Source organism: Bacteroidales bacterium, assembly GCA_035342335.1.
In the GTDB taxonomy this organism is placed as follows: domain Bacteria; phylum Bacteroidota; class Bacteroidia; order Bacteroidales; family JAGONC01; genus JAGONC01.
Window position 1 is genome coordinate 1 of sequence record DAOQWY010000020.1, and the last position, 57671, is coordinate 57671.

The window sequence follows — 57671 nt, forward strand, 5'->3', positions numbered from 1 at the left end:
GACAACGAATGACAACGAATGACAACGAATGACAACGAATGACAACGAATGACAATGAATAACGCGAGGCCCGAAGGGCCGAGCAAATGACAATGAATAACAATGAATGACAATGAATAACAGAATCAAGAATTTACGCGAACAAAGCCTCAGGGCCGTCAACCGCATCTCAGCGGAGAGGGCGCTTCTGGTGACCGAATTCTATAAAAGCGACCGGGCGCAGGAAGTATCCATTCCCGTAAAAAGGGCGCTAACCTTCAAATACATTCTGGAGCACAAAACGATTTACATCAACGAGGGCGAGCTCATCGTCGGTGAACGGGGTCCCGCTCCCAAGGCAACTCCCTCCTATCCCGAAGTGTGCCTGCATTCCCTGCAGGATCTGGATATTCTCAACAACCGTCCCAAGGTGTCCTTCAAAGTCGATGAAGCAACCTGGAAAGCCTATGAAGAGGTGATCATTCCTTTCTGGAAGGGGAAGAGCCACCGCGAACGGCTGTTCCGTGAAATGGATCCGGCCTGGATCGACAGCTACCAGGCAGGTGTGTTCACTGAATTTCAGGAACAGCGTGCTCCCGGGCATACGGTGCTGGGAGGCAAGATCTACAGGATGGGTATGCTGGACATGAAGGAGCAGATCCGGCAAAACAAGGAGAAGCTTGATTTTTACAATGATCCGCAAGCCCTGGATAAGCTTGAAGAGCTCCGGGCAATGGATATTGCCGCCGATGCCCTGATCCTGTTCGCTGAACGACATGCACGGGAACTCGACAGGCTGGCAGCCGCGGAGATCAATCCCGGGAGGAAGAAGGAGCTGGCCGAGATGGCCGCCATATGCCGCCACGTTCCCGCACACGCTCCCCGCACATTCCACGAAGCATTGCAATATTACTGGTTCGTTCACCTGGGCGTGATTACGGAGACCAATCCGTGGGATTCCTTCAATCCCGGGCGGTTAGACCAGCATCTTTATCCCTTTTATAAAAAAGAGATGGAAGCCGGCACCCTGTCAAAGGAGAGAGCAGTGGAGATACTGCAATCTTTCTGGGTGAAGTTCAACAACCATCCTGCACCGCCTAAGGTCGGCGTAACGGCACTGGAAAGCAATACCTATACCGACTTTGCCCTGATCAATGTGGGAGGTCTGACCCCTGACGGAAAAGACGCGGTGAACGAAATGAGCTACCTGATCCTGGATGTGATCGAAGAGATGCGCCTGCTGCAGCCAAGCTCGATGGTTCAGGTCAGCAAACAGAATCCCGATAGCTTATTGAAAAGGGCGGCGAAGATTCTCAAGACCGGCTTTGGGCAGCCTTCCATTTTCAATACGGATTCGATCATCCAGGAGCTGGTCCGGCAGGGGAAATCCATCGAAGATGCCCGCAACGGAGGAGCCAGCGGATGCGTCGAGAGCGGTGCCTTCGGCACAGAGGCCTACTGGCTGACAGGGTATTTCAACCTGACCAAGGTGTTGGAGATCACGCTTAACAACGGATTCGATCCCCGTACCGGAAAACAAATCGGGCTGAAAACGGGCGAAGTGAGCACGTTTACATCCTTCGATCAGATTATGGATGCCTTTGAGCAACAGCTACGTCATTTTATTGACATAAAGATCAAGGGGAATAATATAATCGAAAAGTTATTCGGGGATTACATTCCGGTGCCCTTCCTTTCGCTGCTCGTGGATGACTGCATTGACAATGCAAGGGATTACAACCGGGGAGGAGCGCGGTACAACACAAGCTATATCCAGGGTGTGGGTCTCGGGAGCATTACCGACATCCTGACCTCGCTGCGGTATAACGTTTTCGACCAACAAAAGCTGACCATGGCGGAGATGCTCAAAGCATTGCAATCTAATTTTGAAGGGTACGATGACCTTCGGTTCGACCTGATCTATAATACGCCCAAGTACGGGAATGATGATGACTATGCCGATCAGCATGCTGTCAGGATTTTCAACCTGTTCTTTCAGGCTGTGGATGGAAGACCGACAGCCAGGGGAGGCAGGTTTCGCATCAATATGCTGCCCACCACCAGCCATGTGTATTTTGGAAGCGTCATCGGTGCGACTCCCGACGGCAGAAAGGCAGGAATGCCCCTCTCGGAGGGGATCTCTCCTTTCCAGGGGTCCGATAGAAAAGGACCCACATCTGTACTGAAGTCCGCTGCAAAGATTGATCATCTCAAGACAGGCGGTACGTTGTTGAATCAGAAATTCAACCCCCAGCTTTTTGAGGGTGAGCGGGGGATTGAAAGCCTCGTACAATTGATCCGCAGCTATTTCCGGATGGACGGCCATCATATCCAGTTCAACGTGGTCAATGCCGACACCCTGCGGGATGCACAGAAATTCCCCGAGAAGTACCAGGACCTGATCGTGCGGGTGGCGGGTTACAGCGATTACTTCAACGACCTGGGAAAGGATCTGCAGGATGAGATCATCCGGCGCACGGAGCATAAAGAGTTTTGAATCGTTAGCAATATTAGGTTACCCCTCCCCCGTGCAGGGGTGGGGTACTTGAGATCCTTACCACGGTGAACCTGTATGAAAACGACGATTGTAAAATCCGAGCTCCTGCTGCTGCTGGCGGCCCTGATCTGGGGCTTTGCCTTTACGGCCCAGCGGGTGGGGATGGAGTACATGGGTCCCTTCCTGTTCAACGGTATCCGATTCGGACTGGGAGCATTGGTGCTGGGAACCTTTATTCTGGTCCGCAGGAACAGGGAAATTGACATCCGACCGGAGTTCCTTCATGATCGGAAGCGAATGCTGGCACGGGGGGGGATCGTAGCCGGGCTGATGGTCTTTGCCGGCGCGTCGCTTCAGCAAACGGGGATGGTCTACACCACCGCGGGAAATGCGGGTTTCATCACAGGCCTGTATGTTGTATTTGTTCCCGTACTGGGATTGTTCCTGCGGCAGCGGCCAGCCGTGTATGTATGGATTGGAGCGGTGATGGCTGCTGCCGGAATGTACCTGCTGAGTGTCACCGGGAATTTTCAAATGTCAAAAGGTGATCTGTACGTTCTGGGGTGTGCCTTCGTGTGGGCGTTCCATGTGCTGTACATCGGTCATCTCTCTCCGCGGGTGGATGCTTTGAAGCTGGCGCTGATCCAGTATGTTATCACATCGGTTCTCAGTTTGTTGATCGCCGTTTTCTTTGAAACGATCCTCTGGAGGGCGATCCAGGACGCCACGTTGCCCCTGCTCTATGGCGGAATTTTTTCAGTAGGGATCGCCTATACGCTTCAGATCGTGGGGCAGAAGAAGGCTCCGCCGGCTCACGCGGCCATCATTTTGAGCCTGGAAGCCGTATTCGCTGCGCTGGGCGGCTGGCTGATCCTGCATGAGGTGCTTTCCACACGTGCTTTGATTGGCTGCGCCCTGATGCTGGCAGGGATGGTGCTGGCACAGGTGAAGCGGGGAAATGTAGCGAAGTAGCCGATGTAACGACGTATCGATATTCGATGTACTTTTACTTCGCTACATCGAATATCGTTACATCGCCTACATCGCTATATCATTATGAACCGAATCCTTGCTTTTCCTCCGCCTCCTTCCTGGCCGGTGATCACCACCATCGATATGCACACCGGTGGCGAGCCGCTGCGGGTCATCACCGGTGGGCTGCCTGATATACCGGGAAATACGATCCTTGAGAAGCGCCGGTACTTCCGCGATCATTTCGATCATCTCCGCACAGGACTGATGTGGGAACCACGGGGTCATGCCGACATGTACGGGGCAATCCTGACCGAGCCCACTACCGATGACGCGGATTTCGGTGTCTTTTTCATCCACAATGAAGGCTACAGCACCATGTGCGGGCACGCGATCATCGCGCTGACCAAGCTGGTGCTCGACAAAGGCATGGTTGAAAAGGACGGAAATGAGCCTGAACTCATCATCAACGCTCCACCAGGCAAGATCTATGCGAAAGGTCACAGCGAAAACGGTACCGTCAGGAAAACTTCCTTCCGAAACGTTCCTTCGTTTGTGCTTATCAAAGATAAGACGGTGACAGTGGACGGAATCGGTCAGGTACGGTTCGATGTGGCGTTTGGAGGTGCTTTCTATGCGTTTGTGAAAGCGGAGGATCTCGGGCTGAAGCTTTTTCCTGCAGAATTCAACAGGCTGATCGATTACGGGAGGCGCATCAAACGGGCTGTCATGGATCATTTTCCGATCATTCATCCATTCGAGGAGGACCTGAGCTTTTTATACGGAACAATTATCACTGGCCCAGCTGAGCAACCAGGTCATTATAGCCGGAATGTCTGTATCTTTGCTGACGGGGAGCTCGACAGGTCGGCGACGGGTTCAGGTGTGAGTGCACGTGCCGCGTTGCATTTTGAGAAAGATGGATTGAAACCGGACGAAGTCATTACGATCGAAAGCATCCTGGGCACCACGATGGATGTCTGCATTAAAGAGGTGACAACCTTTGGGCCTCACCGGGCCGTGATCCCGGAGGTCAGTGGAACGGCGCATTTTACGGGCCAGCATTCGTTCTGTTTTGATCCGGAGGATCCATTGGGGAAAGGGTTTATATTCAGGTAGGGATTTAAGAAACAAAGGAATGATGATTTTCGAATTAAGAAGTAATTCAGAAATCAAAAATCCTCTGTTCCTTTGTCTCTTAAATCCCCTTCCTCTGTTGAATATTCAATTAAATATGGTTGGTCATGAAAAGAGTGTTTTTATTCTTATACATTTTATTTCCAGGTCTGGGAGCCTCCAGCCAGCACCCTGACCCTCAACTCGCCCTGCTGGAATCCTGGCTGAAAACCCGTCCTGATGTCACCTTTGACACCATCGCGCACCACCCCCACTTCGGCAAAGCGTATGTGCTGAGGTTCACTCAGCCCGTCGATCATCACAATCCTGACGGGGCAACGTTTTCGCAGCGGGTATTCCTATTTCACCGCGACTTTTCACGACCCGTGGTGTTTGTGACTGAAGGATACGGAGCCGGATATGCCATTTACCCCAGGGCGATCAACGAACTAACCGGGTACCTCGATGCCAACCAGATCGTGGTAGAGCACCGCTATTTCGGGGAATCGGCGCCGGATTCGCTTGACTGGCAGTATTTGGACATTGAGCAGGCTGCGGCCGACCACCACCGCGTGGTCGAGCTCTTCAAAGGGCTGTATCACGCCCGCTGGTTGAATACCGGCATCAGCAAGGGAGGGCAGACGACCCTTTATCACCGGTACTTTTACCCTGATGATGTTGATGCTTCGGTGGGTTATGTCTGTCCGCTCAATTTCTCCATCCAGGATGCGCGCATTTATGACTTCATGCAAGCGGTGGGCAGCGATGATTGCCGCAAACGGATTTATGAGTACCAGATCGAAATGCTGAAAAATAAAGATATCTACTACCCGGTTTATGAGAAGATGGCGTCCGATAAAAAATATACCTACCAGCGGGTTGGTGCTGAAAAATCTTATGAGATGACCATTATGGAATATGCCTTTGCTTTCTGGCAATGGGGACGGTGGACCTGCGACTCCATCCCCGTGCCTGTAAGATCACCGGAAGAGATGGTCAACCATCTGGATATTGTTGCAGGAATTGACTGGCTGTCGGATGAGGGGATCGATAAGTATCTTCCCTTTTATTACCAGGCCATGACCGAGATTGGCTTCTACGGGTACGATGTGGATCCCTTCAGGGGATTGGTGAGTTCCACGGAGGATATCACATTCACGTTTACCTGCCCCGAAGGTGCCGAATGTGTGTATGATCCGGTTCCCATGGAAAAGGTGGATCATTTTCTGCGGCATGATGCCCGCCGGATGTTGTTCATTTACGGGGAATACGATCCCTGGTCTGCACCGGCTGTGCAGCCATCGGGCGGGAACGAAGTGGTGGTCATATACAAACCTCAGGGAGCGCATTCGTCGAGGATCGGGAACCTGCCAGGAGATCTGCAGGAGAAGGCGTTGGGGCTACTGGAGAAGTGGATGGGGGTCGAAATTGAGAGGAGAGAGGAGAGAGGAGAGAGGAGAGAGGAGAAATAATGAATATGTATGAGATTAGAAATATTGCGATCATTGCACATGTGGATCATGGGAAGACCACACTGGTGGACCGAATCCTATACCAGGTGAAGCTTTTCCGGGAGAACCAGGAAGTCAGGGAACTGATCCTGGATTCGAACGAGCTGGAACGGGAGCGGGGAATTACCATCCTGGCGAAAAATGTTTCTGTTAGGTATAAGGGGGTGAAGATCAATATTATAGATACACCTGGACATTCCGATTTTGGCGGAGAAGTGGAACGGGTACTGAACATGGCGGATGGAGTCCTGTTGGTAGTGGATGCTTTTGAAGGGCCCATGCCGCAGACCCGTTTCGTCTTACAAAAAGCATTGCAGCTGGGACTGAAGCCGGTTGTTGTCATCAACAAGGTGGACAAGCTGAATTGTTCTCCCGACGAAGTGCACGAGGCAATCTTTGAATTAATGTATAGCCTGGATGCCACGGAAGACCAGCTAAATTTTCCCACGGTGTATGGTTCTTCAAAGCAGGGCTGGATGTCGCCTGACTGGAAAAAACCCACAACGGATGTCAGCTATTTGCTGGATGTCATTCTGGAGCACATCCCCGCACCGGCACACGTGGCGGGAACATTGCAGATGCAGATCAGTTCGCTGGATTATTCCTCTTACCAGGGACGCATTGCGGTTGGCCGCATATCCCGCGGCGTGATCAAGGCCGGGATGCCCGTCTCCCTGGTCAAAAACGACGGAAGTGCCTATAAGTCAATTATCAAGGAGCTCTACCTTTTCGAAGGGCTGGGCAAGGAGAAGGTCAAGTACGAAGTGGGCGCAGGGGAGATCTGCGCGGTTTTCGGCCTGGATAATTTCGATATCGGTGATACCATCGCTGATCTGGAAAATCCGGAAGCACTTATTCGCATCAGTGTGGATGAGCCAACCATGAGCATGCTCTTTACGATCAATACATCTCCTTTTTTCGGGCGGGAAGGCATATATGTGACCTCGCGCCATCTGCGCGAACGCCTTTACAGGGAGACGGAGAAAAATCTTGCTTTACGCGTCGAGGAAACGGATTCCCCTGAGAAAATGATCGTCTACGGGCGGGGAATTCTGCATTTGTCGATCCTGGTGGAAACCATGCGCAGGGAGGGATATGAGTTCCAGCTGGGGCAGCCCCAGGTGGTCATCCGGGAGATCAAGGGAGTAAAGAATGAACCCGTCGAATACCTGACGGTCCTGGTACCCGAATCCTTCTCCGGAAAAGTGATTGACATCGTAACCAGAAGAAAGGGAGAAATTGATCATATTGAAATGAGGAAGGACCGCGTGGTGCTTGAATTTTCCATCCCCGCCCGGGGCCTGATCGGGCTGACCAATCCTGTGCTTACCGCCACGGAAGGAGAGGCCGTGGTCGCTCACAGGTTCAAGGCCTTCGAGCCCTGGAAAGGTGAGTTGCTGACGCGCCGCAACGGATCGCTGATCGCCCTGGAAACAGGTACTGCCGTCGCCTACTCTATCGACAAGTTACAGGACAGGGGCCGGTTCTTCATTGAACCCAACGATGAAGTCTATGCAGGGCAGGTGATCGGCGAAAATACAAGGTACGAGGATATTGTGGTCAATGTTGTCAAAACGAAGAAACTGACGAACATGCGCGCAGCTGGTGCCGATGACAAGGCCGCCATCATTCCTGCAACGAAATTCACACTCGAAGAAGCCATGGAATACATCAATGAGGACGAATATGTCGAAGTGACTCCCAAATCCATACGCCTTCGAAAGATCATCCTGGATGAGACCGAACGGAAACGCAGCAGGAAAACCGTTCCCTGATACATTCTCTCTTCTTTTTCATTCGAACATCAGCGAACCGCACGGATTTTTTTTCATGAGACCCGGGCAGGATTCCTTGGGGAAGCTGATCTTGATAACAAAATAGAAGTTTATTCCTGTAAAATCGGAAACATGAAAAAATCCGCCCAGATGATCCGTCCCCACGGTGAAACTCCTGAATCGTGCGGATAGCCCTAACCTGAGCCTGGTGAAATAATACAGCGAAACAGGAAGGCTTATCTCCAGATCATCAGTCTCATACCTGCCGGTCACGACCACCTGAGGTGGACGGTACACCTGCGCGATACTGTACATGACAGGGATGATGACCGTGGAATTAACGTACCACTTTTTTCTGAAATGGTAATCCAGCTGTGCGCTTAGGGCGGTGGGAAGGAAGACGGTGATCCGGTCGTCAACCAGCGAGCGCGTTGAATCACCGTCATAAAATCGTGCACTGAGCTCGCGCATAAAGGAATTGAGGCTATGGAACTCCGTATTGTTAATATATTCCCAGTAATGATGGACATCTTCAAAGAGATGCTCCTGGGCATTCTCCCTGAAGGTGATCCATCCCAGGTCAAGTAGCGAAATGCCCATACGGTAACGGTAATCTTCGTATGGCTGTTCGCACCTGTGTTTGTACCTGAGTTTCGAGGGATTTTTAATCAGTTTCAGGTACGTAACACCCAGACTTGTTGAGAAACCTCCGCCACGGAATAATCCGCCGGGGCTTGAAAAATCATTGTCATCATAGTCAATTGGCAATGAGAATCCGATGTTGCCATTGAAATTATGGATGTTCGCCGTCAGGTTGACATCGGCTGTATCACTTTCATCCCTGACAAGATACGCAATGCTGTGCCCATACAGATAGGCTCCTGCATATCCCATGACCCGGCTTACCGTGATCCCTGCTGTCCAGCGGTTCAATGAATTTTCATTCAGAATCCTGGCATAACCTATTCCCAGCTCTGCCCAGGTCAGCTGAACCGTGCTGAAATTTTTACCGCTATATTCAATATCATGCTGGGGAGAATACCAGAGGTTTTCATAGATGAAATTAGCCAGGTGGTAAGGTAATCGCCACGCTGAGGTCATCGATCTGGCAGAGCTATATAAAGAAAATGCCTGATGGTCCTGTGCCAGCATGACGGAGGGCCCGTTCATTCTGAAGGACTGATCGATCTGTTTCCGTTTATGGTCCCAGTCCGGTCTCCGGTCAAACAGCATCTCATCCTCACCGTAGGTGGGCAGGTCGGAATTTGAACTCAGGTAATTAAGAAACCGGTAATCTTCTTTCGGAATGAAAAGATAATTGTTCTGGAGGAAAAGATCCACCGAGCCTACCTGGATATCCTGGAAAAGTTTCGAGCCAACCATGGAACCTGGGTTGATCTGAGCACTCAGTGCGCCTGCATAATTTCCGTTGACTACGCCCCACATCTCCTGGGCGGATGTCACCAACACAGCACTTAAGAACACGATCAGGGTAAATAAAGCTCTCACACTACCGGTATTTGATCAGAAACCAAAGGAGTCCTTTGGTTTTATTAACGCGGGAATACGAAGGTTATTGACAGAAATATCGAATTCCTGATGGACGCTTCGGTATTTCTGACTATTTTTATCCGGCGTACACAATAAAATGTTCAATGATACTGGAAATAACCGTCAATTCTGTAACATCAGCGTTGCTTGCCCAGGAAGGGGAAGCCGACAGGATCGAATTGTGCGATAACTTCCATGAGGGAGGTACCACACCGGGTGCGGGAAGCATTGCAAAAGCAAGAGAGCTGCTGCATGTTGGTCTTTTTGTGATGATCCGGCCAAGAGGAGGGGATTTCCATTACTCGGACATGGAAGTGGAGATCATGCAGAGCGATATCCAGTCGGCCAAGGAATTGGGAGTGGATGGGGTGGTATTTGGCCTGCTGAATCCCGACGGAACGGTGGACCGTAAAAGGACGGCCGAACTGGTCGCTCTCAGCCGTCCGTTACAGGTCACCTTTCACCGGGCTTTTGACATGACCCCTGATCCTTTCGCAGCGCTGGAAGATGTTATTGATGCGGGAGCTGACCGGATCCTTACGTCGGGCCAGGCGCCGTCCGCCCTTGAAGGAAGTGCAGTCATTGCATCGCTTGTAAAACAGGCAGGTGACCGGATCAGTATCATGGCGGGTGCAGGGATCAATGAAAGCAATATCCTGGAGCTTTGCCGGCTCACGCAGGCTGCGGAGTTTCATGCTTCCCTGCGTACCAGAAGAAAAAGCGGTATGCTGTTTCAGCGGGAGGGTGTCTTTCTGGGGGATCCGGGAATTTCCGTCCATTCGTTCGATATTGCCGCGCCCTCCAGGATTGCCCGGATGAAGAGAATACTGTCAGGTCATCCATAAATCCTCCCGGGATCATATTCTCCACCAATTAATCCTTATCTTTGCAGTAAACTAATGTACATCATGAAACCTGAATTCATTTGTCCTTATTGCAGGGGGTATCTCAAACCAAACACCAAGATCATTTTATCTGCCAGGAAAAAAGACGGAACACGGGGTATCGTTCTTTTCAACCCCAAACTGGGTGCCTATGATATCATCAAACACAAGTCATTTAAGCTGACCAAAGGAGAACACCTGGACATTCTTTGCCCTCTTTGTCACTCAAACCTGACCGATCAGTCTGTCAGTGATTCACTGGTCAGGATCCTGATGATCGATGAAGACGGTGTGGAGTGCTCAATCTATTTTTCCGAAATATACGGAGAACAATGTACGTATAAAATCTCCGGGGGATCCGTTGAGGCATTTGGGGAAGATGCAGACACCTATCAGAATTTCTGGGGGGGAAAACCCAGATACTGAGCCCGTTACTGCGTACATTTCCTTGATTTTCCCTTTTCCGGTTCACTGGTAAATGACCGTCAGCAGAACTTTATTGGATTTTTTGACCTTTCTCTTCACAGGATGGCATCAAATTGGCAGGAGGCTACGCCTTCACCTTGCAGATGGTTGATTTAACAGAGATTAATTAAAATTACCCTGAAAGATAAAAAAGATAGTGTAATTTTGCCAACCTTTTTTATCTTTTTCTGAATCAAGCGACCTGATGGACAAATTGGCCCGGAACATTATCAAGTACAGATGGCTGACCATCGGTACCGTTGTTATCCTGACGCTCTTCCTTGGTTTCCAGATCAAAAATCTCCGCCTGAATCCGGATGTGATCAGTTCGCTTCCCGACACTGACCCGGATGCCGCTCTTATCAAACAGATCAGTGAGGAATTCACGGTGAACAATATGGGGATGGTCATCATTGAAACAGAGGATATTTTCACCAAAGAAGTCCTGGAGCACGTCAGAACCCTAACCGACACGCTTACCCTGACGCCGGGGGTTGCTTCCGTCATGAGCCTGACCAATGTTACAGAAATCCGCGGTGACGGGGAGGGCATCCAGATTGGCAAGCTGATGGATGAATACGATCTGCCTGATACTCCATCCGAACTGGCCGATCTGAAAAGCAGGGTCTATGAAAAGGGAACCTATACCGGCAACATCATCTCCGAGGACGGGAGCAGCACGGTGATCATCTTTACCCTGGCAAAGGACTCCGATACGAAAACCGTTGCCAGGGAGATCAAACAAAAAACAAAAGCGCTGAATTTTCCCGAAAAGATCTATTTCGGCGGGTCGCCCATGATGGTGACCTATATCTCCGATATCATGATCGCTGACCTGAAACGACTGATCCCAATAGCCTTTGCCCTCATTGTCCTGATCCTGTTCCTGGGATTCCGGTCAGCCAGGGGCGTGATCCTGCCCCTGCTTACCACCATCATTGCCATTGTCTGGACGATGGGGATCATGGCGCTTGGAGGATTTGAGATGTCGATGATCTCCAGCGACATTCCCATCATCTTACTCGCCGTGGGCACGGCCTATACCATCCATGTTGTCAATAAGATCAATCAGGTAAGGGAAAAAAACTGGAAAAAGGCGACCCTGCGTGCACTGAAATACATCATCGTGCCTGTCTTTCTGGCTGCCCTGACCACCGAGATCGGATTCCTGTCGTTCTTGATTGGCTCTTACCTCCATATGATCAGGGATTTTGGCATCTTTACGGCCCTGGGAACGTTCTTCGCATTTCTGCTTTCCATATTCTTTGTCCCGGCCATCGTTTCCATGCTGCCCAATTCCATGAAGACCACCTTTACCCTGGATGACAGGATAAAGAAGTCTTATCTTTCCGATAATTACCTGGCTCCCCTGCACCGTTTGTTGTTCAAGCATCCCAAATACATCCTTGCATCCTGGGGTATTCTGTTGCTGATCAGTTTACTGGGAACCTTTTTCATCCAAAGGAGCGTCGATATAAAGGATTATTTCCAAAAGAAAAATCCGGCACGTTTGGCTGAAGAGATCATGGTTGAAAAATTCGGAGGATCCAAACCGATCTTTGTGGCCTTCGAAGGGAATATGCAGGATCCTGAAGTCCTGAAGACCATGATCAGGACGGAGGAATTCATGAAAGAGAGCCCCTACGTGACCTCAACCCAGTCCATTGCCGATCTGATCGCTCAACTGAGCTTTGCCATGGGAAATGACCGGTCCATACCGGATGATCAGGCCCAGATTGAACAACTCTGGTTCCTGCTTGAAGGCAATGAGCTTATCCGGCAATTTGTGACGGATGACCTGACCAGGGGGATCATCATTTCCAAGTTCACGGCTTCGGATATCAAGGAAAAGAAAGCGTTCGGAGATAAAATGGAATCGTTCATTAAGGCCAACGAAACTCCGGACTGCAAAATCCAGGTCACCGGGATGCCCTTCGTGGATGTAATGCTTGACAAAAGCCTGATCAGAAGCCAGTTCCGTAGCGTGACCGTGGCCATCATTTTCGTGATCATCATATTGAGCCTCATCCTGAAGTCATTTCTGAACGGGCTCTTTGCCAGCATTCCGATCATGGCCACCATCCTGCTCCTGTTCGGCATCATGGGCATTGCAGGGATCCCCATGAACATCGCCACGGTCCTGGTGGCCAGTGTGGCTCTGGGGATCGGGATCGATTATTCCATCCATGTGATCTCTTATTTCAACGCTGAGTTAAAGCAACATCATGATATCCGTCAGGCACTGGACAACACCATCATGGTGAGTGGTAAGGCCATCCTTATCAACGTGATGTCGGTTGCAGCCGGATTCCTTGTCCTGATATTTTCTGAATTTGTTCCACTTCAGTATTTCGGACTGCTGATGGCCATCAGTATGCTGGGTTCAAGTCAGGGAGCCATGACCCTGTTACCGGTCATCCTCATTCTTGTCAACCGAAAAAAAGAAGCATCCATTAAAAATAAATTAAATGAACGTAATCAATAGAACAATCCTGCTCTTCGTGGTCATAATGACCGTATGCGCCGTAAGAGCATACTCCCAGGACGCCGTTTCCATTCTATGGAAAGTGGATAAAGTGATCTTTGCCCCAAAAGACAAACAGGGAAATGTGAAGATGATCCTGTCGGATAAATCGGGCAATGAGAAAGTTCGTGAAGCCCTCATGATGCAGAAGGGAATCGATAAAAAGCTCTATCGCTACACCAAGCCTGAATCCCAGGTTGGGATTGCTACCCTTTCCTTACCCGGAGAGGAAACCTGGCTGTACATGCCTGCGTTTGGGAAACCCAAAAAAATTGACCTTCTGACCAGAAGCCAGGCATTTACGGGTACTGATTTCTCCTATGAGGATATGGAACCCCGGACCTACTCCGACCGGTTCATCCCCAAAATGCTTGAAACCAGGGAAACCGAGTATGTGCTTGAACTGATCCCGAAATCAGCACAATCAGAATATTCCAAAGTAATAGCTCACATTCACAAGGCCAATTCGTACCCGGTCCTTCTGGAATATTTTGATAAGCAGAAGAAAAAAATCAAGGAAGCTACGTATGTCTATGAGAAGATCGGATCCTACTGGAATGCCAAAGAGGTGACCATGACCGATCTCAGGAAGGGACATTCGACACGGACCATCATGACCGATGTGAAGTTCGACCAAGGTTTAACGGATGATCTGTTCACAGTGGAAAAGCTGAAGCAGTAATTCAACTATAAATCCATGCGATTCTTTTTAGTGGCCATCGGCAGCCTGCTGTCGGCAATCTGTTTAGCCCAGGGCGTTCTCAGTGAATGGGAAGATCCTTTTGTGGTCGGGATCAACAAAGAGGAACCCCATTGCACACGGATGCCTCACGTGAACCCATCGTCGGCAAGCCTTAACCAGGATATTTTTTCTGCCTGGCATCAATTGCTTAATGGTGACTGGAAGTTCAACTGGGTTGAAAGACCTGCCGACCGGCCCCTGGACTTTTATCGGCCTGATTTCGATGACAGCAGGTGGAAGACCATTCCGGTGCCGGGCAACTGGGAATTCAATGGTTACGGCGTCCCGATCTATGTGAACATACCTTACGAATGGACTACGGATCCACAGCCTCCTTCCGTTCCCCGCGATGATAACCCGGTGGGATCCTACAGGACTTTCTTTTCGGTGCCAGCCACCTGGATGGACCGCCAGATCATCCTGCATTTTGGTGCCGTGAAATCAGCGTTCTATGTTTGGGTCAACGGCAAAAAAGTTGGATACAGTGAGGACAGCAAATTACCAGCCGAGTTTAACATCACTCCGTATATCAGGCAGGGTGAAAATCTTCTTGCTTTGGAGGTTTACCGGTGGTCAACCGGATCCTATCTCGAGTGTCAGGACTTCTGGCGCATCAGCGGGATCGAAAGGGATGTGATCCTGTATTCCGTACCCAATGTTCACATCTATGATTATTTTATTCATGCCGCACTGACCGAAGATTACATGGATGGGGATTTTTCTCTGGATGTGAAGATAAAGAGATACAAGGTCATTGATAGTCATTCATTGTCATTGAATGTCAGGATATATGAGTTAAATAAGGAAATTCCGCTGGCCGTGTTTGATGAAAAAATCAATCTGATAGACGATCAGGATGATTATGATGTTCATTTTGAGGAGATCATCCCCGGGATCAGGAAATGGTCGTCAGAAACGCCGAACCTGTACACCCTTGTCCTTGCGCTGTCCGATCTGCAGGGGAACGTATTGGAACGCTTCAGCAGCAACTTCGGATTCAGGACATCGGAAATCAAAAACGGACAGTTGCTGATAAACGGAGTGCCCATCCTGATCAAGGGGGTAAATCGTCATGAGCATGATCCGGTGACGGCTCATGTGATCTCACTTGAATCGATGCTGAAGGATATTGAGCTGATGAAGCAGAACAATATCAATACGGTACGCACCTCTCATTACCCGAATGATCCTGCCTGGTACGACCTATGCGATCAGTACGGCCTTTATGTGATCGATGAAGCGAATATCGAATCCCACGGTATGGGATACATGCCCGACCGCACGCTGGGTAACAATCCCCTCTTTATGAAGGCTCATCTGGAACGCGTTCGGGGCATGGTGGAACGTGACAAGAACCACCCCTCGGTCATTATCTGGTCGATGGGAAATGAAGCAGGCGACGGAGTGAACTTTGATACCTGCTATCAATGGATCAGGAATCGCGATGCATCCCGTCCCGTTCATTACGAACGTGCTGAATACGGTATGAATACGGATATTTTCTGTCCGATGTACGACAATACCTGGAGCCTCAAAATGTATGTGTCGCACCGCATGCCACGCCCGCTGATCCTTTGCGAATATGCCCATTCAATGGGAAACAGCACAGGGAATCTGCAGGACTACTGGGATGTGATCGAGAAATACCCACAACTGCAGGGAGGGTCCATCTGGGATTGGGTCGACCAGGGATTTCTGGTGAAGGATAAGAATGGGAATCCCTATTATGCCTATGGCGGTGACTTTGGCCCTCCGGGAACTCCAAGTGACGGGAATTTTTGCTGCAACGGGCTGGTATCGGCCGACAGGACACCCCATCCTGCACTAACTGAGGTGAAAAAGGTGTACCAGTATATTCAAATCAAACCGGTTGACATCACCAAAGGTGTTTTCAAGGTGATCAACAGGCATGATTTTATTGATCTGGATTATGTTGACCTTGAATATTCCCTGCTGGTAAACGGGAGGCGGGAGGCGGGAGGCAGGATCGAACGACCTGATGTACCTGCGCGCAGCGAAAAGGAATTTCAGATTTCCCCTCCTGAAGGTTTTCAGGGCCCCGGCAGGGAATGCTTTCTGGATTTCAGCGTCAGGATTCGGGAAGACCAGCCTTTCAGGCCTGCAGGCTATGTCGTGGCCTCGGAGCAGCTGGCATTTCCCGGCGAACGGATGATCCCCCCGGTCAAAGCCGGTGAAGGGCTCCGCCTCCATCTCGATTACCAGCAGGATGATCCCGTTGTTCGTGGTAATGAATTCAGGATCATCTTTGACAGGAAAACAGGTACGATTGGTTCCTGGATGTTTCTTGAACAGGAACTGATCAAAGAGGGCCCCCTTCCCAATTACTGGCGTGCACCAACGGATAATGACTTCGGCAACGGTATGGAAAGACGGTGTGCCATCTGGAAACAGGCCAGCAGTACGCGCACGGTCGAAGGATTTGAGGTAAGACAGATTAGCGAAAAGGTGGTGGAGGTCAACGTTGCCTATGCATTCACCGGAAGTGAAATTCATCAGCGGGTGACGTACACGGTTTACGCTTCCGGAGACATCGAATTAAAAAGTGAAATCGATCCTGCAGCCGCACCTCTTCCTGAAATGCCAAGATTCGGGATGAAGATGAAAGTGAATCAAGCTCTCGGAAACCTTGAATGGTATGGCAGAGGTCCCCACGAAAATTATTGCGACCGGAATACTTCGTCATTCGTAGGAATCTATAAAAGCACTCCCGAGGAGCAGTATTTTCCCTACATACGCCCTCAGGAAAATGGTTACAGGACCGATACGCGCTGGCTGACACTGACCGATCACCAGGGTATTGGACTCAGGATCACAGGGATACCCCTGTTTGGTTTTTCAGCGCTGCCTTATACCATTGAAAACCTCGACCAGGGTACAAAGAAAAATTACAGGCATACCTGCGACTTGCTACCTGCAGATTTTTATGAGGTGATGATCGATCACAAACAGATGGGCGTCGGTGGTGATGACAGCTGGGGAGCAAGGCCACATACTCAGTATCAGATACCTGCAGGGAAATATGCATACACTTTCCGGATGACACCGATTCATTGATCATATATTTTTACGTAAATATTTTAATTGAACGATCAAGACGATTCTGTTCTTCTTTATCTTTGTCGTCCCGTAATCACCCTTCATGGAAAAGCAGCAAACCTTGACCTTCCCTTCACTCTTTGCGGAAACGGTCAGACAGCATCCTGATAAAAATGCGCTGGCATTTGCAGGAGAAAAACCCATCACCTACACTGAACTCAACGAACAGATTCAGGCTCTGATCGCATTTCTTGAAAAACTTCAGATTCATCCCGGGGACAAGGTTGCCATTCTGAGCACCAACATGCCAAACTGGGGGGCGCTCTACCTTGCCATCACGTTTATGGGAGCAGTGGCGGTGCCCCTGCTGCCTGATTTCCACCCCGGCGAGATCGAAAATATCCTGAAGCATTCAGGTACCAAAGCAATTTTTGCATCCCACGGCCTGCTGGCCAAACTTGAGGGGATCAATGCTCCATCTCTTGAAATGCAGAGCTGCCTGGAAGATTTCACCATCTGCCCGTCCTGCAACAGCTTTGTTCGCTATGATCCTTCAGCCAGGCCTTCCAGAGACTACCCGGTAAAAGAGGACGATCTGGCCGCACTGATCTATACGTCGGGAACAACCGGCAGGTCAAAGGGCGTGATGCTGACTCACCGGAATATTTGTTTTACTGCCCAAAAAAGCAGGGTGGTTCAATATGTGGACGAGGGCGACCGTTTTCTTTCCGTGCTGCCACTTTCACATACCTACGAAAATACGATTGGGTTCATATTGCCAATGATATGCGGAGCATGCGTTTATTATCTCGACAAGCCTCCCTCACCCTCCATACTGCTTCCTGCCCTTCAGCAGGTAAAGCCTACCATGATGCTCACGGTTCCTCTGATCATCGAGAAAATTTACCGTAACCGGATCCTTACCACTTTCACCTCAAAAAAGTTGATGAAGGCCATTTATGGGATCCCATTCTTTCGAAAAAAATTGAACTTGTTGGCTGGGAAGAAGCTGAAAAAGACCTTTGGTGGCCACCTGAAATTTTATGGTATCGGGGGGGCCAAACTGGATCCGGTTGTTGAGAAGTTCCTGATTGAAGCCAGGTTTCCCTATGCGATCGGATATGGCCTGACAGAGACGTCACCCCTGCTGGCAGGAGTCAATCCGGGGAATGTCCGTCTGGAATCGACCGGCCCGGCCATCGAAGGAGTGGAACTCACAATCCATGACCCTGATCCGCATACCGGAAAAGGTGAAATATGGGCAAGGGGACCCAATGTAATGACGGGCTATTATAAAGAACCTGAACTGACACGTCAGGTCATCACCTCCGACGGCTGGTTCAGGACCGGAGACCTGGGAACGTTTGATAAAGATGGTTTTCTGTACATTAAAGGCCGGTCAAAAAATGTGATCGTAATGCCTGGAGGCGAAAATATTTATCCGGAGGAGATCGAATCGGTGATCAATAATTTTCATTTTGTTGTTGAATCACTGGTGGTGGAGAATAAAGGGAAGCTGGTTGCCCTTGTCCATTTCAACCAGGAGGAGCTGGAGAAAAAATACCAGTATTTGAAGGAAGAAGTCAGAAATTATGTTGAAAAGAGAAAAGAAGAACTCAGCAAAGAGCTCCACGCTTATGTAAACGCACGGGTTAATAAATTTTCCCGTGTACAGTCGGTCGTTTCTTACCCTCAACCTTTTCAGAAGACAGCCTCGCAAAAAATCAAGCGGTTTCTGTACATTGAAATGACTACCTGATAGAACACGGATTACGCGGATGCCACGGAATCTCACCGAATAAGTCCGTAATCATCCGCGTCGCCCACGTAATCTGTGTTCTGTAACTTCAGGAAAATCCCGGAATAATTTGTTATTTTGCCTGTCTGTCCAGGTCCCTGACCTGACGGAAAGAATCCTTATTTCCATTTTTAATGATCTTCCTGATATGAAAAAGCTTACCATTCTTTCACTGTTTTGTCTCACACTCGCAGGATGCCTCCTTTTTGAATCCTGCCATCAGACAGCTTGCACCCCAGTGCCTGTTTCTGTCATTCCTAAGCCAGTACTGACTGAGCCCGGTTCGGGCTGTTTTCAGATCGGGCCGGAAACCAGGATCCTGGTATGCGGTAAAGATCCTGCTCTTGTGCAGGATGCGGGATATCTGGCAGGTATCTTTGAAAAAGTTGCAGGTGTCAAGCTGGAGATAGGGAAGCAGGAGGTCAATGGCAAGGATGCCCTGGTAAAGAACGCTGTTCTGCTCCTGGTGGATGAGTCACAGGATTCACTGGGTGAGGAGGGATACGACCTTCTGGTGGAAAAGAAAGGTATCCGGATCATGGCCCACACACCTGCCGGTATCTTTTATGGCATACAGACCCTGTTACAGCTTTTGCCAGTCGAAGTATATGATAACCAGATTGTTAATGATACACGGTGGACTGTTTCCGGCGTACACATCGTGGATAGGCCACGCTATTCCTGGAGGGGTATGCATTTGGATGTATCACGGCACTTTTTCCCGGTCGAATTTGTAAAACGTTACATTGACCTGATCGCCATGCATAAAATGAACCTGTTTCACTGGCATTTGACCGACGATAACGGATGGCGCATCGAAATCAAAAAATACCCTTTGCTTACGGAGATCTCTGCCTGGCATGTTGACCGGCAAGACCAGCCCTGGAATGAATGTGCACCACCAGAACCCGGTGAAAAAGCCACTTACGGAGGCTATTATACCCAGGAGCAGATCAGGGAAATCGTAGAATATGCACGTCAACGGCATATACGTATCCTGCCTGAAATTGAAATGCCCGGCCATTCCAGTGAGGTTTTTGCTGCCTATCCACAGCTCTCCTGCAGGGGCGAGCGGCTTTTCGTACGTCCGTGCACCTACTGGCCAAACAATGACATCTATTGTGCCGGGAACGACTCGGTATTTACGTTTATCGAAGATATCCTCACCGAAGTGATGCAACTCTTCCCCTCGCCCTATATTCATATCGGTGGTGATGAAGCGGATAAAACCCAGTGGGTAAAATGTCCGAAATGTCAGCAGAGGATCAGGGAAGAAAAGTTGAAGGATGAACGGGAACTGCAAAGTTATTTTGTCAGAAGGGTTGAGAAGTTCCTGAATGCTCACGGAAGGAAACTGGTGGGCTGGGATGAGATACTGGAAGGCGGATTGGCACCGGAGGCGACCGTGATGTCGTGGCGGGGCTTTGAAGGGGGTGTGACGGCAGCTTCACAGGGGCACGAGGTGATCATGTGCCCCGTTTCACACTGCTATTTTGATTACTATCAAGGCGATCCGGATTTTCAACCGGTTTCCATCGGAGGATTTATTTCCCTGAAAAAAGTTTACTCCTTTGAGCCAACACCACCCGATCTGACGCCTGAGCAAGCCGGGTTTGTGCTGGGCGGACAGGGAAATCTCTGGACGGAGTTCATCTCCAGTCCCGAGCATGCGACCTATATGGCTTTACCCCGAATGACAGCCCTTTCAGAAGTACTCTGGTCATCAAAGGAATACAGGAACTGGGAGGATTTCCTTGAACGCCTTCAAATGCAGTTTCTGCGTTTTCAGCGGATGAACGTCCATTACAGCAGAGGTTCCTATGCTGTTAATATCTATACTTCCTTCGATTCCGTAACGGGAAAGACCCTGGTTAAACTGACGGGTGAACAGTTCAATCCGGAGATCAGGTACACAGCGGATGGTTCCCTTCCATCGAAGAATTCGTCACGCTATGCCGCTCCCATACCCCTGGATTCATCGGCCTTCATCCGGGCTGTGATGTATGAGGGAGACTCCTTGATGGAAAGGCCTTCGGAAAAGAAGATCATCATTCACAAGGCAACAGGTAAACAAGTTCGTTATGAAACCCGCTGGAATTACAGGTATCCGGGTTTCGCATCCACCACTTTAACCGATGGGCTCCGGGGTTCTGACAGGTTCAACGATGGTTACTGGCAGGGATTCCATGGTGACAACCTTGAGGTTTTGATCGACATGGGGGTCGCAGACACCATAGAGCATGTGCGCACAGGTTTTCTGCAGCAGCAACGGAGCTGGATCTTTTTACCCCTCAACCTTCAAATCGCTGTTTCAGCTGATGGACAATCGTGGGAGCAATTTACGGTTAAGAATGCAGTATCTCCTGAAGCTGAAGGGGTCATCATCAGGGATTTTTCAGTTCACCTTGACAAAGTGCCTGCAAGGTATATCAGGATCATTGCGGAAAACAGGGGTGTTTGTCCGGCCGGACATCCAGGCGCAGGAGAAAAAGCCTGGATCTTCAGCGACGAAGTAATCATTGAATAACGCGAGGAGTATGATTTTATCGATAGCAGACTGGATCATTATCATCGGTTTTTTTCTTCTTTCACTGATCATTGGATTGATTGTGTCCAAAAAGTCGGGTAAAAGTTATACCGAGTTTTTTCTGAGTGGAAGGAACATGCCCTGGTGGCTGCTGGGTGTCTCAATGGTGGCGACGACATTTTCCTGTGATACTCCCAATCTGGTGACCGATCTGGTACGGCAGAGGGGAGTGGCCGGGAACTGGGCCTGGTGGGCATTCCTTTTGACCGGGATGCTAACCGTTTTTATTTATGCAAAGTTGTGGAGGCGATCCAAAATCCTGACGGACCTTGAATTTTATGAGATCCGCTACAGCGGGAAAATGGCGTCTTTTGTCAGGGGGTTCAGGGCGCTTTATCTTGGTGTTTTATTCAATATCCTGATCATGGCCCTGGTGTCGCTGGCCATGATCAAGATCGGGGCGGTGATGCTGGGCTGGTCGCCTGTTAAAACGCTGGTCATCATCATGTCGCTGACCGCCATCTACAGTACGCTGGGTGGGCTCAGGGGGGTCTTGCTGACCGATTTTTTTCAGTTTGCCATTGCCCTGATTGGGGCGATCGGTGCAGCGATCTATTTGATCAATCTGCCTCAGGTGGGAGGGTTGAGCGAAATGATCCACCACCCTGCCGTGATCCCCAGGTTGAACATGCTGCCGGATTTCAATGACCGCGATGCCTTGGTCACCCTGCTGATCCTGCCGCTGGCAGTTCAATGGTGGAGCGTGTGGTATCCTGGTGCTGAGCCGGGAGGCGGGGGATATATTGCCCAGCGGATGCTGGCCGCCAGATCGGAATCGGGTGCTGTCAGGGCCACGCTGCTTTTCAATGTAATGCACTATGCCCTGCGTCCCTGGCCCTGGATTCTGGTGGCTCTGGCATCACTCATCGTTTTTCCGGACCTTGCTTCGCTCCAGGCCAGGTTTCCAGATGCCGGGACTCAGTTTGTCAAGCACGACTTTGCCTATCCTGCCATGCTCAGCCTTTTGCCCGCCGGATTTCTGGGATTGGTTGTCGCTTCCCTGATAGCGGCTTATATGTCGACCATATCCACTCATCTGAACTGGGGTTCCTCCTACATCGTTCATGATTTCTACAGACGGTTTGTCAATCCCGAAGCCAGTGAACGGAAACTGGTGCTGGTCGGCAGGATTTCGACCCTTTTCCTCACGGCAGCCGCTCTGTTGTTTGCCCTTCTGCTGAGCAACGCCTTGCAGGCATTCAACATTGTTTTGCAGATCGGCGCCGGTACCGGCCTGATCTTTATCTTAAGGTGGTTCTGGTGGAGGATCAATGCTTACAGTGAGATCACTGCCATGATTGTTTCATTCGTAATGGCACTTTATTTCCAGTTTCTGCACCCCCTTACGGGATTACCCGAGCTGAGCACCTCGTTGCAGCTGGTGACAGGTGTTGCGGTCACTTCCCTCTCCTGGTTGGCAGTAACGTTTCTAACACCTCGGGTCGATAAAAGCACGCTACGTAATTTTTACCGGCTTGTTAGGCCGGGTGGGCCGGGATGGAAAAGGATCGTGAGGGATGCAGCAGCCGATGACGATCCTGTCGAACCTTCGGATCCCGCAAGATGGAATGTACCTGCCGGCATTCTGGCCATGTTCCTGGGGTGCATCTTTGTTTTCAGCCTGTTGTTCGCCACAGGAAACTGGATCTATTCGAATCCCGTTACGGCTGTTATCCTGACGCTGGTATCTGTGCTGTCCGGTTACGTGTTGTTTAGGGTCTGGCGGAAAATCATATAGACCATTCGTTGTATGTAATGCTGGATTTTGGATGGCACTACCTCACAGAAACACGAAACAAAATAAATCTCCCTGAGTATTTTTCATACTTTTGAAGTCCATTGAATGAATCGCATGAAACCTACCCTTCTGATCATGGCAGCCGGGATAGGCAGCCGCTACGGAACTCTGAAACAGATCGACCGAATTGGACCGTCAGGGGAAACGATCCTGGATTATTCCGTTTTTGATGCCCTCAGGTCTGGATTTGAACGTGTCGTCTTCATTATCAGAAAAGACATAGAAAAGGATTTCAGGGAGGTCATCTTTGACCGGCTGGAGAAGAAAATCCCTGTCAGCTACATCTTTCAGGAACTGGAGGACCTTCCTGCCGGTTACACATGTCCTTCCGGGCGTGTAAAGCCCTGGGGTACCGGCCATGCCGTCTGGACGGCACGTCACCATATCCATTCACCCTTCTGCGCCATCAATGCCGACGACTTCTATGGCCTGGAATCCTTTCAACATGCTGTCCTGTTTTTTAAAAATCAGGGCCATCAGGGAGATTATTGCCTGATGGGATACCTGGTCAGGAACACCCTCTCCGATTACGGATCGGTCACAAGGGGGGTGTGTCAGGTTGACCAGGACGATTACCTGATTGGGATCGAGGAACGGTTTCATATCCTGAAAGCCGAAAAGGGGATCCTTTACAGGGAAAATGATCAGGATTATCCTCTCGATGAGAACACCATTGTCTCGATGAATATGTGGGGATTTACCCCAAGCCTGTTTGACTTCCTTGACCGGGGATTCAGGGAATTTCTGCAGGAGAATGCCTCGCTGCCAAAGGCCGAATTTCTCTTACCCTCTGTCATCAACGACCTGCTGCAGCGCCGCCTGATCAAAGCCAGGGTATTGAAAAGCAATGCGATATGGTTTGGTCTGACCTATTTTGAGGATAAACAAAAAGTCATTGATACGATCAGGGACCTGGTCGGCCAGGGGCTTTATCCAGCATCCTTATGGGAGTGACCGGGAAGGATATACCGTCCGTTTTTCAACAATTCGCCTGTAAAGGAACGTTTAACGAACACCATCGTTACGGATCCGGCCACATTCATCAAACATGGCTGGTGGAGACCGTTGAATCCGATGCACCGGATTATATCCTTCAAAAGATCAGCAGTGATGTTTTCAGGAATATCCCTGCACTGATGGAGAACATCCGGCTGGTGACGACCCATCTGGCTGAAAAAGGAAGCCCGTCACTGCAGCTGGTCACCACATCAGGCCACCAGCCTTATTATGTGGATGATCAGGGGGATAGCTGGCGATTGTTTGTCTATATTCCTGATAGCTTAACCCTTGATCATACCGATGATCCAGGCCGGGCATCTGAAGCAGGGAAAGCGATTGGAAATTTTCAGTACCTGCTGTCCGATCTGAACGCAAATTTGCACGAAACCCTTCCCGGATTCCACGATGTGGAATACAGGATGGAGCAGTTCAGGAAAGCCTGCCGTGAAGACCCTGCTGGCCGTTGCTTATCGGTTCAGGCGGAACGGGATCGTGTTGAGGAATGGTATCAGGCTCTGGCTCCTTTCCGGGAGACCATTGCCCTTCAACGGTTTCCGTTGCGTGTGATCCATAACGATACGAAACTGAACAATATTCTTTTCGACCGGGAGGGAAAGGCCATTTGCATGATTGACCTGGATACGGTCATGCCGGGCTATGTTCATTATGATGTTGGTGATGCCTTGCGGATCCTTTCCAACACGGCAGCGGAGGATGAGCGGGACCTGTCGCACGTCGGGCTGGACTTGAGGATCCTGGAAGCATTTCTGAAGGGTTATCTGGGAGAGGCCGTGAAGTTCATAACCCCGGAAGAAAGAGCGTGGCTGCCCCTGGCCCCTTTGTACATGACATTCATCATCGGACTGCGTTTTCTGACCGACCACATCCAGGGCGATCGCTATTTTCACATCCGCCGTGAAGGCCACAACCTTGACCGTGCCAGGGTGCAATTTGCCTTTGCCAGGAAGCTGAACGCTTTTCAGGATCGGATCTGGGATGGCTTCTTTAATGTAAATATTTCTAATCCAATAATTTAATAAGATTTTATGAAGCGTAGGATCATCATTTCCCTTTTCGGATCCGCACTCCTCTTCTTCTGGATGGATCTGGCAGGCAGTTCGGTTATTGTGCAGGGTGAAGTATCCGGAACATGGTCTGTGGACTCGGTTCTTGTGATCGGGGATATCCTTGTTCCCAATAGCCTGCAACTTGTCATTCAGCCGGGCGTAAAGATCATTTTTCAGGGATCCTATTCCCTTAGGATTGAAGGTTCGCTTCTTGCTCAGGGGACAGCCCTGAATCCCATCTTTTTCACCGCAAGTGATACGACAGGTTTTTCGGATGATACGGTTCCTGACGGTGGATGGAGAGGTGTACGCTTTCTCAATCCTTTCGCGTTTAATGATTCATCTTTGTTTGTTCATTGCTGTTTCAACTTTGGAAAGGCAGTCTCTGAAGTGCAGCCTGAAGGGAATGGCGGAGCCGTATGTATCGTTGGCTTTGACAGAGTCAGGATCGAAGGGTGTCATTTTGAACGAAATTTTGCATCCTTCAACGGTGGGGCGATTTTTCTGGACCATGCGGATGTGGTGATCCGGGATTGTTTTTTCCATGCCAACGTATGTGGTCAACCACTGGATCCCTGGGGATACGGTGGAGCCATCTGTTCTGATCATTCATCACCACGGGTGTGGGGCAACCATTTCGAAGAGAACAGTTCAACCGGAACGGGCGGAGGCATTGCCATGCGTTTCAGGGATGGTACCATCAGCAATAATGAATTCACAAATAATTACAGCGCCATCGGCGGCGCTGTTGCCATCCTTCATATGGATACGATCACCCGAACCAACTGCAACAACCTGATCTATGACAACATAGCCGAGTACTTTGGCGGAGGGATCGCCAACATCGATGCCAGCCCCACCTGGGTCAATAACACCATTGCCCATAACAGCGCCATTTACGGCGGGGGTTTCTATTGCAAAGACTCCGTCACCCCCAGTCTATTTAACTGCATCCTGTGGGGGAATGTTGCCTTAAGTGGCTATGGGAACCAGGTATACCTATTTGAACCTTATTCGCAGGCCAATTTTTATTATTGCGACGTACAGCTTGGCCCTGACGATTTCGGAGGAAGCGGTGGTGTCGGAGGATTTTATGGTGCCTATGAAAATAACGAGGATCTCTATCCATCCTTTGACATGAACGGATCCTTACCGTATTCACTTTCGGGGGACTCACCCTGCATTGATGCGGGGACAACGGATACGAGCGGGTTGCAATTACCCGCGACCGACCTGTCAGGGAGCCCCAGAATCTGGGATGACCGTATCGACATGGGTTCGTATGAGATGCTTCCCTTCGGATCCCGTCCAAGGCATCCGGAAGAACACAAAACAAGGCTTTATCCTAATCCGGCCTGTGATCATTTTTATCTGGACCCATCTGAAGACCTTGTAAGGATTGAGATCTACGACATGCAGGGCAGACAATTCCATTGGGTTGAAGGTTCCCCTGTGAACCTGCCCGTGGACGTTGGTACACTGAAGGATGGCTGTTACCAGGTGGTCATTACGATGCGTACCGGAGCGGTTGGATCAGCCCAGTTAATCATCCAGCGAGTCAAGTAGCAATGCGTTGAACAGCAGTTTGTACGTCGCCTGTGTCGAAGCCCTGAACTGAGGATTGAAGCCAAAAAGCACCAGCTGTCCTTTTCCCTTTTTTAACCAGATCAGTACTGCCTGATTGGCCAGTTTTTCTTCATTCTCGCAGTATCCGCTCATCAGGATATCCTTTTCTGCATAGGAAGCGATCACACGGCGGTCCATGTCAAAAATGGGTACCTGTGTAGCAAATACCGGAGTTCCGCGTGAAAATACGCCAATCTGAGACGGCACCCCGGCAGTCAGGGGATGATCCCTTACCAGATCCACTTTCAGCAAGGAGCCCGGGCAAAATACTTTTTGCTCTTTTAATGTGGCCGAAATATCCCTGAAAGGCAACTTAAAGTCTTCTTTTTCGGTTTCATTGCGTTTTATGGTGAGCGGCCCTGAAAATAGTTCGGTTGATTCTCCCCAGGAAACGATGATCCCCCCATTGTCGAGGAATGTCATCAGTTTTTCCATCCCTTTGTCACCCATTCCTTTTGTGAACTCAGGAGGATAATTGGTCGGAATGTACTCATCGCCTGATTTGTATTTTCCCGTCATCAGGATCGACTTATCCTCACCGGGAAACACAATGACATCGTACTCTTTGGCAAGATCTGTCTTCTCGAAATCTCCCGGCCGGATCACCTGATAAGGAATATGGGACTGGTCGAAAATGAAACGGGTCCAGCCTGCATCCATGTCATGAAACCAGGATTCCACGAGTGCAATGCGGGGAATTTGGAAGGATTTGACGGGAAGCTTGACTGAGTCGGTAAGGTAGACGGGTTGGGTGGTGATTTCTTTCAGCACCTGTTCCATTTTGGTTCCTTTCGTTATTACAAAACCACCTGGGGAACAGGTTGTTTCGTTCACCACGACGGATTCTGTCAGCCTGTCTGTTTTTAAACCCAGGCTGTTAGCTAAAAACGCCAGGGCATAGCTTTCATTATGTTCAACAGGAAGGATGATTTTATCGTAGGATACAAGAGACGGTCCTTTCAGGTCAAAATCAGCTGAAATAGGTTCAAGTGCTTCATAAAGACCTTGCTGAGGGAAGTTTACTTCAACTGCATGGATTCCCCGGTGAAGGGGCAGTGACCAGGAGGTGATATCGTATGGTCTTATGATCTCGCCATCCGGAGTATAATGCCGCACAGGGAAATACTGGCGTTCCATGACCTCCTTGATGAAGGGGCGAAATGCCTGCGACAGCGGTATGACAACATCCCCCTTTCTGTAGAGGGAGTTCTGTACTTCCTGGTCGCTGGCAAGCTGATAGAGGGATATGTTATGTTCCCTAAGCAGGTTCACCAGCCTGACCAGTTCCCCCTGATCATGCTGCTGCAGAGGGATGATATAGAAATATGGTGCCTGTGTCTTCCCTCTTTTCACTTCGCTTTGGCACAGTTCATTTCTGAATTTCAATATGCTTTTGTCATAATTGGAAGCTGTTTTCAGGATTGAGTAAGAGGAAGAGATCTCGTAACTGACCAGATCGCTCAGGCGCCACCATCCTCCGGGCCATAATTCAGGCATGTTGATACTTTTTTTATATTCGGACAAGCCTTTTCCATGTACCCTGAGTTCACCGGGTTCGATATAGATCGGTGAGGCAATCTGGACGCCGGCCCCTTCGGTCAGAAATGAGATAACATTTTTCCATTTGCATGTTTCGGCCGATCCCGGCCAGTAGTCATCGAACAGGAACCGCTGTGCGATCCCTTTCAGCCCGTCGGAGGTCATATCGGTGATCATATGGGAACCAAAAACACCGACCCAGTTCCATATACCCGCATCGATGTTTTCTGCTATAGGATCATGAGGTGGCGGAACGAAATACCGGACTCCGGTTGGTCCCATCTGGTGTTTATCAACCATTATCTGTGGGAACCAGTCGTGTGAGTAAATGGAGGAAACGGCCCTGGTATCGTTCTGGCTGAGAGTGATATAATCACGGTTATTGTCGTGCCCCACATACTTATGGTAAACTCCGGGCATGGTGCTGCCCTCATGGATGGTTCCGCTGTATTTCAGATAATGTTCCACCATCATATCCATTCCATCCGGATTATGGGTGGGTACCATCATCCAGACGACGCGGCCGAGCCATTCCAGTTTCCGGGGGTCGTTCGTGGTGACCAGATCCCAGGCGATCAGGGGAGCTGCCTGGGACGGGGCCACCTCGTTGGAATGCATCGACAGGGTGGCCAGGACGAACACTTTTCCGTTACGGATCATGGATTCCAGTTCATCGGCAGGAATATCCGGATCCAGCGCCAGTCGCCGGTTGATCTCCCGGAGCCGTTCAAGGTCACGGATATTTTCAGCCGAAGAGAGGAAGGCAATGTACATCTGTCTTCCCATGGGCGATTGCCCGATCTCCACCAGCTTCAACCTGTCGCTGCCGGAGTCAAGCACCTTGAGATAATCGATGAGCTTCTCATAATTGAACAGCTCCCGGTCGGTGCCCGGTTGAAAACCGAAAAAGCCGGACGGCGACTCAACAGCAGGGGAAACAGCATTCTGCCCCTGGCTGTTCTGAATGACCATGAATGACCCAATGACTGTCAAAAAGATTGGAATAAGTTTCTTTATTTTCATTTCAGCTGTATACGTGGATTTCAGAATTTCTCATCATACTTTGTCCATAGAAAATCGCCCAGTTCCCATGCCCTGTTCACCACTTTATATCCCCATTCATTCGTATATCCTGTCAGGAATTCGATCGTAGCCTGAGGTTTTTTCGGATTGTACAGTGCTATGGCTTTTTGTTCTATGGCAGATTGATTGTCAAAGAGCTCCTTTTGCCATGGATTCCAGACCGCATCCACGTCGTGCCGCATATCGCCCCAGCGCTGTGCTGCGAGTGTGCCAAGGTGATTGAATGCCCACCAGGCCGATTCGCGGGTGAATCCTTTGGTGCGGCCAGGTGTCTTATAGGGCTGGGGAAGGTCCGTAACACAGCAATAAACCGGGATATAGATGGAAGTGGCCACATTGTCCATGGCCAGCCAGGCAACGCCTCCGATCGCATCGGGCAGCCAGTTGCGGCACTGGATGATCGTGGCGTACATGGTATACCACCGTGCGATCGTACGTTCGCCCATCCAGCCCCAGCCCCCGTTGATCCTGAACACCTTGTTCATGTCATAGGGCATGAAAGGATTGGCCAGGGGCGAGATGACCGTTTTGCCATTTTCGTCGGTGACCGTGATATCCTTGATGAAATTATAGGGGGTACCTTCGTAGTAATCTTTAAAGACATTCACCAGGTCCTGTGTGGTCACCGGATGATCGGGTTTAACGGAAAAGGGGTAATTTTCAGCGTTTGCATCCAGTTTGAGCGAGGGAGCCAGCAAGTCGAACACGCGCCATTCGCGCCGGCGGGAACCGAATGAGGTGCGGCTTTCAGGTGCATACGCGTAACAGAAACGGAAGGCTTCTTTACCGGGGTCCCACCATCCGCTGTCGATGGCGATCTGGAAAATATTCTCAGAAGCCATGAAGTAATCGGGATTATTCAGGTCGATCTCCTTGATGGTACTGGCATTGGCATTCACCCCCACATGGTCGTCAGGAACCCGTTGCGCCACCCAGATGGATCCCTTGTTGCCCTTTCCGGGGCCGACGATCTCCAGGTGCCACACTTCGTTCTTATCGGCAATGGTCAGGCATTCGCCTTCATCGATCCAGCCATGTTCCGCCGTCAGTTCACCGGCCACACGGATGGCTTCCCTGGCCGTTGTGCACCGTTCGGCCATCAGCTGGCAGAGGCGCTGGCAGTCAATCAGCCCAATGTCGGAATGCAGGCTGGATCGGCCGCCAAAAGTTGATTCCCCGATCCCCAGCTGGTGTTCGTTCATGCAGGGGTATGCCGAATTGACATAACCAAAGGTGTGCGGTACCTGGGGAATCTCGCCTATTTTTACGTTGGCATAGGAAGGCATGGCGGTGGTATCACAGGCGATCCGTTTGAACATAGGTACCGTGGTTCCGGCCGGATGGTCTCCGGCGGCGGTCATCCAGATCTCGGACCGGGTGCGGTGGCTGTCGTCGGTGTGCGATGTATATACCGAACCGTCCGAAGAGGCTAGTTTACCGACGGTAACGGAGGTGCATCCGTCGGGGAATCCACCGATCCAGTCGGGTTTGCCGGTCTGGGCACTTAAAAGTCCGATGGTTAATGCCGTGATGAGGATGAATGCAGTTGCGAAAAGTTTGAAAATGTGCATGATCGATCGTTTAGTGTTGAAGCATTGACAAAAGTAAAAAAAAGGATTACGTGAGCCGATGGCTCATCGATTCAAGCTCGCTATTATTATTACATTTGTACTGTCCTTTTTCCCACCCCCCATGAGTGAACCAATCAAACACGAATGCGGCATTGCGCTCATCAGGCTGCTCAAACCTCTTGAATACTATATCGCCAACTATGGCACAGCATTCTACGGCTTCAACAAACTGCACCTGCTCATGGAAAAACAGCACAACCGTGGTCAGGACGGGGCCGGCATTGCCTGCATGAAGTTCAACCTGGAACCCGGGCACTCCTATATCAACCGCAGCCGAAGCGACTCTGAGACGGCCCTTCAAACCATCTTTTCTGAGGTATACGATAAGATCGAGTCCCTGTACGAACTCTCTCCTGAGCGCCTGCTCGATGTCAGCTACCTGAAGTATCATTTTAACTTTGCGGGTGAACTCTACCTGGGTCACCTACGGTACGGCACATTCGGCAGGCATGGATTACTCAATGTTCACCCTGTTCAGCGCTATAGTAACTGGAAAACCCGCAACCTCGTCCTTGCCGGTAATTTTAACCTGACCAATGTGGACGAGCTTTTTGAGAAACTGGTGGACTATGGACAATATCCAGTTGAAACATCCGATACCGTCACCATCCTGGAAAAGATCGGTCATTTTCTGGATGATGCCAATGAGGACCTATACCGTAAATTCAAAGCACAGGGCTATTTTAAAAAGGAAATCACCGATAAAATTGCGGAGAACCTGGACTTGCGGAAAATACTCGCCAATTCCTGCTGTCACTGGGATGGGGGATATGTGATCGGGGGGATGCTCGGTCACGGGGATGCATTTGTGGTGCGAGATCCAGCAGGCATCAGACCGGCCTTTTATTACGTGGATGAGGAAGTGGTGGTCGCCACTTCGGAAAGGCCGGCCATTCAGACGGCCTTTGATGTACAGGCGGAGCAGGTCAGGGAACTTCAGCCTGGCCACGCCCTGATCATCAAAGCCAACGGATCCGTTGGGGAAGTTCCCTGCATTGATCCCATAAAGAAAAAGGCCTGCTCTTTTGAACGTATCTATTTTTCCAGGGGTACCGATCAGGACATCTATCAGGAAAGGAAAAAGCTCGGTAAGGCACTGGCTCCGGCAATCCTGAAAGCAATCGACTACGACCTGGAGAATACGGTTTTTTCGTATATCCCCAATACAGCCATCGATGCATTTTTGGGATTGATCGAGGAGCTGACCACTTTTTGTGATTCCCAGATCAAGGACCAGATCCTGCAACTTGGGAAGAACCTGACAAAAGATAAACTGGATGAGATTTTTATGCTTAAGCCAAGGGTTGAAAAAGTGGCTGTCAAGGATATCAAACTGCGCACGTTCATCACCCGGGACACCCACCGTGATGACCTGGTCACCCACGTCTATGACATCACCTATGGATCTGTCCGAAGGGGGCTTGATAATCTTGTCGTAGTGGATGATTCCATCGTCAGGGGAACAACCCTGCGCCAGAGCATCATTCGCATCCTTGACCGCCTGGGTCCCCGGAAGATCATCGTTGCCTCTTCGGCCCCACAGATCCGGTATCCCGATTGCTATGGCATCGACATGGCCCGAATCAGCGATTTCATTGCCTTCAATGCTGCGATCCAGCTGCTGAGAGATAAAAATATGACCAGCGTGATCAATCAGGTCTACAAAACAGCCAAGGAGCAGGAGAAACTTCCCAGGGAAAAAACCATTAATGCCGTAAAGGAGATTTACCGGTCTTTTACGGCAGATCAGATTTCCGAAAAAATTGCATCGCTTCTGACCTCACCTGACCTTCATGCTGATGTCCGGATCATTTACCAAACGATCGAAGACCTTCACCAGGCCTGCCCCGATCACACCGGTGATTGGTATTTCACGGGCAATTATCCGACACCCGGTGGGAACAAGATCGTCAACAAGGCCTTCATTTACTATATTGAAGGAATCAGGGAGCGGCCCTACTAGGATATCTGATATCTGATGAACGATATTCGATTTACGATTGAGATTTACGATTTAAGATTTCAGATTGCAGATAGTTGATTGCTGATTTGCTGGGCGATGGCGGTGAATTCCTCCGGAGTGAAGGATAGTTTGGGTTTTTTGAAATCGAGATCATAGATGTCGTTCAGGGGCACCAGGTGTATATGGGCGTGAGGCACCTCGAGCCCGACGACCGCAATACCGATTCGCTTACAATCAACGACCTTCTCTATGGCAACAGCTACGTTCCTTGCAAAACTGAAAAAATCCCTGTACCAGGGGTCGTCCATGTTAAAGATATAATCAATTTCTTTTTTGGGGACAACGAGTGTATGTCCCTTGGCCAGTGGATTGATGTCGAGGAAAGCAAAAAACCGCTCATCCTCGGCGATCGTATAGCTGGGAATCTCACCGCTGGCGATTCGTGAAAAGAGGGTGCTCATGGTGATAAGTTTTTGATGAAGCAGTGAATTATCTTGATATTTCGATGATCTGATATGGTAGCGTCCCTGCCGGTACAACGATTTCGACAATCTCGCCCACGGATTTGCCCAGTAATCCTCTTGCGATGGGTGAGCTTACGGAAATTTTACTTTTTTTAAGATTCGCCTCTTTCTCCGGGACCAGTGTATAGGTCATGATGGTGTCATTTTTCAGATTCTTGATTTTCACCGTTGACAGAAGCAGGACTTTCGAACGATCCAGTTTTGATTCATCCAGGATCCGTGCATTCCGGATTTCTTCCTGTAACTTGGATATTTTCATTTCGAGCATGCCCTGGGCATCCTTGGCAGCATCGTACTCGGCATTCTCCGAAAGGTCACCCTTATCCCTTGCTTCTGCAATCTGGCGGGAGATGGCAGGGCGTTCGACGCTGACCAGGTGATCCAGTTCTTCTTTCAGTTTTGTAAGTCCTTCCAGGGTGTAATATTTAACCGATCTCATAACAACAGCAGTTTTTATCAGATTAAAAATCGGGGCTGCATACCAGGTGTATGTTTTAGAATTTCCGCAAGAACTCCTGACGCAAAATTCACCTTACGGTAATTTCTTCGTGTTGCTGTTCTTTGCAGTAAAAAAAACAACCGTGATAAGGTCCCGAAGTTTTGCTTGTAATAATGATAAGCTTATTAGAAGCTTATGCCGGCACCGATCCTGTGAACACCGTCAAACGGATCGGTATCCGTATATGAATAATCCACGTAGAATTTTGAATCCGAGTCCTTTTTCAAAGGGATCTGGACAGAAAAACCGGCACTCGGACCTGTAAAAACCGTTGTACGGTCAGCGTCTTCGGTGATCCCGTCTTCGTAGGTATATCCGCCTCGCAGCACCAGGTAGTCTTTCAGTGAAAATTCAAGTCCACCCGTTATCTGGTCCTTGGCAAATGCGTTTGAAACAAAGTTGGCAGCGAATGTCAGCCTGTAGTCGCCTTTAAAGTTAATGTCATAGGCTGCGCCGATGTTCAATTGTGATGGCAGCTGGTAGGCAGCGGCACGTTGTTCAACGGTAAACTGGCTTTCCTGACCGGGTAACAGGGTCCGGATGGCAAGGCCGTCACCGGAGAAACGCATGGTGGGGCCCCAGTTTCTGAGTGTGATCCCGAAATGGATGTTATCTGTTTCTCCCGTAACGTACTGAATGCCGGCATCGATCGCAAAACCAACGGCGGAAATGTCGGAAATGCTCTCGGATACTACTTTTAACTGCAATCCGCCATAGATGCTGTTGGAAAACATCCTGGAGTAAGACAATGCAAAATTCAACAGGCTTGGTGAGAAGGTACCGATGCCGCCCTCGGGCAGATTGACCGTCGTGATGGGGATATCTCCAAAGGACATTGACATGACGCCAATGCCCAGTGCACCTGACTGACCTATTTTTTGGACCAATCCAAATGAGTAGATATTGATATCCGATCCTTTTAACCAGGTCGTATGGCCAAATGTAATGTCGGTCCGGTTAATAAAAGCAGTACCGGCGATATTGGTGAACATGCTTTCAACCCCTTTGATATTGGCCGTATTGACACCACCCCATCCGGCACTGCGGGCCCACGGGTTGATCAGCAATTCAGAAGCGCCTGCTTCCCCCGACCTGTCCTTGTTTCCGCCCAATGTCGTCATACCAGGTGCAATCATCAACCATGTGAAGATAACAACGGGGATATATCTTAGCATCTGTTTCATTTTTGATTGATTTACAGGTTATAGTCTATTGATTTCATTTTCCAGTGTTAAGGGATCAGAAGGCGTTCAAGTCAACCGGGCGCAGAGAGCCGAACCATTTGAGCGTTCTTTCGCCGATGCCGTCTGCTTTCACATGGATCAGGTAAATACCGCTTGCCACCGGAATCCCCGCATAGTTTTGCAGGTTCCAGTCGATCGAGGTCTTGGAGTCGTCTTTGTTAAATTGACGGATCAGTGTGCCGCTCATGGTGTAAATGGATACCGTGCACCGTTGTGGCAGGTTGGTGATTTTGACACGGTTATCCAGTTGGTTCGTTTCATAGGGTGAATATCCATAGTAAGGATTCGGTACAATGTTGATAAGGTCCATATCCGACTTTGCTTTTTCGATATCCGTAGTGACCGTTTCAAGCCCTTCGGTACTGAAACGGTAAGCCGGGTAAAATTTATTGAATTTCAGTTCATCGCTCAGGACAAAATAGGACGAATCGGGATAATAGATGGTATCCGACAGCGGTGTGGAGAAATACCTGTAATAGGGTCTGCTGATGCGCAGTTTGATTTTGACGTCGTTGGAGAACCAATCTTCTCCCTGGACGGCCATGGGAATGCCTACCCACATGCAACAGGAGTAAAAGATGGCTTTTCCAACCTGGAGATAATCAGTTTGGATACCTTCCCTGAGTCTTTTACCGGCATCATAGGCTGGCATGTCAAAGATGGGCAGATAAACACCGCCCTCACTGTACCGGTTATAGGCATGGCTGAAGACATAAACGTAGTGTTTGCCTCCAAAAATGGGCCGGATGTTCAAAGGATCCGTATAGTCCCACACGGTGGTGGTGGGATTCCAGAGCATATCGCGCCCGTTATCCTTCACCAGCCAGGAATCCTCACTGAAGGCCATGTTCAAGCGTTCGCCTGTCTCTACATTGATCGCATAGCCCGGAAACCACCCCATACCGGTTGCGTTAATGTAGTTTGGATCATCGGGATCATCACTGGCTTCCGTTACTCCTGCCGGAGTGGGATTTCCGTCTTTATCCACAGAACGGCCGGCGCGTACATCGAACTGGGCTGCTCTGCCTTCTGCCAGTTTGGGATCGTGGCACATTTCGATGACCGGACACCGGGTCCATTTCGATTTATCGGAAGTAACGACAATATCCACACTGGCCAGGTCGGAAATACTTGACGTAATTTTCGACTGGTTAGCCACCTTGCCGCCACCGAAAGCCGGTCCGGCTATGTTTTGCACACTGGATGCACATAAACTGTACGGTGCCCAGGTACCGTTCAGAACGGTTTCAAAGCTGGCATCCGGGTCAAATGCCCTTCCTTCGGGAGTACCGCTGGTGCCCGTGTATAGGTTCCAGTCGTTGTAGGAAGGATTATCCGGGTCAGTAAACTCGCCGGAACGGATCCAGTTTTGAGCCCAGGGATTATCATCATCCGGCAAACCGGTAAGCCATCTCCTTGAACTGTCGGCAAAAATCATCGTACTTCCCAGCAGTCCACTGCTGGGTTCCAGCACGGCGTAAACATCGTTCTGGTCTCCATCGACCCCAATCCTGAACGTACCGGGTAAAAAGGTCTGGTAGATGAGGATGGAGAATCCAAGATCAAGAAACAGCTGTTCGTTGTTATAGGAAATGTTCGTGTCGGATACATAGGTCTTGTTGGTCAGTTCATCTATAAGCCGCCATTTTGCAATCATTTTGGAGGCGGTGTCACCGTTGGTATTGGGGTCCTTGGTGATGTTACGGATCTTCATTGTATAGAGGGAGTCAAATTCAACCCGGTATGAACCTGTTTTGACATTCAGCGGATCGATGATCCGAACCTTGATCGGACCTGCGTTGGCTTCGTATTCGGGCTCGTAATTGATCGGATAATCCGGTGTGCCATTGATATTGCCACCGGTGGAGTCGGCCCAATCCAGCGGTGGCTGGGCCAGGATCTTGTCAATGCTTTCCTGAGTGAGTTCAAGGATATTTCCTCCGTTGCCCTGACCTGATAGGCGGGTGATCGGGGGGATTTGTCCGAACTCGGCCTGTGCCGAGATTGTCCCAACGGTTTTATGGGGAATTCCCGTATAGACTTTTATGTTTTTACGACCAGCCAGGTAGGGTTCTTTCTGGCCATCCAGTCCCATGACGTATTGTTGCTGCGCTCCCGGATCCTGGCTATAGATCATGAATTGGTTAAAGCCATAGGCAATGGCAAGGAAGTAATACTGTTTGTGGTTTACAAAGCGCTCACCGGAGAAAGCATCTTCTGTCAGGACGAAGGTGTGACTGATTCCGGCGTCTGCACCGTTGACCTCTTCCACGGGGACGTTACCACCGAGGGCCTGGTCAAAATAATAGTTAACAAGCTGTCCGACGCCGTTTTTCACGTCACACTGATATACCTGACGGGCAAGGTCGGGATTTTTGATGTCTGCCACCGAAACACTGGCGTTTGCCAGCTGATATACCTGGTAACCTTCGAAGTTATAGGTTGAATCGTAGCGTCTGCTGCCTGTCAGCTCATCCGGGCTTTTGATGTTCGGATCGATCTCTTCATAGCTTTCATTGAAATTGTTGCCGGCATCATTGGTCTTCCGGTTGGTGAAATAGAAGATCAGGGTCTGGTCGAGTTCACGGATGGTCAGATCCGGTGCATTGGGTCCGTTGACCACCTGAAAGCAGTTATCAAACAGCGCCTGGCATTTATCGTCGGTCACACGCAACAGTTCCACTGAGGCCCAGGCACCACCTGAAGTGGCTCTGGCCCATGGGATACCAACGGTGATGTAGTTCACGGCACCCGGTTCAAGAATGAAAGGCCCGGCTGATTGCATGAATCTCCTGTCGTGAGGATTATTTCCGGCGGTAACTTCTGTCCAGTAAATGTCTCCATTGGGGGGATTGCCTTTCGTGCCCCAGAAGCAGGGATCAGAATCACCCGGGAACATAAAGTCACATTCAGGGCCATAAGCACCCGACGACACGTGCGCATTTCCTCCATACATCATTTTTGTACCATCTTTCCATATTCCCCTGAGGAAGTTATAGTATTGCGGGGCATAATCCGGGTCGGTCATATACTCGGGGACACCCGAATTATTATGGTAGACAAACCGGCGCATGCCGAAGCGTTCGTTATCAACGATCCCGTCGCCGAAGTTCACGCCATTGATGGCCATCTGGTCAAGAGTATCCGGGCTGGTCACCAGTGAACAATTTCCCTCGAAGGCTGGATTGTCTTTCCCATCGGGGTCCATATAAGGTCCCTGGAAAAAGTCGACGCCGATGGCGGGTGGCTGGCTGCCGTAAGCCCATGCCTGACCTGAGCCGTCCACTGCAGGGCCGTTATAGCAATATCCAAGTCCCCGGCCGACATCGCACCCCACATAATCATCCTGTGCATAGCCAAGGTCGGTGTCAACCCACTGGCTGAAATACGTGTCGCGCAGAACGAACGTGGACCGGTTGATGATCTCATAGCTGTAAAAGGTCATATTATTGATCTCATCATTGGTTGTGAAACCAAATGCCTGACCGCGTATTTCCATTCCAATGGGATCCCCCTCGGTTTCCGTATGGATATTCCCTTTGTCATTGAATACCCACCAGAGTGTCTGGTCTCCCTTGATCACCTGGTCGGCCAGGATACCGATGCCTTCCATGGGTGGCACATCGCTTTTGCAAAGAACATTGCCGACATCATAATAGGGGTAGTCACCCTGATAGGGGTCATAGTTGCCGTCACCATCGCGATCATAGAAGGGAGCCAGGTAATAGCTCTGATTTTTGGAAACGTCACCATGTGCCGGCCATTCAATCATCGCTGTCGGGATGGCATAGTCAGGGAACTCGCTTTTAGCGTCCCACCAGGCAAGGTACTGGTCGATCTCAGCCCGGGTTATGGGGAACAATCTATCCCATTGCGAGCAGATATCTTCTGTGACGGAAGCGGTTCCGTCAATGGTCAGAGGGCCGGGCCAATAGTCGTTGCCCCCTCCAAAATCAGGTCCCTGACGGTACCGGATGGCAGCCAGTTTGAGCTGGTCGTTCACGTCAATACCGCCAATCCATAACGAGGCAGAAAACATGGACATTTTTCCTGATTTTTTCGGAATCTCGTAATCTGCATCTTCAAAGTTCCACCACATGTCGCCCCCGGTATTGATCCTGGTGCGGACATTATTGATATCCAAATATTTAAATCCTGCTCCCGGTAGGCATCCTGCTGCTGTCGATTTTAACTGGGCTGTTTTTCCTGAACCCTCCGGAACCGGTACTTTATCCGCATAACTGTATTCGGTCAGAAGGAACAAACCAGACAGTGCGACTAAACCATATCGGAATATATTTTTCATATCAGTACGAATTATTGATTTTCTTTTGCATCATTAGAAATTATAGATCAATCCGATCCGGATCTTTCTCGGTGAGCTGTAGTTTCCTGGCTGGTCGAGTGCCAGTTCATAAAGTTCACGGTAGGATTCCGGGTTCAGTTGCTGATTGATCTGTGTTTGCCATTCATCGGCTGCCAGGTAACCATCATCATCCGGGTTGCCGGTAGCAGGATAGACGTTAAGAATGTTTTTGGCATTCAAAACATTCAATATCTGGAAATAAACGTTCATGTATGTTTTCCGGTGATTTTCACCCTTGCCCACACCGATTCGGATATCGCGGTCAACCCTGGCATCCATCCTGAAATTCCATGGCAGACGGGATCCGTTGAGTGAGCCCTGGATGACCAGGTTATTCTGGATAAGGGCAGGATAGATCTCGGATGACCTTGTGTAGGGTGTTCCGGAGCCACCGAACAGGGTTATATTGATACCTGTATTTTCCAGCCATTTGATGTTTCTCACATTGTCGGAGTCCTTCGCCTGTTTGCGTGTGACAGGGCCATTATATTCTACCCCCTCTCCCCAGCGATAGTCGAATGAAATATTGATACGGTGACGCTGATCGATATCGAGCGGATTGAGGGTACGGAGGTTTGGCTGGCCGGAACGGATGAAGGCCTGGGCAGTTTCAGGATTAGACCCGGTGCCATCGGCAAATTGAAGGGTGTAACTGGCGCGTACCCTCGCATTGTTTGTGCGACGCAGGTCATAGGTTAACGTCAGACCTTTGATAGTCCCAAAGTCAATGTTATTGTACGAATAATAGGTTGTGGGGTAAGCTCCTGTAAAACGGTAACTCTGGATCTTATCCCTGACCTCCCTGTAGAACGCTGAGATGTTCAGGGAAGAGGTCGGACCCAGTTTCTGCTGGAAACCAAGCTCATAGTCAATGGTCTTTTCGGGACGCAGGTTGGGGTTGTTAATGGTAGGATTTCCTCTGATCTCCCAGTAATAATAATCTGTGGGGGTTGAAAAGAAGTTGCTGGTGGGCCGCTGCGTTAAAATATCGTAATGGGCATAGAACAATGCTTCATCGGATATCGGAAAGGAGAAAGCGATCCTGGGCATGAAATTCAGGACAGGATCATAATCTTCAAATGCTTCAGCCTGTATGGTCCGGTTATTGGGATCCACCAGGTAAGGTGAAATGCCGTTGCCCGCATCCAGTTCAGTTTCAGGATTGACCACTTCAACACCTTTTTCATTGTACCAGACGCCTTCGTTGCGGTAACCCATTATTGAGGTGGGATTGTTTACATTATCCACGTAAACGACATAATCCTGACCCATGTTGGAAGGATGACTGCCAAGGTCATTGACCTCCTTGACCGTTTTGGCGGGATAAAGTACATACTGGTCTTTAAGGACCTTCTGATTGGCATCAAACCGGTCGACACGTAATCCGACATTGAAGATCAAGTCCCTGAAGGCAAAAACATCCTGTATGTAACCGGCCATATAGATGGGTTCGTAAGCACCGATGGCACGGGTGTAATTACCGTTATCATCTTTTTGTGTGAAAAAATCCTCAAAGCTGGGTTTTTCATCCAGCTTATTACCATAAGGATCATAACCGTAATAACCGACGATCTGGTCACCTTCATTGAGGAGCTCCTCAGGGCTGAACATATTGATATTCAGTCCATCCTCGAGCACTGCCTGGTGATTCACGCCATCTTTATCGAAATAATATAATGTGTGGGTATTGACATCATAGGATTCCACATCAATCCAATCCAGTCCGTCTACCGGTAGTCCAAGGGCCTGCCTGAGTTGTTTGTCGAAGAAGAATTGTGAATTCGCATCATACTTGCGGTAGTAGTTGATCGTATCCTGGAAGATGCCATCGACAAATACGGGTTGCGGGTTGGCCAGATCCAGTTCGCGGATATGCCAGTTCGTGGTCTGTACCATTTTTGACCAGAATTGTGTTGGCGCTACATTGTATCCGCTGGATGCACGCTGCTGGTACTGTAAACCAAACTGGATGGCATGGTTGCCGATATCTGCTGATGCCATCAGGTCAATCCCGATTTGTTCCGTATCGCTTTTGCCATAACCTGCCTGGAGGGTGCCAGGATTGGCCCACAGGCTGTAAATGCTTTCAGGACCTCTCCCGTTGAGTATACCTCCCTCACTCAGAATGACAGCGTTTCGGTTTGGAATGTAAGGATGCATTTCATAATACTGGCTGGTATAGTTGGCCAGGATTGGATTGGCTGTTCCGGGTTCAAAAGAATAGAGTGTATCCTGCCAGTTATCCATCAGATAACCATAGAGTCCTGCAACAGGGTCATACTCCTGGGTTGGCGTATAATTCCTGGTCTTGAAGGTTGTGAATTTACCAATATAGCCGTAGCTGAACAGGTCATCCCGGTGCTCTGAATCTTCCGTGACGCCCATCGTTTTTGTGTAGTCGGCCTGTATGGTATAGAATACATTTTTGATCAGTGATCTGCTTTCTTTGTCTGCAGGGAACCGCTGTGTAAATTTCCCGAACACCCTCCAGGTATTTCCGTAAGAGTGGCTGTTGTTGTCGTAATTGGTCAGGGAGTGGAAAAAATTGTAATTATAGGAATCGTACATGCTGTAGTTGCCTCCGAACGAAAGGTCAACGGTGGGGGATGTTCGCACATCGATCTTACCGGAAACGTTCACCTGGTAGTTTGCAGAATTCAGGGAGGAGTTGATTTTTTCCAGGTCTGTCTTGCGCAGGAAGTCCGTGTTGTAATAAGTACCCGAGCCTGTTCCGGTTGGTCGGAGCGGTCTTTCCTGGAGGGAAGTCAGTACTTCATCGTTCACCTTATACAGATCGGTGGCCGATGGCCGTCCATCTTTGTTGTAAATGAACTCACCTGCAATGAAGTAGCCCAGGAGCGAAACATTTTTGCTGGGATCTTTGCTTTTGATCAGGGGCCCGTTCAGGTTCAGTCCAACCCGGTTGTACCCGTAGGGATCAAGATACTGCGAGGTCTGGGCTTCAATGCCCATCCCGAATTTACGGGAAGGTCCTTTGGTGGTAACATTAATGATACCCCCGGTAGCATCGCCGTACTGCGCTGGTATGCCACCGAGTACCACGGACACCTGGTCGATGGCTGATTCAGGCAGGGCGGTGGATCCCGTGACACGTATGCCGTCAATATAGTAGATGGTGTTCTCAGAGCGCTGTCCGCGGATACTACCAACTTCGCCATCCGCTGAGTAAACACCTCCAACGGTCGTTGCCACGGCAGCAGCGGATTTATTCGGCATCTTGGAGATTTCCTCTGCCGTCACCGTACCCCCTGATGAGGTCTGGTCCTTGCTGATCAAAGGAACTTTATAATCAATCACTTCAAAGGTCTCCAGGGTGACCGTTGTCGATTCCATTTCAATATCGAGGAAGGTGATCTTGTCTGACCTGATGATCACACCGGTTACCATCTTGGATTTGTAGCCAACATAGGTGGCCTTGACATCATATGTTCCCGGATTGATGGGTTTGATCGTATAATTTCCGTCAAAGTCCGATGTGGCACCCCCTTTTTGGGCTCCCGTAACTTCTATGATAATGTTACAGAACGGGATCGGTTCTTTCGAATCTTTATCAAGGATCCGGCCTTTCAATGTCCCTGACTGGGAATATACAAGCATGCTGGCAGCAAGGAAAAACCCAACACTTAACAGTAAATTTCTCATCATACCATGCAGTTTAATTGTAGCTAAACTATCGATTCTTTAAAGTTGGTAAAGTTAGTAATAAATAATTTTTCCATCCAAATTTTTTGTCCGGCCCGGCCAATTTTTAGCGATAGGGTCTGTTCAGAATCTCCGAATAGAGAATGGCTTTCCTTAGATCAAAGGGAATGAATTCCTGAGAAATAGCCTCTGGTTCCACGGCTTCATCCGGTGCAAAAGGGAAGATTGCTTTTTCCCGGTCATATCCGAAGGCACTGATCCCTTCTTCAGTTGGAATCGTCTCAAGCGGTATTTCCGGCTTGCCGTATCGTTGTTTTTCCAGTTCCAGTTCCCGGATCGTCCTTTCGTCGTAGGAATAAGCCTCCGCAGGAAATTCAGTCTCCAGGGAAGTACCTTCACCAAGGATCTCCTGAAACACAGTTTCCAGGGTCGGTGGTCTCTGATCACCCATCCGTTGCGGTGGGGAGGATTGTCGCGGGGAATCCGCTGTCCTTTTTTTCTGCTTCTGGCTGCTGCGGTATGCGGCATAGACAATCCAAACGATACCAAGCAAAATATAGATCCAATCTTCCATGGTGGAAACGGTTTTAGTAGGGGATAAAATTAATGGGGTAAATATAGGGGTTTTTGCTGAACCGGAAATGAAAAAACAGTTTACGGCGAAGTTCGGTAAGTTTACGGTCTCATAAATGGCTGATCATCCTTATGACGAACTCCCTTTTTCGCCGGGAAACCGGTACAGGGCTTCCATCGGTCATCAGGATCTGTCCGCTTTCCTGCCTGTAAAAGCTTCTGATATGCCTCAGATTGATCAGATGGGATTTATGGGGACGAATGAAATGATGGTCTTTCAGTAACTCCTCAAATTCCTTCAGCGTTTTGGATACGAGCAGGGTTTTACCGTTGGTGAAAAAGAAACGGGTGTAGTAATTATCCGATTCGCAACGAATGATCGTTTCGATCTTGACAACGTGTAATTTTTCAGTGGTGGATAAGACGATCGTTTCCGGTTGATCCGGTGCATTTTTCATGTTTTCCAGCAAGGCACGGACATTTTCATTCACCTGACGGGACATTTTGTTCGCCTCGGCTTTTTCCACCGCTTTGACAAGTTCCTCCGGAATGATCGGTTTCAGAAGATAATCCAGCGCACTGTAGCGAATTGCCCTGATGGCATACTGGTCGAAGGCAGTTATGAAAATAATCTGGAAGGGATGTTCTCCAAGAAGTTCCAGTAGCTTAAAACCGCTGCCGTCGGGCATCTGGATATCCAGAAACAGCACATCAGGCTGCAGCTTCGTGATCATTTTAAGCCCGCTTTCAACCCCATCAGCAACGCCAATGACGTCAACCTGTTCGCAGTAACGCCGCAGCATCGCCATTAATGCGTCCTGTGATTTTTTTTCATCTTCGACAATGACAGCACGAAGCATATGATGGTCATTCTTGGTAATTTGCTCAGCCCTGCGGGCCTCGCGTGATTTATGGTCATTCCCTTTCCTTCCCCGATATCCGCACCTCAACCCTTGTTCCTGCTGCTTTCCCTTCGCCGTCCGTCAGGTCGATCACCCGTACCGAAAAATTTTCCTGGTGCATTTTATTCAGCAACTCCAGGCGTTCCCTGGTGATGAGCATGCCTCTGGATAAATGGTGCAACCCTGATTCCTTTCGGATTTCCATGGAGCGCTGCCTTCCAATTCCATTGTCTTCGATCACCCATAGAATGTGATCGTCTTCAAGGGATATCTTAACCTGAACGAAACCCTGGCCGGCTTTATGGACCAGACCGTGAATAATGGCGTTCTCGATGTAGGGTTGTATGATCATCGTGGGTATTTCGATTAATTCCGCATCAAATTCCGGATCAATTGCGATGCTGTAATCAAATTTATCGTTGTATCTTAACTTCTCAAGATCCATATAGTGGCGAAGTGCTTTCAGTTCATCCTCAACAGGAATGGATGATTCACGGGAATGGACCAGTATGGAACGCATCAGCTGGGAAAACTTTCCAAGATAATCAACGGCGCGGTCTGTTTCATTCTCCAGTATGAAACCCTGGATGGAGCTTAGCGTGTTGAAGATGAAATGCGGGTTCATTTGCAGCCGCAATGCCTGCAATTCTATGTCATAAAGCTGCTTTTCCATATCCAGCATCTTTTTTTCCACCTCATGCTTCCTGCGTAGCATTTTTATCCTGCGGTTTAGCAGATACCAGATCCCCGTGATGAAAAGTACGGCAAATGGAATTCTGAAAAACCAGGACTGATGCCACAATGGCTTGATAAGGATCGTTATGGAGGTACCTTGCTCATCCCAGATGCCATTGTTGTTGGATCCCCTGACGGTGAACAGGTAATTTCCCGGTTTTACCTTTGTGTAGGATGCTTGCCGGTTTTCCGCGGTTACCGTGGTCCAGATGTGATCATAATTCTGCAGCCTGTACCGGTACCTGTTTTTGGACGGATTGGTGAAATCCAGCGCTGAAAAGGTTATGGTGAAGAAATTCTCCCTGGAACTAAGTCGCACAGTATCCCCATCGTGAAGTTCAAAAGGAAACAGCCTGTCAAAAATGGCGAAGGAGGTGATGACAGTCTTTGGAGGGATGGGATTCAATTGGATATCCGAGGGATGAAATATGTTGACTCCATTCATCCCGCCAAAGTATAACTCTCCCTTAGGGTTTTTCCAGAGGGCACCAATGTTGAACTCGTTGCTCTGCAACCCATCGTTCACATCAAAGTTTATGAACAAACCGTTTTTTATGTCAAATTTTGATAACCCCCAGTTCGTACTGATCCACAGGTTCCCTTCATCATCTTCCAGGCAGCCATAGACCACCCTGCTGGGGAGCCCATGACGGGTATCGTACCTTTTAAATATCCCCGTTTGTAGATCCAAGCTGTTCAGTCCTCCGCCTTTCGTTCCTATCCAGAGTATACCCTGCTCATCTTCCAGAACAGATAGGATCTGTTGTGCACCTATGGTGGAGGTGTCGTTCTGATCGTGCAGGTAATGATCAAAGGTTCCCCGGTCGCAGTCATACCGGTTCAATCCGTTCCCGGTACCGATCCAGAGATCTCCCTCATGGTCCTCATAAATTGACCATACCTGGTTATTGCTAATGGATCCCGGTAACGCCGGATCCATCCTATACACCTTCCATTTTTTCTGTACCGGATCAAACCTGTTCAGTCCTCCGCCAGCAGTTCCTATCCATAAATAACCAGATCTGTCCTCTGCAATGCAGAGAATCTCATTGCTGCTTAAACAGTTCGCATCCCCTGGATCTGACCCGTAATGAGTGAATCTGTCTCTGAAGGGATCATATTTGTCCAGACCATTGGTTTGGGTACCTATCCAGAAGTTACCCTTCTTATCCCGGCAGATCACCCTGAGACTGTTGCTGGAAAGGCTGTTGACATTTCCGGGCTGATGTTGCTTATAGCTGAACTGTCCGGTCGTCCTGTCGAGGATATTCAGTCCGTTATCTGTTGCCATCCAGACTTTTTGGGATGGATCCTCGACGATCGAGATCACATAGTTGCTGTTCAGCGAATTGGATACATCGGGATTTTGCCTGTAATGCCGGAATTTGTTCGTAAACCGGTCGATTTTGTTGATTCCGTTGAACGTTCCTATCCACAATGTCCCTTTCCTGTCTTCATAAAGACTGAGGATGCGGTCATTGCTTGGACTGTTGGGATTGAATGACTGGTTGAAGAACCGGGTGAAGGTGCCGTTGACGGGATTCCGCCGGTTCAGCCCATTCTCTGTCCCAATCCAGAGTACCCCATCATCATCGGTTAACAGGGACGAGATCCGGCTGTCGGACAGGCTTGACGGATTCCCGGGGATGTGATGGAAGTGATAGAGGGTATCCTGACGCATATCGATCAGGCAGAGCCCGTCAAGGGTTCCCACCCATAGGAATCCGGATTCCCCGATAAGGATTTCCCTGACCATGTTGTGGGGGATGGTGTTGAGGTCTCCGGGAAGATGGTAATACCGCGTAACGCCGTATGTCTTTGTATCGAAACGGATGAGGCCCATTCTGGTTCCCATCCACAACAAACGGGTACCATCATATTTCATGTCCTGGATATCATTGCTTCGAAGGGGTGTATTGTCCTGGGGAAGGTTCAGAAAACTGGTGAACGTTTCTGATGAGCTTTCAAAAAAACACAGACCCTGGCGGGTTCCGATCCAGATCCTGCCATCCTTATCCTGAAGCAGGTCCGTTACATTATTGTGAACCAGGCTGGAGGGATTTGCCTTGTCATTACGGAAAGTTTTGAAGGTCCCTGATTTTCGGTCAAACCTGGTCAATCCTTCATCGGTCCCGATCCATAAATGGCCGTTTTCGTCCTCCAGAAGAGCCTGAATTGTCTGGCCACCAGTCTGATCGCCCGTATAAACCATAAAATCATATCCATCATACTTATTTAATCCATCCCAGGTACCGAACCACATATATCCTTCCGCGTCTTCTAAAATGCAATGGATCGAGTTCTGGGAGAGGCTTTTGCCGGGCGGATAATTTTGAAAAGACAAGCGCTTAAAATAGGAATGCAGATTGCCCTGGGCCGTAAGAACGGGTACCTGGCCGAGCTTCACCAGAACGAGTAGAAGGCATGCAATCAAGACAGGAGATGATATTTTAGGGAACTGATATTTCATTTCAAAATGCTCCCCGGAACAAGATTATCTGCACGATGAATTGAACAGACGATCGCACAATGATTTTTTTCGATGACGGTTAACATAGGCTGAGCGTTTTTTCAAAGATTTCATTTGAGCCAGTGTTGCCTCGGATTGTTTCTTTTTGTGCTTTTTCAGGGCATTCTGATAATCCTGATCGAATTGTTTCTGTTGGGCTAATAAACCTTCCTCAACGAGCTTCTCTTCCTTCAGGGCATTTTTTTCAGGGATTTTGTTAATTCTTTGAATTCTCCATGACTGGGTTATCTGACAGCCTGAAAAAAGGAGGAGAGCCAATACCAGGGGTATTATTTTTCCAGCTTTTATTCGAAGGCATTGTTTCAGCACCATCATTCAATGATTGAACAGACGAAATTAGTACCTTTGGCGTAATAAAAGAAGGAAAATCATTCCTTTTCACGTTTGAGGTCTTAAGAAAATTCCAAAGCAGCAAGGGAGAAGCAGCATGAACAGAGTACAGGATCCGGTCGTATTTGTCGCGGCGTTTATATTCGTTGTTATGGGTCTGTCCTGCAATAAGGAAAAACCCTGTCAGGACTTCCCGGATACCTATATCAACATTTCGCTCCAGCCTAATACGCTGGATAACATTCCAATAGGTGGGTATGTCTATGTGAGTGCCAATCAACCCAGCAGGGGGTTGATCGTTTACCGGCCCTTCACCGATCAGTTTATCGCGTTTGAGCGAACCTGTCCGTATGATCCCTATGCATGTTGCCTGGGGGGGAATATCACACAATGTGCAGCGCTGGTGGTAGAAGAGAACGGCTTCATCATCATTGACTCCTGCTGCATGTCAAGGTACCTGATGGTGGACGGATCCCCGTTTGAGGGGCCGTCACCCTGCCCGCTGTATCAGTACCAGACTTACTATGATGGGATTTATTTGAGGATCTTTAACTAGACCAGTTTCATATCGTACGGGAAAAATCCCAATCCCAAATTCCAAGCAAATCTCAAGCTTCAAATTCCAGCACATTGTCGGGTTTTGGAATTTATTTGGAATTTGGAATTTTCAGTATCTGTAATGATCCGGCTTGAAGGGTCCTTCTTTCGGCACGCCGATATAATCAGCCTGTTCCTGCGTCATCCGGGTGAGTTTTACACCCAGCTGCTCCAGGTGCAGACGGGCTACTTCTTCATCCAGTTTTTTCGGCAGACGGTAGACCCCGATCGCATAGTTGCTTTTCCAGAGGTCGATTTGTGCCAGCACCTGGTTGGTGAAAGAGTTACTCATCACAAACGAAGGGTGTCCGGTGGCACAGCCTAAATTCACAAGGCGGCCTTCAGCCAGCAGATAGATGGAACGGCCATCCGTGAACGTGAATCTGTCCACCTGGGGCTTGATGTTCGTATGTTTGATGCCCGGGAATGATTTCAGTTTATCCACCTGGATCTCATTATCAAAATGGCCAATATTGCAAACGATGGCTTCGTCTTTCATCCGTGCCATATGTTCGATGGTGATCACATCGCGGTTTCCGGTGGCTGTCACGAAAATATTCCCTACTGACAGCACATCTTCCACCCTGGCAACCTGGAAGCCTTCCATGGCAGCCTGCAGGGCGCAGATCGGATCTACTTCCGTGATCACTACCCGTGCACCGTACGCCCTCATGGATTTGGAGCAGCCTTTGCCTACGTCACCATATCCGAGAACCACCACGACCTTGCCGGCGATCATCACTCCGGTAGCCCTTTTTAATCCGTCAGCCAGCGATTCGCGGCACCCATACAGGTTATCGAATTTCGACTTCGTCACCGAGTCGTTGACGTTGATGGCAGGGGCCAGTAGCGTACCGGCTTCTTTCATCTGATACAGCCTGTGCACGCCGGTGGTTGTCTCTTCCGAAACGCCCCTCCATTCGACAACGGTCCGGTGCCATTTGGTCTTGTCCTCGACGAACCACTCCTTCAGGGTTCTCAGGATAGCGGCTTCTTCTTCGTTGGAGGGTTCCTTTTTCAATAATTCAGGATCGTTTTCCACGGCATACCCCTTATGGATCATCAGTGTAGCATCGCCTCCATCATCTACAACCAGGTGAGGGCCTTTTCCCCCGGGAAAGGTCAGGGCCTGTGTGGTACACCACCAATATTCCTCCAGAGTTTCACCCTTCCAGGCAAAAACCGGAATGCCCCTGGCAGCGATGGCTGCGGCTGCGTGATCCTGTGTCGAGAAGATATTGCAACTGGACCATCTTACATCAGCTCCCAGTTCCACCAGCGTTTCAATCAATACCGCAGTCTGGATGGTCATATGTAACGAACCGGTGATTCGGGCTCCTTTCAGCGGCTTTTCCTGTGTGTAGCGTTTCCGGATGGTCATCAGTCCCGGCATTTCTTTCTCGGCCATTTCCATTTCCCTGCGCCCCCATTCGGCCAGGCTGATATCTTTTACCCTGTAATTCAACGCTTTTCCAACAGCAAGTTCTTCCATATTCGGTTTATTTAAAATTATTTTAAATTACATATATTTGCGGGTGCAAAAGTACAAAAAATTGCAGTAAGCTAAAAGTTGCAGACTGCAAGCTGAAAGCTTTTTCGAAACTGTCAAATTGTTAAATTGTTCTTCTGGCTACCGGTGACTGGCTAAAGGCTACCGGCTGCCTGAAGACCAGGAGACCAGGAGACCTGAGAACCTGAAGACCTGAGAACCTGAAGACCTGAGAACCTGTAACATGTGACTATGACCATTCCCGACATCCATGCCGAACTCCATCACCGGATCCTGGTCCTGGACGGTGCCATGGGTACCATGATCCAGCGGTACAGGCTGACGGAGGGCGATTTCCGCGGGGACCTATTCGGGGATCACCCGGTCGCCCTGAAGGGATGCAATGACCTGCTGAGCCTTTCCAGACCGGATATCATTACGAAGATCCACGGCAAGTACCTGGATGCCGGCGCCGATATCATCGAGACCAATACGTTCAACGCCACCCGCATTTCGCTGGCTGATTACCAGATGGAATCACGCGTATATGCGATCAACCTTGCTGCCGCCCGGCTGGCCAGTGAGGTGGCCAGACTGTACACGACCCGGGATCCACTGAAGCCCCGTTTTGTCGCTGGCGCGATCGGACCTACCAGCAAAACAGCCTCTTTATCGCCCGATGTGAACAACCCCGGCTTCCGTGCCGTTAGCTTTGACGACCTCAAGGAGAGCTATGCAGAACAGGTGGAAGGCCTTTTGGATGGCAGCGTCGATGTGCTGCTGGTGGAAACCGTCTTTGACACACTGAATGCCAAGGCAGCCCTGATGGCCATCCAGGAAGTGGCCCGTAAAAAGGGAAAAAGGTTACCCGTTATGGTTTCCGGCACGATCACCGACACTAGCGGCCGTACACTGTCGGGGCAGACCATCGAAGCGTTCCTGTACTCTTTGTCGCATATCAACCTGCTCAGCATCGGGTTGAACTGTGCCCTGGGAGCCCGCGAGATGCGGCCTTATCTGGAAACGTTATCGCAACTGGCTCCTTTTTACGTGAGCGCCTATCCCAATGCAGGATTGCCCAATCAGTTAGGGGCCTACGATGAAACTCCTGAGCAGATGTCGGGCTTTATGGAAGATTTCGTATCCAGCCGGTTTGTCAACATCATTGGCGGATGCTGCGGTACCACACCGGAGCATATCGCCCTGCTTTCTGAGCTGGCAGGACGGTATGAGACAAGAAAAGTGCCTCCGCGGCAGCCTTCCTTGCATCTGAGCGGCCTGGAACCTCTCCTGATTTACGAAGGGAGCAACTTCATCAATATTGGCGAAAGGACGAATGTAAGCGGATCTGTAAAATTCGCCCGGCTGATCCGCCAAAAGAAATACGAGGAGGCCCTTTCCATAGCACGCCACCAAGTGGAAAACGGCGCGCAGGTGATCGACGTGAACCTGGACGACGCCCTGCTGGATGCCGAAAAGGAGATGACCGCCTTCCTGAACATGATGGCCTCCGACCCGGATATTGCACGCGTGCCCGTGATGATCGACTCTTCAAAATGGACGGTCATTGAAGCCGGTTTAAAATGCCTGCAGGGTAAAGGCATCGTCAATTCCATCAGCCTGAAGGATGGGGAGGAACTTTTCTGCGGGCGGGCCCGGAGAATACGGGACTATGGTGCTGCCACAATCGTAATGGCATTCGACGAAGAGGGACAGGCGATGAACCTCGAACGGAAAACAGCGATCTGCAAACGGGCGTATAAGCTTCTGACTCAGAACGCCGGTTTTCCTCCGGAGGATATCATTTTCGATCCCAATATATTGACCATCGGAACAGGCATTGAGGAACATAACAATTATGCCGTCGATTTTATCCGTGCCATCAGGTGGATCAAGGAGAATTTGCCTTATGCTAAAACCAGCGGAGGGATCAGCAACCTTTCCTTCGCCTTCAGGGGAAATGAAACGGTAAGGGAGGCGATGCATTCCGCATTCCTTTACCATGCGATCAGGGCAGGGCTGGATATGGGCATTGTGAATGCGGGTATGCTCCAGGTGTACGATGAAATTCCTGCCATACTTTTAGGGCTGGTGGAAGATCTGATCTTCAACCGGAGAAAGGATGCGACCGAACGGTTGCTTCATTATGCAGAGACGATCAAAGACAGCGGCAGGACAGAAGTTGTCATCGATGAATGGCGGAAAGGCACCGTATCCGAACGGCTTATCCATGCCCTGGTCAAAGGCATTGTGGAATTTATTGAACAGGATGTGGAAGAGGCCCGGTCATCTTTTCCCCGCGCTCTGGACATCATCGAGGGACCGTTGATGGAAGGGATGAACAGGGTAGGCGAACTGTTTGGATCGGGGAAGATGTTCCTGCCCCAGGTGGTCAGAAGCGCCCGCGTGATGAAAAAAGCGGTGGGCGTGCTGACTCCCTATCTGGAGAGGGAAAAGCAGGCAACGGGCAAAAAGACATCTCCAGGTAAGATTATCCTTGCTACCGTGAAGGGAGATGTCCACGACATTGGGAAGAACATCGTTGGGATTGTGATGGCCTGCAACAACTACGAGATCGCCGACCTGGGCGTGATGGTGCCCTGCGAACGTATCCTGCAGGAGGCAAAGGAACAACAGGCGGATATCATTGGATTAAGCGGGCTGATCACCCCATCCCTTGAAGAGATGATCCATGTGGCGTCCGAAATGGAACGGCAGGGCTTTACGATCCCCTTGCTCATTGGCGGCGCCACCACCTCTGAGATGCACACGGCGGTTAAAATTGCCCCCGTATTCTCCGGACCGGTCATCCATGTCAGGGACGCTTCAAAAAGTGTGGGCGTGGCCTCCAGCCTGCTCTCTTCTGATATCAAACCAGCCTTTCTCCAGGATATCCAAACTCGTTACGAAGGCTTAAAAAGTAAGTACGGTAGCATTCAATCCGAAGCCCGCTATGTCAGCCTGGAAGAAGCCCGTAACAATAAACTGCACCCCGACTGGCCAAATGTATCCATCCATCGCCCTAAGACACTTGGTAATTTATCATTTCCAAATTATTCTCCGGAGGAGATAAAGCATTACATTGATTGGACATTCTTTTTCCATGCCTGGAAGCTTCGGGGAAAGTACCCGGCTATTTTTAATGATCCGGTAAAAGGAGACGAAGCGAAAAAGTTGTACCATGATGCCCGGAAACTTTTGGATGAGATCACCCACGAAGAGTTGCTTCGGGCCAGCGGTGTCATTGGACTGTATCCGGCCAGTTCCTCGGGAGATGATGTGCTGGTGTACCGGGACGAAACCCGGAAAAAGATCCTTGCCACCTTCCATTTTCTCAGGAACCAGCAACTGAAGGAGGATGAATCACCGAACCTCTGCCTGGCCGACATCATTGCACCGGTTGAATCGGGGCGTATGGATTATATCGGAGGCTTTGCCGTAACGGCCGGATTGAACATTGAAAAAGGTCTCGCGCTGTACGAACGCCAGCACGACGATTACAAGAGCATCATGCTCAAGATCCTGGCCGACAGGCTGGCGGAGGCATTTGCCGAGCTGCTGCACCGGCGGGTGAGGAAAGAGTTCTGGGGATACGCGGCGGATGAGGACCTTGACCTGCCTGCCCTGCTGAATGATCAGTACACAGGAATCCGGCCCGCCCCGGGATATCCTGCCTGTCCGGAACATTCGGAGAAGCGGATATTGTTCGATCTTCTACATGCTGAAGAAATCGCGGGCATTACCCTGACTGAAAGCTACATGATGGTTCCGGCCGCTTCGGTGTGCGGCTATTACTTTGCCCATCCCTTTGCGCGGTATTTCAACCTGGGAAGGATCGGCAGAGACCAGGTGAAGGATTATGCTCTCAGAAAAAATATCGATTTTCAAGCTGCAGAAAAATTATTGAACCAAAACCTAAATTACTGAGCCCTATGAAGGTCACCGACCACCTCAAAAAGACCGGACAGGTCATGTTCAGTTTTGAGATCATTCCTCCGGCGCGGGGAAAAAGTCTCAAGAATATCACCGACATCGTGGAGGAACTGCAGCCTTTCCGACCACCCTTTATCGATGTGACCGGCCATTCGGCAGAAGCATCCTATGAGGAGCTGAGCGACGGTGCGATCCGCAGGCGGATCCGGCGCAAGCGGCCGGGTACCATCGGGATATCGGGAGTCATCCAGAACCGGTATAACATCGATACGGTGGCCCACCTGTTGTGCCGGGGATTTACCCGTGAAGAAACGGAAGATGCCCTGATCGAGCTTAATTTTCTGGGCATTCAGAACGTGTTTGCACTGCGCGGGGATGAAACCAATTATCTGCAGAACCAGCGAAACGGAGACTCCTCCAACGCTTTTGCCGCCGACCTGGTGCGGCAGATCAGCGACCTGAAGCGGGGGAAATACCTCGAGGATATCCTGAACTCTCATCAGATTGATTTTTGCATTGGTGTGGCCGGCTATCCCGAAAAGCATTTCGAAGCGCCCAACCTCAGGACCGACATCCGGTATCTGAAGCAAAAGGTGGATGCCGGGGCGGATTACATCGTTACGCAGATGTTCTTCGACAATATCCATTTTTACCGCTTTCTCGAATTATGCGAAAAAGAGGGCATCCGGGTGCCCGTCATTCCCGGCCTGAAGATCCTGAACAATGCGGCCCAGCTGAACTCCATCCCCCGCAAGTTCTATGTGAACTTTCCGGATGAGCTGGTGGACAAGGTGATGGCCCATCCCGACGATGCCAAGAGCATCGGCATCGAATGGGGAATCCGGCAATCGGAAGATCTTATAAATAATGGACAGACGCACCTGCATTATTATGTGATGAACGACGTGGCGTCGGTGAGCAAGGTGCTGGCGGAGTGCCGGGGTAGGTGATGTAAAAAGAGATGATATCCCGCGCCAGGGGATGTCATCCCTTTAGCAAATCCTGTGTCGGGACTGATCAGGTAACAATCTTCAAGATTGGCATTCGTGGCTAAAGGATTCCGGAGCGCCCATTCCTGGGAGAAGGTTGGGAATGTCAATGTAATCAAGAAGAACGTCAAAACCGGATGAGCATAGTACATGATAAATTCGGGATAAACGATGAAAATATAGTACAAGAGTAAATATACGGCATTTCTTGTCATTTAAGAACAGAATAATGATATATTTTGGAATTTCGCAGGTGAGATCTCTTTTTACCCTGGAATCAATACAAAAAAATATTAAAATATGATTGGAAATATTACATAAAAGATTAATTTTATCCCCTGAATCATTATAAAAGTATATGTTTGAACGGACCCTTATTGAATCTCTTGAAAATTGGAAAGGTAAGAAAAACCGAAAACCCCTTGTTTTAAGAGGGGCACGACAGGTCGGAAAGACCTCTATTGTGAAAATGTTTTCCGGGAGTTTTGAACAATATGCTTATTTGAATCTTGACAGGCAGGAGGATAGGGCACTTTTTGAAAATGATCTGCCATATCAGGCTTTGCTGGATCTGCTTTTTTTTAGGAAACAGATAGGGAAAAATGCCGGTAGGACCCTGGTTTTTATTGATGAAATACAGAACTCACCTCGCGCGGTCAGTTTGCTTCGCTACTTCTATGAGGATAATCCCGAACTTTACGTGATTGCCGCCGGATCACTGCTTGAGTCGCTGATCGATAACCAGATCAGCTTCCCTGTAGGAAGAGTTGAATACCTTGCCATGCATCCCTGTTCATTTGAGGAGTATCTTAGAGCAACCGGTGAGGATAAATCGTTGGAAATAGTATCTCAAATGCCGGTTCCGGAGTATGCTCACAGCAGGCTGAGTGAACTGTTCCGTCAATATACCATCATTGGTGGTATGCCGGAGGTGGTGGCCAATTATACCGAGAACAGAGACATTGTCAAGCTGCGGCCGATCTATGACAGTTTGGTCACATCGTATCTCGACGACGTTGAAAAGTATGGACGCAACACTACGATGATCCATGTCATACGGCACATTATCCGGTCTTCATTCCATTATGCTGGGAAACGAATCAAATTCGAAAGCTTTGGTAATTCCAATTACAGGTCAAGGGAAACCGGGGATGCCTTCCGAACGCTTGAAAAAGCGATGCTGCTTCAATTGGTCTACCCGGCAGTCAACGCGCGGTTGCCCATGGATATAAAGCACCGGACACCAAAACTGCAACTGCTCGATACCGGTCTGCTGAACCATATGGTAGGATTGCAGGGCGAATTATTGGGTGAGATTTCCATCGAGAATACCTGGAGGGGAAAAGTTGCGGAACATATTACTGGCCAGGAATTGTATTCCACTGAGAGTTCTGTTCTTGGAAAACTAAATTATTGGTTGAGGGATGTCAAAAATTCCCAGGCTGAAGTTGACTTTGTCATACCATTTCTGGGGCTTTTGATACCCGTGGAGGTTAAATCCGGAAGCAGTGGGAAGTTAAAGTCACTTCATCTGTTTATGGACCAGGCACCTCATTCCTGGGCTGTAAGGATTTATACCGGTAAAATGAATCTGGAGCGAATCATCACACCAGCAGGAAAATCATTTACATTGATCAATATTCCTTTTTATCTCGCAGGCAAGATAATTAAGGTACTGGAACACACGTGCAAAATATAATCCCCTTATTGGATTGTCACTTTTATTCTGATGATCCCCGAAAACCGGATTATCAAATCTACGGATTTTTAGACCAAATTTTTCCTATTTTTGTAAAAATTCTTATCTGAACGAAATAACCCCACTTACTTCATGAGAAAATTTAAGATCCTTACGCTGATCCTTTTTTTGCAATTCGTTGCCTTTGGCCAGACCAAACTCCTCACCGTTGAGGACGCCAGCGGCATGAACAGAGCCCTTTTCCCAAAAACCCTGCGAAATTTGCAGTGGAAAGGGACCAGCGATTATTTCACCTATATTGACAACAACAGCCTGCTGTCCGGGCATGTCAGTTCCGAGAGCCGTGAAACGATCCTGACCCTCGCCAAACTCAATTCCCTGCTAAAAAACCTGGACTCCGACACGCTGAAACAGTTTCCTTCGGTCACCTGGCT

The 57671-nt window shown here is 49.5% G+C and carries 35 protein-coding genes (1 of these 35 running past the window's edge); 22 read left to right on the forward strand and 13 right to left on the reverse strand.

The window, feature by feature from the left end; genetic code table 11:
- The first annotated feature begins 112 nt into the window (after positions 1-112).
- The 5 genes from PKI34_10140 (at position 113) to typA (ending at position 7850) form a co-directional block, all read left to right on the forward strand.
- The gene (locus PKI34_10140) at positions 113-2476 is read left to right on the forward strand and encodes a glycyl radical protein (protein HNS18167.1); all 2364 of its coding nucleotides are present in this window, start codon (positions 113-115) and stop codon (positions 2474-2476) included.
- 75 nt (positions 2477-2551) lie between these two features.
- Complete coding sequence (locus PKI34_10145; protein HNS18168.1) at positions 2552-3448, forward strand: DMT family transporter; 897 nt, start codon at positions 2552-2554, stop codon at positions 3446-3448.
- An 84-nt stretch (positions 3449-3532) separates the two neighbouring features.
- Positions 3533-4567, forward strand: a complete 1035-nt coding sequence (locus PKI34_10150; protein ID HNS18169.1) for a proline racemase family protein — start codon at positions 3533-3535, stop codon at positions 4565-4567.
- 125 nt (positions 4568-4692) lie between these two features.
- The gene (locus PKI34_10155) at positions 4693-6036 is read left to right on the forward strand and encodes a S28 family serine protease (protein ID HNS18170.1); all 1344 of its coding nucleotides are present in this window, start codon (positions 4693-4695) and stop codon (positions 6034-6036) included.
- 5 nt (positions 6037-6041) lie between these two features.
- Positions 6042-7850, forward strand: a complete 1809-nt coding sequence (gene typA, locus PKI34_10160; protein ID HNS18171.1) for a translational GTPase TypA — start codon at positions 6042-6044, stop codon at positions 7848-7850.
- A gap of 18 nt (positions 7851-7868) precedes the next feature.
- Here the strand turns inward: typA and PKI34_10165 are convergent, their stop codons facing one another.
- A complete protein-coding gene (locus tag PKI34_10165; protein HNS18172.1) occupies positions 7869-9359 on the reverse strand; it encodes a DUF5723 family protein in 1491 nt (496 codons plus the stop codon).
- Between the two features lie 146 nt (positions 9360-9505).
- Between PKI34_10165 and PKI34_10170 the strand changes: the two genes are divergently transcribed.
- From PKI34_10170 to PKI34_10220, 11 genes are all read left to right on the forward strand, one after another.
- A complete protein-coding gene (locus PKI34_10170) occupies positions 9506-10246 on the forward strand; it encodes a copper homeostasis protein CutC (protein HNS18173.1) in 741 nt (246 codons plus the stop codon).
- 63 nt (positions 10247-10309) lie between these two features.
- Positions 10310-10711, forward strand: a complete 402-nt coding sequence (locus PKI34_10175; protein HNS18174.1) for a hypothetical protein — start codon at positions 10310-10312, stop codon at positions 10709-10711.
- A gap of 244 nt (positions 10712-10955) precedes the next feature.
- On the forward strand, positions 10956-13235 hold the full coding sequence (locus tag PKI34_10180) for an efflux RND transporter permease subunit (GenBank protein ID HNS18175.1): 2280 nt from the start codon (positions 10956-10958) through the stop codon (positions 13233-13235).
- The gene (locus PKI34_10185; protein ID HNS18176.1) at positions 13219-13956 is read left to right on the forward strand and encodes an outer membrane lipoprotein-sorting protein; all 738 of its coding nucleotides are present in this window, start codon (positions 13219-13221) and stop codon (positions 13954-13956) included. The genes PKI34_10180 and PKI34_10185 overlap by 17 nt, the downstream gene beginning before the upstream one ends.
- Positions 13957-13971: 15 nt before the next feature.
- On the forward strand, positions 13972-17091 hold the full coding sequence (locus PKI34_10190; protein HNS18177.1) for a glycoside hydrolase family 2 TIM barrel-domain containing protein: 3120 nt from the start codon (positions 13972-13974) through the stop codon (positions 17089-17091).
- Positions 17092-17176: 85 nt separating this feature from the next.
- Positions 17177-18832: an AMP-binding protein gene (locus PKI34_10195; GenBank protein ID HNS18178.1), complete on the forward strand. Its 1656-nt coding sequence runs from the start codon at positions 17177-17179 to the stop codon at positions 18830-18832.
- A gap of 187 nt (positions 18833-19019) precedes the next feature.
- A complete protein-coding gene (locus tag PKI34_10200; protein HNS18179.1) occupies positions 19020-21398 on the forward strand; it encodes a glycoside hydrolase family 20 protein in 2379 nt (792 codons plus the stop codon).
- Positions 21399-21408: 10 nt separating this feature from the next.
- Positions 21409-23196, forward strand: a complete 1788-nt coding sequence (locus tag PKI34_10205; GenBank protein HNS18180.1) for a Na+:solute symporter — start codon at positions 21409-21411, stop codon at positions 23194-23196.
- Between the two features lie 114 nt (positions 23197-23310).
- Positions 23311-24210: a sugar phosphate nucleotidyltransferase gene (locus PKI34_10210; GenBank protein ID HNS18181.1), complete on the forward strand. Its 900-nt coding sequence runs from the start codon at positions 23311-23313 to the stop codon at positions 24208-24210.
- The gene (locus tag PKI34_10215; GenBank protein ID HNS18182.1) at positions 24201-25292 is read left to right on the forward strand and encodes an aminoglycoside phosphotransferase family protein; all 1092 of its coding nucleotides are present in this window, start codon (positions 24201-24203) and stop codon (positions 25290-25292) included. Before PKI34_10210 ends, PKI34_10215 begins: the two co-directional genes overlap by 10 nt.
- Positions 25293-25301: 9 nt before the next feature.
- A complete protein-coding gene (locus PKI34_10220) occupies positions 25302-26888 on the forward strand; it encodes a choice-of-anchor Q domain-containing protein (GenBank protein HNS18183.1) in 1587 nt (528 codons plus the stop codon).
- Here PKI34_10220 and PKI34_10225 read toward each other — a convergent pair.
- Positions 26865-29510 (reverse strand): M14 family metallopeptidase, encoded by a 2646-nt coding sequence (locus PKI34_10225; GenBank protein HNS18184.1) that lies wholly within the window; start codon positions 29508-29510, stop codon positions 26865-26867. The two genes, PKI34_10220 and PKI34_10225, sit on opposite strands and share 24 nt — an antisense overlap.
- A gap of 20 nt (positions 29511-29530) precedes the next feature.
- Positions 29531-31141, reverse strand: coding sequence for a C69 family dipeptidase (locus tag PKI34_10230; protein ID HNS18185.1), 1611 nt, complete (start codon positions 31139-31141; stop codon positions 29531-29533).
- A 121-nt stretch (positions 31142-31262) separates the two neighbouring features.
- Between PKI34_10230 and PKI34_10235 the strand changes: the two genes are divergently transcribed.
- On the forward strand, positions 31263-33164 hold the full coding sequence (locus PKI34_10235) for an amidophosphoribosyltransferase (protein HNS18186.1): 1902 nt from the start codon (positions 31263-31265) through the stop codon (positions 33162-33164).
- 59 nt (positions 33165-33223) lie between these two features.
- Here PKI34_10235 and PKI34_10240 read toward each other — a convergent pair whose 3' ends face one another.
- From PKI34_10240 to PKI34_10280, 9 genes are all read right to left on the reverse strand, one after another.
- On the reverse strand, positions 33224-33625 hold the full coding sequence (locus PKI34_10240; protein ID HNS18187.1) for an HIT family protein: 402 nt from the start codon (positions 33623-33625) through the stop codon (positions 33224-33226).
- A gap of 28 nt (positions 33626-33653) precedes the next feature.
- Entirely contained in the window at positions 33654-34127 is a 474-nt protein-coding gene (greA, locus tag PKI34_10245; GenBank protein ID HNS18188.1) for a transcription elongation factor GreA, read from the reverse strand.
- A gap of 185 nt (positions 34128-34312) precedes the next feature.
- Positions 34313-35371 carry a PorV/PorQ family protein gene (locus tag PKI34_10250; GenBank protein ID HNS18189.1) on the reverse strand — a complete coding sequence of 353 codons (1059 nt, stop codon included), beginning with the start codon at positions 35369-35371 and terminating at the stop codon, positions 34313-34315.
- A 55-nt stretch (positions 35372-35426) separates the two neighbouring features.
- Positions 35427-39737: a T9SS type A sorting domain-containing protein gene (locus PKI34_10255; GenBank protein HNS18190.1), complete on the reverse strand. Its 4311-nt coding sequence runs from the start codon at positions 39735-39737 to the stop codon at positions 35427-35429.
- Positions 39738-39770: 33 nt separating this feature from the next.
- Positions 39771-43463, reverse strand: a complete 3693-nt coding sequence (locus PKI34_10260; GenBank protein ID HNS18191.1) for a carboxypeptidase-like regulatory domain-containing protein — start codon at positions 43461-43463, stop codon at positions 39771-39773.
- Between the two features lie 103 nt (positions 43464-43566).
- The gene (locus PKI34_10265) at positions 43567-44034 is read right to left on the reverse strand and encodes a hypothetical protein (GenBank protein ID HNS18192.1); all 468 of its coding nucleotides are present in this window, start codon (positions 44032-44034) and stop codon (positions 43567-43569) included.
- A gap of 109 nt (positions 44035-44143) precedes the next feature.
- Complete coding sequence (locus tag PKI34_10270) at positions 44144-44893, reverse strand: LytTR family DNA-binding domain-containing protein (protein ID HNS18193.1); 750 nt, start codon at positions 44891-44893, stop codon at positions 44144-44146.
- A 55-nt stretch (positions 44894-44948) separates the two neighbouring features.
- Positions 44949-48104 carry a two-component regulator propeller domain-containing protein gene (locus PKI34_10275; protein HNS18194.1) on the reverse strand — a complete coding sequence of 1052 codons (3156 nt, stop codon included), beginning with the start codon at positions 48102-48104 and terminating at the stop codon, positions 44949-44951.
- A 60-nt stretch (positions 48105-48164) separates the two neighbouring features.
- Positions 48165-48512, reverse strand: a complete 348-nt coding sequence (locus PKI34_10280; GenBank protein ID HNS18195.1) for a hypothetical protein — start codon at positions 48510-48512, stop codon at positions 48165-48167.
- Positions 48513-48627: 115 nt separating this feature from the next.
- On the opposite strand from PKI34_10280, the gene PKI34_10285 reads away from it, so the two are divergent.
- Positions 48628-49086, forward strand: a complete 459-nt coding sequence (locus tag PKI34_10285) for a hypothetical protein (GenBank protein HNS18196.1) — start codon at positions 48628-48630, stop codon at positions 49084-49086.
- A 111-nt stretch (positions 49087-49197) separates the two neighbouring features.
- Here PKI34_10285 and ahcY read toward each other — a convergent pair whose 3' ends face one another.
- On the reverse strand, positions 49198-50619 hold the full coding sequence (gene ahcY / locus PKI34_10290) for an adenosylhomocysteinase (protein HNS18197.1): 1422 nt from the start codon (positions 50617-50619) through the stop codon (positions 49198-49200).
- 249 nt (positions 50620-50868) lie between these two features.
- On the opposite strand from ahcY, the gene metH reads away from it, so the two are divergent.
- The 4 genes from metH to PKI34_10310 form a co-directional block, all read left to right on the forward strand.
- Positions 50869-54543, forward strand: coding sequence for a methionine synthase (gene metH, locus PKI34_10295; GenBank protein HNS18198.1), 3675 nt, complete (start codon positions 50869-50871; stop codon positions 54541-54543).
- A gap of 5 nt (positions 54544-54548) precedes the next feature.
- Positions 54549-55499 carry a methylenetetrahydrofolate reductase gene (locus PKI34_10300; GenBank protein HNS18199.1) on the forward strand — a complete coding sequence of 317 codons (951 nt, stop codon included), beginning with the start codon at positions 54549-54551 and terminating at the stop codon, positions 55497-55499.
- Between the two features lie 397 nt (positions 55500-55896).
- On the forward strand, positions 55897-57237 hold the full coding sequence (locus tag PKI34_10305) for an AAA family ATPase (protein HNS18200.1): 1341 nt from the start codon (positions 55897-55899) through the stop codon (positions 57235-57237).
- A 132-nt stretch (positions 57238-57369) separates the two neighbouring features.
- A protein-coding gene (locus PKI34_10310) for a DPP IV N-terminal domain-containing protein (GenBank protein HNS18201.1) crosses the window boundary here: on the forward strand, positions 57370-57671 show its 5' end (the start). Its footprint extends 1837 nt past the window's final position; only the first 302 of its 2139 coding nucleotides appear in the window; it begins with the start codon at positions 57370-57372; its stop codon lies beyond the right edge, outside the window.

Bases quoted from the DNA above. Each gene is read 5' to 3' on its own strand.
- PKI34_10140 (HNS18167.1), top strand. From the start codon at position 113: ATGAATAACAGAATCAAGAATTTACGCGAACAAAGCCTCAGGGCCGTC.
- PKI34_10145 (HNS18168.1), top strand. From the start codon at position 2,552: ATGAAAACGACGATTGTAAAATCCGAGCTCCTGCTGCTGCTGGCGGCC.
- PKI34_10150 (HNS18169.1), top strand. From the start codon at position 3,533: ATGAACCGAATCCTTGCTTTTCCTCCGCCTCCTTCCTGGCCGGTGATC.
- PKI34_10155 (HNS18170.1), top strand. From the start codon at position 4,693: ATGAAAAGAGTGTTTTTATTCTTATACATTTTATTTCCAGGTCTGGGA.
- typA (HNS18171.1), top strand. From the start codon at position 6,042: ATGTATGAGATTAGAAATATTGCGATCATTGCACATGTGGATCATGGG.
- PKI34_10170 (HNS18173.1), top strand. From the start codon at position 9,506: ATGATACTGGAAATAACCGTCAATTCTGTAACATCAGCGTTGCTTGCC.
- PKI34_10175 (HNS18174.1), top strand. From the start codon at position 10,310: ATGAAACCTGAATTCATTTGTCCTTATTGCAGGGGGTATCTCAAACCA.
- PKI34_10180 (HNS18175.1), top strand. From the start codon at position 10,956: ATGGACAAATTGGCCCGGAACATTATCAAGTACAGATGGCTGACCATC.
- PKI34_10185 (HNS18176.1), top strand. From the start codon at position 13,219: ATGAACGTAATCAATAGAACAATCCTGCTCTTCGTGGTCATAATGACC.
- PKI34_10190 (HNS18177.1), top strand. From the start codon at position 13,972: ATGCGATTCTTTTTAGTGGCCATCGGCAGCCTGCTGTCGGCAATCTGT.
- PKI34_10195 (HNS18178.1), top strand. From the start codon at position 17,177: ATGGAAAAGCAGCAAACCTTGACCTTCCCTTCACTCTTTGCGGAAACG.
- PKI34_10200 (HNS18179.1), top strand. From the start codon at position 19,020: ATGAAAAAGCTTACCATTCTTTCACTGTTTTGTCTCACACTCGCAGGA.
- PKI34_10205 (HNS18180.1), top strand. From the start codon at position 21,409: ATGATTTTATCGATAGCAGACTGGATCATTATCATCGGTTTTTTTCTT.
- PKI34_10210 (HNS18181.1), top strand. From the start codon at position 23,311: ATGAAACCTACCCTTCTGATCATGGCAGCCGGGATAGGCAGCCGCTAC.
- PKI34_10215 (HNS18182.1), top strand. From the start codon at position 24,201: ATGGGAGTGACCGGGAAGGATATACCGTCCGTTTTTCAACAATTCGCC.
- PKI34_10220 (HNS18183.1), top strand. From the start codon at position 25,302: ATGAAGCGTAGGATCATCATTTCCCTTTTCGGATCCGCACTCCTCTTC.
- PKI34_10225 (HNS18184.1), bottom strand. From the start codon at position 29,510: ATGAAAATAAAGAAACTTATTCCAATCTTTTTGACAGTCATTGGGTCA.
- PKI34_10230 (HNS18185.1), bottom strand. From the start codon at position 31,141: ATGCACATTTTCAAACTTTTCGCAACTGCATTCATCCTCATCACGGCA.
- PKI34_10235 (HNS18186.1), top strand. From the start codon at position 31,263: ATGAGTGAACCAATCAAACACGAATGCGGCATTGCGCTCATCAGGCTG.
- PKI34_10240 (HNS18187.1), bottom strand. From the start codon at position 33,625: ATGAGCACCCTCTTTTCACGAATCGCCAGCGGTGAGATTCCCAGCTAT.
- greA (HNS18188.1), bottom strand. From the start codon at position 34,127: ATGAGATCGGTTAAATATTACACCCTGGAAGGACTTACAAAACTGAAA.
- PKI34_10250 (HNS18189.1), bottom strand. From the start codon at position 35,371: ATGAAACAGATGCTAAGATATATCCCCGTTGTTATCTTCACATGGTTG.
- PKI34_10255 (HNS18190.1), bottom strand. From the start codon at position 39,737: ATGAAAAATATATTCCGATATGGTTTAGTCGCACTGTCTGGTTTGTTC.
- PKI34_10260 (HNS18191.1), bottom strand. From the start codon at position 43,463: ATGATGAGAAATTTACTGTTAAGTGTTGGGTTTTTCCTTGCTGCCAGC.
- PKI34_10265 (HNS18192.1), bottom strand. From the start codon at position 44,034: ATGGAAGATTGGATCTATATTTTGCTTGGTATCGTTTGGATTGTCTAT.
- PKI34_10270 (HNS18193.1), bottom strand. From the start codon at position 44,893: ATGCTTCGTGCTGTCATTGTCGAAGATGAAAAAAAATCACAGGACGCA.
- PKI34_10280 (HNS18195.1), bottom strand. From the start codon at position 48,512: ATGGTGCTGAAACAATGCCTTCGAATAAAAGCTGGAAAAATAATACCC.
- PKI34_10285 (HNS18196.1), top strand. From the start codon at position 48,628: ATGAACAGAGTACAGGATCCGGTCGTATTTGTCGCGGCGTTTATATTC.
- ahcY (HNS18197.1), bottom strand. From the start codon at position 50,619: ATGGAAGAACTTGCTGTTGGAAAAGCGTTGAATTACAGGGTAAAAGAT.
- metH (HNS18198.1), top strand. From the start codon at position 50,869: ATGACCATTCCCGACATCCATGCCGAACTCCATCACCGGATCCTGGTC.
- PKI34_10300 (HNS18199.1), top strand. From the start codon at position 54,549: ATGAAGGTCACCGACCACCTCAAAAAGACCGGACAGGTCATGTTCAGT.
- PKI34_10305 (HNS18200.1), top strand. From the start codon at position 55,897: ATGTTTGAACGGACCCTTATTGAATCTCTTGAAAATTGGAAAGGTAAG.